The organism is Clostridium punense (genome assembly GCF_017874425.1).
Classification (GTDB): Bacteria; Bacillota; Clostridia; order Clostridiales; family Clostridiaceae; genus Clostridium_J; species Clostridium_J punense.
The window spans coordinates 1-57671 of sequence record NZ_JAGGLL010000001.1; the positions used below are offsets into that span (position 1 = coordinate 1).

Consider the following 57671-nt stretch of genomic DNA (forward strand, 5'->3'; position numbering starts at 1 on the left):
AAAACTTAAATCAGAATATTGAACTAGTAAAGGGTATAGTCAACCCCCTTGAGTACTACAAAGAATAATTAAAGTTTTCAAGTGGTAAATCTATATAGATTTACCACTCCTAAATTTAAAGTATTTTAGTTTTAAATCAGCATAAACACTTAATCTTATTTTAAGTTTTGAAGCGGTTTATCTATAGGTAACCAGATTTAAAGCTTAACTTATACATGAGTACTCTTCTTGTTCCCTAAAGGCTTTTTCAAGATATATAAATTAAATTTTCACTAAGAAAGCCTATATAAAGAACCAATCCTAAGATTTAACTTATACATAAAAATCACCTTGGCTCTCTAAGGTTTTTGGGTGATAAACAAACCATTTTTCCCCGCTGAAGCCTATAGTACATAAATTATACCACTCTAGGGAATAAATTCAATGTTTTATTTCATGTTATAGGTAACCAGAGTTAAAACTTAACTTCTGCACGAGTCCTCCCCTGGTTTCCTTAAGGGCCTAGGAATATGAACAAGTTAAAATTCTACCATGGAACCCTATAGATTTATTATTTAGTAAAAGGTTAACCTAAAAATTGATATAACAATAAGGTCAATAAAGAACCAAAGGCAGCCCCAAATATAACTTCTAATATGGAATGTATTTCTGAATCTACTCTACTTTGTGCTACAATTGCTGCTAATAAATAAGAAAGAATCATCACCAAGGGCTCAGTAGTTAGCAAGGTTATAGTAGTTGCTACTGAAAAGGCAATGGCGCTATGCCCGCTTGGCATTCCTCCCTTTAGAGGAGTTCCCTCATCATATATAGCTTTAACCACCACAGTTACAATACTCACTACCACCAGCATAAGAAATATCATATGCGGACTGGAGTTTTTTATCTTTGACATCATTATAATAGAAAAGGGTAATACTCTATCATAAAATATGATATATCCTACTAACACAGCATTAATTGCAGTTATGAGTACTGCTCCTGCTGCCACATTTTTTGCAATTTTAGCTAGAGGGTGATAATAGTTTGTGGTAGCATCAATGGCACACTCTATTGCAGTATTTATCATTTCAGCCATTATTACCATGGTAATAGTTATTGTTATTATTAATAGCTCCACCTTGCTTAAATCATAAAAGAAACATGCTGTGAGCACCAAAAGGGCTACTATCATATGAATTCTCATATTTCTCTGAGTTCTAATGGAGTATATTATTCCCTCGATAGCATAATTAAAGCTATCTACTAGCTTTTTTACCTTCATTCTACAACCACCTTAAACAAAGTTGACATGGTTTCTTATCACCATGTCAAACACTTATGATTATTTTATCTATTAATATTAAATCTATTCAATATTTCTTCTTCTCTTTTTCTCATTACTATTTTATCCTGCTCTTCCATATGGTCATAACCTAAAAGATGAAGAATGGAGTGTACTACCAGATAACAAACTTCTCTTAAGTAAGAATGACCATACTCCTCACTTTGTTCTAAAGCTCTCTCAAGAGAAAGAGCCATATCTCCTAATATTAGATTTCCTTCATTCAAGTCGGTAATTTCAAATTTATAACCTATATATAAGTCTTTGAATACCTTATGATTTTCATATTCTAACATAGGAAAGGATAATACATCCGTTACCTTATCTATATTTCTCATATCCTTATTTATTTCTCTTATTTCTTCATTATCAACAAATATTACACTAATTTCACAAGGAATAGTAACTTCTTCCTCTTTTAGGGTATACAGGATTATCTCTTCTACAGACTTTTCTAATTCCTTGGTAATTTCAACTTTATCTTGTCTATTATCTAAATAAATCATTTGTTATTCCTTCCCTTGTTCTATAGTTTTTTCCTTTGGATATTCTATTCTTTCATGATATATTCCTGAAAGTACTTTTAAGAAAGCCTGCCTCATATCCTTAATATCCTTAAAGGTTAGCTCTGAATTTGAAAGTTGCTCTTCTTCTAACCTTCCTTTAATGATATTATCTACCATTGCTTCAATTTTCTCTTTATTTGGAGCTTGTATAGACCTTACAGCAGCTTCAATGCTATCTGCTAACATTACAATAGCAGCCTCTTTAGTGGTTGGTGCCGGTCCTTTATATCTGTAATCCTCTTCTCTCACTTCATCAGGGTTCTCGCTCTTATTCTTCATAGTAATATAAAAATACTTTACTAAAGAATCTCCATGATGCTGAGCAATTACATCTATTATGGACTGAGGCAACCCATACTTCTTTCCAAGTCTTACTCCATCCGTTACATGAGAAAGTATTATTGAAGAGCTTAAAGCAGGTTCTATGCTATCATGAGGATTATCAATACCCACTTGATTTTCCTTGAAATAGTAAGGCCTTTCAAGCTTTCCTACATCATGATAGTAGGCTGAAACTCTTGCAAGAACAGGGTTAGCTCCAACACTCTCTGCTGCCATTTCAGCTAAATTAGCTACTAAAACAGAGTGATGATAGGTTCCTGGGGCTTCAAGAAGTAATCTTTTCATCAATGGATGATTTGGGTTTGATAATTCTAATAGCTTTATGTTAGTTATTAAATCGAATATATTTTCTAGAAAAGGAAGTATTCCTATAGCTAAAATACCTGAAACCAAGGCAGATATTCCTGTAGCTAAGGATTTCTTTGCAATATCTATTAAATTGCTACTCAAAAAGTATCCTATTACAGAAGTAAATATTATATTTATAATAGCTATATATAGGGCAGAGTAGATTATATCATTTCTTTGTTGCACCTTTTTCAATATTATTGGTACTGCGATTACATTTATTAATGCAATTAAGGTTATATCTATAGAAAACTTAACTAACAAAGCTATAAATACTACATTCAACATACTAATAACTACAGAAACCTTATCCTCTAAAAGTACACATAGTAGTATAGGTACACAGGAAAAAGGGATTATATATGGTGAAATAATTCCCATAGTTCTTGCTAATACTACTGTTAGTACTGTTAAAAAGTTTACTAACACTAACTTCTTATAATCTATATAGGTATGTTTATTCTTTCCTCTAAGATAAAACCATTGCAATCCAATTATTCCAAGCACCATTGCAATTAAATTAATATGAAGAGAAAAACTAAAAGACACATCTTGATTTAAAAGACCTAAATTTTTAAGCACATCAATTTGCGCTTCTGTAATTGGTTCCCCCTCATTTACAATGTTTTGATCTTTTTTAATTATTACAGGCTTAACATCTTTGCTAGCTTCCTGTCTTAATTGTTCAGTTTTCTCATGATCAATGAAATAATTAGGTTTAACTTGGGTATACCCAATAGCCATACCTAAATCCTTAATACTTTTAGAATAAGTAGAGTTATTAAAAGTTGTAGTTATAGTTCCCTGTGCTACTGCAATATCTTGAGGTTTATTTTCATAGATTGCAGTGCTATCAAAAAGTTTACCCGTAGTATCTACTAAAAACTTTTTCAAACTATCTAAGTCTTTATCTTCTAAACTTACTAATATAGTATAGTTTTCCAAAGAAAGATTTCCAATTGGACTTTGTTCCCTTAGTGCTTTACTTTTTTCTTCTTGTAGTTTTTCAGGAGAACCTTCCTGTTGATTTATACTAGGAAGCACTTCCTTATTTACCTTTTTTACTGTATCAAATAACCCTTCAATATTTTTTATAGCTATTTTTTTCACATTAGCATCATAGCTATACATATCCTGTACATGCCTCAGTGCTTGTTCTATGTTCTTTTGAGTGGTTATTTCATCGGTAATATCTTTTGGCGCTCTAATATCTACCTTAGCAATATCACCAACAGCTAAATCGTATTTAGCTGTTATTAAGGAAGAGCTTAGGGTAAAGTAAACTAAAATTACAGTAATAACAAATACAATGTAAGGCTTGGTTTTGGGAAGGTTTATTTTTCCTAATTTTGTGTAACCCATTATTATCACCTTTTCTTTTTGGATAATTATTGATTAGGCACCACTTCATCCATTCCAATATCTTCTTCAGCAATGACTAATACTTTAATCAAATACTTATCTTGTAACTTTTCAATACTTGGGGTTACTTCAATGACTTTTACTGACTTATCTAAGTTTAACTTTATTTTATTTTCCAAGTCCTTTGCTAAAGCTTCAGGATCTGTTGGCTTTTCATTTTCACTTAGCTCATAATATACGTCACTTTTAATTATTCCCCCATTGTTTTCTATTTTATCATATAATTCGAAGTTATTTAATGAATTTTTTACATAAAATTTCTTATCCTTAAAGGTGAAGTAATAATTCTTCATTGTATTGCCCGTTTTAACTTTTTCTACATAAGTTAAAGGTAATTCTGCAGTATCTTCGTAAAAAGTTCTAGCATAAACCTTTCCCTCTGCTTTTATTGTATAAACTTTCCCCTCTTTACCTTGCTCTCCCTTTATTAACAAGTCACCCTTCTTAATCACTTTTCCTGGTTCTGTAGCAGCTGTGCCTGAGGTTGTATATATTCTCTCTACAACTCCATCCATTTTAGCTACCACATTACCTGTAAGTTGCTGTTCTTTCAACTTAGGTGGCGCTTGCCTTTCAACAACTTCTATAGATAACTTTGACCCCTCAATTCTTGCTTTAACCCACATAACTTCATCTGTATCTTTAACAATTTTATCTTCAAGCTTTTCTACATCAATAGCAGATTTTTTAACCCCTGGATTAATACCATAACTTTGAACTAACATTCTTAGTTCTAAAGGAGTTAAATGATGCTTTGTTACAATTTCTATTTTCCAAATAAAACTACTTAAATAATATAATACACTAAAGAATACTACCACTCCTGCTAGAAGTGCCTTTCTACTTTTAAGCTTTAAGAAAACAAAGGTCAACCCTCTTCTCTTTTCTATTTTAATTTTACTTTGAGTTTTTCTTGCAGCTTCTTCTAATATTTTATAATCGCAAAGTCTAATCTCTAAGGATAGAGATGCCACATTGTTTTTTTTAATATTTTTAATCTGCACCTCATTCTTCCAAAGGTAGTTCAGTATTTTTTCAGGGCTTAGAGTTTGAATTTCAACTGTGATATAACTTCTTTTATACTTAGTTATATTATTCATTATCATCATATACAATAGACTTAAACTTACCGCTTAAAGCTATTGTACTTCCCCCTACAAAGATAATTTCAAAATTCCCCCCTGAAATATTAACAACTCCTATAGAAGTTCTGATTTTAATTTGGTTTTCACCAAAGAATATAACCCCCTTATGGTTTTCTATGGAAATCTCACTATTTGAAATTACTGTAACCTTAGGCAAGTCCAAAATCATCTCTCTAGGAAGATCTAGCTTGTTTGCCACTGATTCCTTAACTTTTCTAAATTTATCACTCAAATTTATCACCTCATCATATTAGAATAAAACACCACAGTTACTCTGTTAAATTTTATGATGAGGATGTCCGATAAATTACAGAAAATAAAAAAAAGCAAAAACAAAGGAACTCAGATGTCTGAGTTCCTTATTTATTCAAATAATCTTTGACTATTTGGCTTACTATTTTTCCATCTGCACGACCATTTACTTTTGGTCTAATGTCAGACATGATTTTTCCCATATCTTTCATGCTATTAGCGCCCAGTTTTTCCGCTGACTCAACAATAATTTGTCGAACTTCATCTTCAGTTAACTGCTTAGGAAGGTATTCTAACAAGATTTCAATTTCTGCAACAGCATTATCTACTAAATCTTGCCTATTTCCTTTTTCAAACTCTAGCATGGCATCTCGCCTTTGCTTGACTTCCTTAGCTAAAACCTCAATAATTTGATCATCATTAAGACTTGAACCGTCGGCTTTCTCAGCCATTAGAATAGCAGCTTTAGCCATACTAATTACACTTGCCTTAAACTTTTCTTTTTGCTTAAGAGCATCTTTCCAGTCCTGTTGTAATCTCTCCTTAAGGGATGACATTATTCAACCTTCTTTCAAAAATTCTATTTGAATTTTCTCTTTCTTGCAGCTTCTGATTTTTTCTTTCTCTTAACACTTGGTTTCTCGTAATGTTCTCTCTTTCTTACTTCTGAAAGAACACCAGCTCTAGCACATTTCTTCTTAAATCTTCTTAATGCGTTCTCTAGTGATTCGTTTTCTCCAACCTTGATTTCTGACATTTATATCCCTCCCTCCGCTAGCTCAATTCTAATTTAAATTAAAAGTAGCCAATGCGGGGCCTAAATAGCACAGTATCAATTATACAGTCGGCATATGATATTGTCAAGAATTTCTTAACCTGGTGGCCAACCTAAATTTCTTCCACCTAATAGGTGAAAATGTAAGTGTGCTACACTTTGACCTCCCTGCATACCGATGTTTGTAACTACTCTATAACCTGACTCATCTACCCCTAGCTCCTTAGCAAGTTTTGCGATAGTAGTAAATATATGTCCCACTACTTCTGCATTTCCCTCATTAATATAATTAACAGAGGTGATATGTTCTTTTGGAATTACAAGCACGTGGACTGGTGCTGAAGGGTTAATATCTTTAAAAGCTAATATCTTTTCATCTTCATAAACCTTTGTGCAAGGAATTTCCTTGTCTACTATCTTACAAAAAATACACATAATTAATTCACCTCCATCCTTCTTATTTTATGGATAATTTACAATATTATTCTACATAAAGTATTTTTTTCCTTCACATCTATATAAATAAGATTTTGTACATACCATTAAATTTTCCCTATCATATTTTCACTTTCAACAGCCATAAGTTTTGTTGGTAGTATTTTTCCTTTTAAATCTTTTTCGCTATGGGTAATGACTTTAATGTAGTTAGGAGTATATCCTATATAATAGTTTTCTCTCCCCTTTACTTCCTCTTCATAAAGCACGTCCGTTTCCCTATTTAAGAACTTTTCCATAAACTCTTTTTCATTCTTACTATTTAGCTCAATAAGTTTATTACTTCTTTGTTCTTTTATATTTCCATCTACCTGGAAATCCATCTCAGCAGCTTTAGTTCCTGTTCTTGGGCTGTATTTAAAGATGTGCATTTTAGATAGTTTAATTCCACTTAAGAAGTTATAAGTTTCATTGAATTCTTTTTCTGTTTCCCCTGGGAAACCTACAATTATATCTGTTGTAATAGACACATCCGGCATATATCTTCTTAGATTCTCTACCACAACTCTATAATCCTCAGCAGTATAATGCCTGTTCATTCTTTTTAAAGTTGTATCACATCCACTTTGTAGGGATAAATGGAAATGTGGGCACATTTTCTTAAGCTCAACAATCTTTTCTATTACCCCTTCTGAAAAGAAGGTAGGGTCGATAGAACCTATTCTAATTCTCTCTATGCCTTCAACTTCATGGATTTCTTCTAAAACTTTAACTAGGGACCAATTGCCCTCTAAATCTACCCCGTAGGAAGCTGTATGTACTCCTGATAAAATTATTTCTTTAAACCCATTTTTAGCAAGTTCTTTGACTTCACTGATTATCTTCTCAGGTTCCTTACTGCACACTGCACCTCTTGCAAAAGGAATTAAGCAATAAGAACAAAATCTATTACAGCCATCTTGTATTTTTAAGAAGGCCCTTGTCTTATCTTGATATTCTTCTATGGATAGTTCTTCAAATTGTTTATTTTTTAATACATCACTTACTTCTACAATTTGTTTCCTCTCTTCTCTTGCTCTATTAACCCAATAAACTATCTCTCCTTTGTTTCTACTTCCAAGAACTACATCTACACCTTCAATTTGTGAAATCTCTTCAGATGCAATTTGAGAGTAACATCCTACTACAGCTATAATTGCCTCTGGATTTTTTCTTCTTGCTCTGCTAATCATTTGACGAGATTTCTTATCTCCCATGTTAGTAACAGTGCAGGTATTTATTACATAAACATCTGAAAATTCATCAAAGGCTGTAACTTCATAACCTTCTTTAATGAACTTTTCAGTCATAGCTTCTGATTCATATACATTAACTCTACATCCTAATGTAGCAAAAGCAACTTTCATTATTAAATTCCTCCTAAATCTCCTAATTCATACATTAGAAGGCTTAATGCTGTGAAACCCGCTGTTTCTGTTCTTAAGATTCTTGGCCCTAAGGTTACTATATAAGCTCCTAAATCTTTAAAACTTTGGATTTCACTTTCCTCAAAGCCTCCCTCAGGTCCTATAATTATAGCCACGTCTTTAATCTCTTTATTTTTAACTTCAGTAACTACATATTTTATTCCTTCACCCTTTTGGTTCTCATAAGGAACTACAATTAAGTCATATTTCTTTAAAGCTTCTTGTAAGTCTTCAAATTCAATTGGTGTGTTAATAACAGGAATTAAGCTTCTCTTACTTTGTTTACAAGCTTCTAAAGCAATTCTATTCCATCTGTCCACCTTTTTAAATTCTGATAACTCACTTTTTACTACCACTCGTTCAGTGATAATAGGAGTAATCTCAGAAATCCCAAGTTCTGTGCATTTTTGTACAATTAAATCCATCTTTGCAGACTTTGGCATTCCTTGATAAAGATGTACCTTCAAATTGCTTTCATTGTTAAGTTCAACTTTTTCTATAAGCTTTACCTTAACCTCTTTCTTATTAACTTCCTCTATTTCTCCAAGGTACTCCGTGCCTTCTCCATCATTTATATTAACTTTATCACCGCTGTCTAACCTTAAGACCTTGTAAATATGCTTAACGTCTTCTCCTTCAATGATGCAGCTATCTCCATGAATGTTCTCTTTCGATATAAAAAACTTATGCATCGATATAATACTCCTTTTCTTATAAAGTATCTTTATCTTAGAAATTCTTTAATTAATTATTGTAATTTTCAAGAGCCGAAATTAAGGCCCTTGAAAATAAATAACAAGTCAGAGCTATGAAGGATATTTTGAGTTTACAAACAAGTTTGTGTTCACAAACAAGTTTGTGTTCACAAGCTTGCTTGTGCTCACAAGGACTCAGGTTCTTAGAACGTAGAGCTATCTAAGGGGTTCTGCTTGCGTAGTATAACTCAAAATAGACAAACATACTGACTTATTTATTTTTTGAAAATACTTAAAGCTTAGAAATTATACAAACCCATTCTCCATCTTCCATAACTTCAACCACTTCAAAACCACATTTCTCTAATTTTTCAACTACTGCACTTCTCTTATCTAAAATAATACCTGAAGAAATAAAGTAACCACCTTCTTTTATAAAGTTTCTTACTCCCTCAGCTAGGAACATTATTACATCAGCAATGATGTTTGCTACAACAATATCTCCTTTTCCTTCAACAACTTCCATTAAATCTCCATGAAGAATTTCAATGTTATTTAAATCATTAAAGGATATGTTATTTCTAGCAGAATCTACTGCAACTGGATCTAAATCTACTCCAATTACCTTTTCAGCTCCTAGCTTTGCAGCAGAAATAGCCAAAATTCCTGATCCAGTTCCTATATCAAACACTGTAGAATTTGGCTTAACATACTTTTCTAAGGCCTTTATACACATTCTTGTAGTTTCATGAGTACCTGTTCCAAAGGCCATACCCGGATCTAATTCCACAATTAATTCCTCGGCTTTTTTCTCATAAGTTTCCCAAATTGGTTTAACAACTATTTTCTCTCCAACCTTAGTTGGCTTATAATATTTCTTCCAGTTGTTTTCCCATTGTTCTTCATTAACCTTTGTTACTGTAACAAGACCTTCCCCTTTAGCAAATCCAAACTCAGGAAGTTTTTCAACACTTTCTTTTATGTACTCAAAATACTCTGGGAAGTTTTCATCTTCTTTGAAGTAACCTTTTACTACGGCTCCTTCTTTTATGTTAAGAATAGTCTCGTCAAAGTAATCCCAATCTCCTGGATTCCTCTTTTTAAATTCCACATCTTCTGAATCTTCTATAGAAACCCCTTTTACTCCTGTATTATAAAAAAATCCTGACACTGCCTCTGTTGCTTCACTACTTGTAACTACTGTTACCTCTACCCAATTCTTATCCATTTATTTTCCTCCATTTATATCAAAGTTTTATTTACAGTATTTATGTAATATTATTATCTTTTCCAATTAGAAAATTTCTATATAGACTGAAATAAATAAACTATAACGCCTAGTAAACTTTCATAGTGGACGTGTGTATTCAAGTTAATATTATAAGTTTAAATATTAATTAAATCAACCTATGATAGATATTAATATTCAATAACTAAACTGACTTCCTCTCAACCTGCTCTTCATTTCTACATAATATTACTTTCCAACTCTATGGTTACTATAAAACTATAAGAAAGGCCTTGGAACCCGCATAAACACTATATCTTCCTATCTTTTTATATTCCTATCTTCTTATATTGATTTCTTTTTATATTTTTCCATGGTTTTATTGTTATATTAGTTTCTTTTTAATTCTTTTACTATATAGGTAACCAGATTTAACACTTAACTTATACATGAGTCCTACATTAGTTCCCTTAAGGCCTTTTGAAGCTGAATAAATTAAACCTTCTCTAAGGAAGCCTATATAGAAATCCATCTTCAATTAGCAACCTATCAATTAACTTTTACTGGTGACACTAGTGCTTATGTAAAGTAAGCTTTAGAATAATTTTTACTGTGGAAATTTATATAACACAGTTGAGCTCTTTACATAATAAAATAGTGCCCTAAATTTAAGGCACTATCTAAATTAAATAATATTAATATTATTTTAACTAAGCTTATGATTTAGGCATTTGAAAATAAATAACAAGTCAAAGATGTGAAGGATATCTTGAGCTCACAAGCAAGCTTGTGCAGACAAGAAACCAGGTTTCGTAGATAGTAGAGCTATCTACGGGTTCTGTCGACGCAGTATAACTCAAAATAGACAAACATACTGACTTATTTATTTTTTGAAAATGCCTTAACTCTGAAACCATAGCAAGTTTTATTTTTTAAATAAATCCTTAAAGGACTTCTTATGCTCTTCAGCACTGTCATATTGTTCTCCACTAGCTTCCATGAACATTCTTAAAGCTTCTTTTTGTTTATCATTTATAGCTTTTGGAACATCCACTATTACTTTAACATAGTGGTCTCCCCTACCAGCTGAATTAACTCTTGGAACTCCTTTACCTTTTAGTCTAAATACAGTTCCTGGTTGAGTTCCTGCTGGAACTTTATAAGTTACATCTCCATCTACTGTTGGAACTTTAATTTCTGTTCCAAGAGTAGCTTTTGCAAAGCTGACATGAGTTTCCATGTGAATATCAAAACCTTGGCGTTTAAAGGTTTTGTGTGGAGCTACTCTTATATTAATATATAAGTCTCCTGATGGTCCACCATTCTCACCAGCTTCACCTTGTCCTCTAAGAGGCATTACATTTCCTGTGTCAACTCCCGCTGGGATATTGATGCTTACTTTTCTAGTTTTTCTTTCTTTTCCTGTACCGCGACAAGTTTGGCATGGACTCTCTATAACCTTGCCTTTTCCTCCGCAAGCATCACAGGTTGTTTGGGTTGCTATAGTTCCTAGTGGAGTGCTTCTAGTAACTCTTACTTGACCTGTTCCTCCACATTTTGAACACGTATTAGCTGAGGTTCCTGGTTTTGCTCCAGTACCTGAACAAGTTTCACACTTTTCTCTTCTTGTTACTGAAATTTCCTTTTCGCAACCAAATACTGCTTCTTCAAAGGTTAAATTTAGATTATACTCTAAATCAGCACCCTTTCTTGGAGCGTTTTTGCTTCTTGAAGAGAAACCTCCTCCGCCTCCAAATAAGTCACTAAATATATCACCAAAGCCACCAAAACCTCCGAAGCCGCCTCCAAAGTCAAAGCCATCAAAGCCTTGTCCATTAAAGTCTGCGGTTCCAAATTGGTCATATCTTTGTCTCTTTTCAGAATCTGACAGCACTTGATATGCTTCATTTATTTCTTTAAACTTTTCTTCTGCTTCTTTATTGTCAGGATTTCTATCTGGATGGTATTTTAGGGCTGCCTTTTTAAAAGCTTTTTTTATGTCCTCTTCACTAGCGCTTTTATCAAGCCCAAGTACTTCATAGTAATCTTTATTAGCCATATTTGTTCCTCACCACCTATTTTTCTCTGTTTTATATGATAAGACATATTGGGTATAAATTCAACTGTTTATACAATACTTTCATAGTTTTGGCAGAAACTGCCTATATACTCAAATTAAACTAGTAAGGATAGAATCCTTACTAGTTTAGTTATAAATTAGCTTAGTTAAAATTAATCTACTTTAAAGTCAGCGTCTACTACGTTATCATCTTGAGGTCCATTGTTTGCAGCGCCTTGTGCTCCACCCATATTGTTTGGATCAAAACCTTCTGCTCCGCCTTGTGCACCTTCTGCTTGGTATATCTTAGAAGATACAGCATAGAACTCTTGAGTTAATTCTTCAGTAGCTTTTTTAATAGCTTCTATATCTTCACCGTCTTTTACTTTCTTTAAAGCTTCAACTTTTTCATTTATCTTAGCTTTATCTTCAGCAGAAACTTTTTCTCCAAGGTCAGTTAATGTTTTTTCTGTTTGATAAATAAGTTGATCTGCATTGTTCTTAGTTTCTATTGATTCTTTTCTCTTCTTATCTTCTTCAGCAAATCTTTCTGCTTCATTTACAGCCTTTTGGATTTCATCTTCACTTAGGTTAGTTGAAGCAGTAATAGTAATGTTTGCTTCTTTTCCTGTTCCTTTGTCTTTTGCAGAAACTTTTACTATACCGTTAGCATCAATGTCAAAAGTAACTTCGATTTGAGGAATTCCTCTTGGAGCTGGTGCAATTCCTGAAAGAGTGAATCTTCCAAGAGTTTTGTTGTCAGCAGCCATTTGTCTTTCCCCTTGAACAACATTGATTTCAACAGAAGTTTGACCATCTGCAGCAGTAGAGAAGATTTGGCTCTTCTTAGTTGGTATAGTTGTGTTTCTTTCGATTAATGGAGTTGCAATTCCTCCCATTGTTTCAATTCCTAAAGTTAATGGAGTAACGTCTAGTAATAGTACGTCTTTAACATCTCCAGTTAATACTCCAGCTTGGATTGCTGCTCCTGCTGCAACGCACTCGTCTGGGTTAACTCCTTTTGATGGTTCTTTTCCAGTGAAGTTTTTAACAGCTTCTTGAACTGCTGGAATTCTTGTAGAACCTCCAACTAAAACAACTTTATCTATTTCACTAATTGAGTAACCAGCATCTTGTAGTGCTTTTCTCATTGGCTCAATTGTTCTTTGTACTAAATCATGAGTTAACTCATTGAATTTAGCTCTAGTTAAGTTTAAGTCAATGTGCTTTGGACCAGTTGCATCAGCAGTGATGAATGGTAAGTTAATGTTTGTTTGCATTGAAGATGATAATTCTATTTTAGCTTTTTCTGCAGCTTCTTTTAATCTTTGAAGTGCCATTTTGTCATTTCTTAAATCTATACCATTTTCTGCTTTAAAAGTATCAGCAATGTAGTCCATAACTTTTTGGTCAAAGTCATCTCCACCAAGTTTTGTATCTCCATTAGTAGATTTAACTTCGAATACTCCATCACCAAGTTCTAGGATAGATACGTCGAATGTACCTCCACCTAAGTCATAAACAAATATTTTTTGGTTTGTATCCATTTTATCAAGACCATAAGCAAGTGATGCTGCTGTTGGCTCGTTTATTATTCTTTTAACCTCAAGACCAGCTATTCTTCCTGCGTCTTTAGTTGCTTGTCTTTGGCTATCGTTAAAGTATGCTGGAACTGTGATAACAGCTTCTGTAACTGTTTCTCCAAGATAAGCTTCTGCATCAGCCTTTATTTTTTGAAGTATCATTGCTGATATTTCTTGTGGTCCATATTCTTTTCCATCTATATTTACCTTATGGTTAGTTCCCATATGTCTTTTTATTGACATTATTGTTTTTTCTGGATTTGTGATTGCTTGTCTTTTTGCAACCTGACCTACAAGTCTTTCACCATTTGCTAAGAAAGATACTACTGATGGAGTAGTTCTAGCACCTTCAGCGTTAGGTATGATTACTACGTCTCCACCTTCCATAACAGCAACACAAGAGTTCGTTGTTCCTAAGTCAATTCCTATTACTTTTCCCATATTAATTTACCTCCTAAAGTTAATTTACAACCTTTACCATACTATATCTTAAAACTTTGCTTCCTTTTTTGTATCCCTTTTGGAATACTTCAGCAATTTGATTTTTACCTAAACTTTCATCTTCAGCATGCATTACTGCATTGTGAAGATTTGGATCAAATTCACCAGTAGCATCAACTTCTTCTACCCCAAGTTTTTCGAGAGAATTATTGAATTGCTTAACTGTCATTTCAATTCCTTTTTTAAGGTCTTCAGCATTACCATCTACACTTAGTGCTCTTTCAAGATTATCAAGCACTGGTAGCATTTCCTTTAAAACATCTTCACAGGCATCTATATAGATGTTTTCCTTTTCCTTTATACTTCTTTTTCTGTAGTTGTCATATTCAGCTACAGTTCTAAGTAATCTATCCTTTATTGAGTCTAATTCCTCTTGAAGTTTTTTGTTTTCTTCCTTTAGTGATTTAAACTTAAACAACTCATTATCCTCCTCGGATAGATTTTCAAACTCTACATCCTCATTTATTTCAGCTTCTTCTAGAGTTTCCTCTACATTTTCATTAGGCTCTTCTGAAGAATTTAGAGTTTCTTTATTAACATCTTCCATGTTAATTTCAGAACTATTTTCATTCTTTTCATCAAAATTATTATGCAAACCTTATTCCTCCAATCCGACCTTAATATATAGGTTAGGGTGAATTATCATATATTTTTGATATATTATTATTTATTACATTTACTATACTATCAAGAACGGTTATTACTTTAGCATAGTGGATTCTAGTAGGTCCAATAACCCCTATAGTGCCTAATGTACCTCCATTATAACTATAGGTAGCTGTTATAATACTACACTCTTTAGCACATTCAATAAAATTTTCTTGACCAATTTTTACAGATAACTTACCATGTATGCTACCCTGGTCTAATAAATTTTTAAGACTTTCCTCATTATTAACTAATCCTAAAAACTCCTTAGCTTTATCAATGTTATTATACTCTGGATAGTTAAATATGTTAGTCGATCCTTGCGTATATACATTGTCATACTCATTGTTTACTAAACTTTCATATAACACTGGAATAATTGCATCAAAAATCTCCTCATAACCTGTAAGCTGTTGCTTTAAGTTAAATAAGAAATCTAAGGATATTTGCTGCACAGTAACCCCAGCTAAGGATTTGTTAAGAATATTATTAAGGGTTAAAAGCTTATTAGTATCAATTGTATTTCTAACCTTGATTAAGTTATGCTTAATAATACCGCTATCTGTAATAATGGTAGATAGTATGCTACCTTTATCCAGGCTCATAAGTTGAATAAGCTTAATAGAACTTCTTTGAACTGAGGGTGCCTTAACGATGGAAGTTAATTTAGTTAGCTCTGAAAGAATATTAGTTGCAGTTCTAACTATTTTATCCACTTCGTAAAAAGCAATATCTATTAAGTAATTTTTAATGGCTTCTTCCTCTTCAAAGGTTAGATTAGATATTTGCATTAATCTATCTACATAAAGTCTATATCCCTTATCTGAAGGCTTTCTTCCAGAGGATGTGTGTAATTGTTCAATAAAACCCATCTCCTCTAAATCTGCCATTTCATTCCTGATAGTAGCTGAACTTATGCCTAAGTCGTATTTTTTAGCAATGGTTCTGGATCCTACAGGCTCACCATAATTAATATAATCATTAATTATAGCCTGAAGTATTCTGATCTTTCTTTCATCCATCTCCATACTATCACCTCATTATTAGCACTCGCTCAGTGTGAGTGCTAACTACTATATTTTTAATATATTACTAAGGAAAATAATTGTCAATAGTTTTTAATACTTTTTTTATAATAAAAAATCTGACATAACAACGTTGGATAATTCTACTCCTTTAGGAGTTAAATATATCCTTTCACTATCCTCTTTTAAAAGTTCTAGTTTTATATACTTTTCAATAACTTTTCCATAAACTTTATGAATATCCTCACCAAATTTTTTTTCAAACTCTAGGGTGCTTACTCCTTTAGTTTTCCTTAAACCTAAAAACATAAACTCTTCCATGTTTTCTTCCTTAGAATTTAAATGTTTTTGTATTATTGCATTATTTTCATTATTAACTTTACAGATATATTTTTCTATATTTTCCTCATTTCTATACCTAACTCCTTCTAAATAGGAATGAGCTGCGCTTCCACATCCAACATAATTTTCTAGACTCCAATAAATTAAGTTGTGTTTACACTCCATTCCTTCCTTTGCAAAGTTTGATATTTCATATTGATTATATCCATTTTCTTTTAATATATTTACTGCATCTTCATACATCTGTCTTTCTTCCTCTTCATTTGGAAGTATAAGCTGATCTTTCTCATAAAGATTATAAAAATGTGTCCCCTCTTCAATGATTAAGCTGTATGCAGATATATGCTCTGGTTTTAAACTTATAACCTGATGAAGAGTTTCTCTCCACTGAGCTAGGGTTTGGTTTGGAAGTCCAAACATTATATCCACATTTATGTTGGTAAATCCATAGGCTCTTAGCAAATCATAAGTGTTTTTAAATTCCTGAAGACTATGAATTCTTCCTAGTGACTTTAAATGTGCTTCTTGCCAAGCCTGAAGTCCAACAGATATCCGATTTACTCCCATTTCTCTAAAAAGTTTCAATTTTTCCTCTGTAAAGGTCTTAGGATTTCCCTCTATAGTGAATTCTATGTGTTGTTTTTCTAATTTATCTATGGCCTCTTTAAGAATAATCCATCCTTGTAAAGACAAATAGGTGGGAGTACCCCCACCTATAAATATACTTCTTATATTTTTATCTTTGCAGATATTTTGGATTTCTTTAGAGAGAGCCTGCGCATAAGGAATCATGTTTTCTTCTTTCCCACTAAAGGAAGGAAAATCACAGTAATAACACTTCATTTTACAAAATGGAATATGAATATATAATCCTACATCTTGCATTTCTTCTCTTCTCCATTATTTATATTTTGTTTAACCTATTAATCTACTTTTAAAACTGCCATGAAGGCTTCTTGTGGAACTTCTACACTTCCAACTTGTCTCATTCTCTTCTTACCTTCTTTTTGTTTTTCAAGCAGTTTTTTCTTTCTTGAAATATCTCCACCATAACATTTTGCTAGTACGTCTTTTCTCATAGCTTTAACAGTTTCTCTTGCAATGATTTTAGACCCTACAGCAGCTTGAATTGGAATTTCAAACATTTGTCTTGGTATAATTTCTTTTAGCTTTTCAACCATAGCTCTTCCTCTATGATAAGCTCTTTCTGATGGAACTATCATGGAAAGGGCATCTACTACATCTCCATTTAAAAGAATGTCAAGTTTAACAAGCTTTGTTTCTTTATATCCTTTTAAATCATAGTCAAAGGATGCATATCCACGAGTTCTTGATTTTAAAGCATCAAAGAAATCATAAACTATTTCATTAAGTGGCATATCATAATTGATGACAACTCTTGTTTCTTCAAGATATTGCATATCAATAAAAATTCCTCTCTTTTCTTGGCATAGCTCCATTACTGCACCAACATAATCTGAAGGTGTAATAATTGATGCCTTTACCATTGGCTCTTCCATATGAGAAATTTCTGTTGGCTCTGGAAGATTTGTTGGGTTTGTTATTTCTAATAATTCTCCATCTGTTTTCATTACTTTGTAAATAACGGAAGGAGCTGTTGTTATGATATCTAAGTTAAATTCTCTTTCAATTCTTTCTTGGATAATCTCCATATGAAGAAGTCCCAAGAATCCACATCTAAATCCAAAGCCTAAAGCTATAGAAGTTTCTGGCTCAAAGGATAGTGCAGCATCATTAAGCTGAAGCTTTTCTAAAGCTTCTTTTAATGCTTCATACTTTGCTCCATCCACTGGATATATTCCACTGAATACCATTGGAATAGCTGGTCTATAACCCTCTAATGGCTGCTCTGTTGGTCTGTTTGCTTCTGTTATTGTATCTCCTGCTCTTGCATCTTTTACATTTTTTATTGATGCACTTAAGTACCCAACATCACCGGCTCTAAGCTCTCCAATTGGAAGTGGTGATGGAGTAAATACTCCAACCTCTGTTACTTCATAAACTTTATTAGTATTCATAAGTTTAATTTTTGTTCCTGGCTTCACTACTCCATCAAAAACTCTTATGTAAGTAACTACACCTTTGTAGCTATCGTAGTAAGAGTCAAAAATTAAAGCTTTAAGTGGAGCCTCTTCATCTCCGCCAGGTGCAGGTACTTTCTCTATAACGGATTCTAAAACATCCTGAATATTTAGTCCAGTTTTTGCAGAAATAAGCGGTGCATCATGTGCTTCAATTCCTATAACATCTTCTATTTCTTTTTTAACTTCTTCAGGTCTTGCACTAGGTAAGTCAATTTTATTAATAACTGGTGCAATTTCAAGGTCATGGTCAAGAGCTAAGTAGCAATTAGCTAAGGTTTGTGCTTGTATACCTTGAGTTGCATCAACCACGAGAATTGCTCCTTCACAAGCTGCTAAGCTTCTAGAAACCTCATAGTTAAAGTCTACATGGCCTGGGGTATCTATTAAGTTTAATATATACTCCTCCCCATCTTCTCTTTTATATACTAATCTAGCTGCTTGAGCCTTAATTGTTATTCCTCTCTCTCTTTCAAGGTCCATATTGTCTAACACTTGGGCTTCCATTTCTCTTTCTGTTAGAGTACCTGTTTTCTCAAGTAACCTATCTGCAAGAGTAGACTTACCGTGGTCTATGTGCGCAACAATTGAAAAGTTTCTTATATGTTTTTGTCTATCACTTTGCATAAATTTTACCCCCGTAAATGTATTGTCTCTTTATTGAAACCTATTTAAGAATTTTTTCTTAAAAGGCATACTGCATATTTTTTAGAATTTCTAGCTTTTTAATATTAATATACTTTTCCTAATAATTCTAGAATAACCCTAAAGATTCCTGTAAGTTTATAAATTCCTCTTGAAAATACTATGCTTATTATTTCCTTAGAGTAAACCATTGTAAATTATATCATAATTTTAAGGATTTTTGTCAACCTTTATGTATAAGTTACAACAATATTTTTATAGAAGCTTTAAATAACCAATAAATTCATTTTAATCTTTGACTTTATAAGGAGTTTTCATTTAAACAAAGAAATATAAGATGAATTGATAAATTAATTTATCTTTTTATTGATGTGATAGTATTTTTTACCGCATCAAAAATTACAGTTGTACCATCCTTAAATTCTTTAAGCACCTTAGTGCTTAAAATTACATGTTTTTCCCCTAGATCAACTATAAGCCTAGGAGGATCATTTTGAAAACTGACTAAAAAACTTGATTGCCCCCTAATTACATCCGCTAAATTTATATTAACTATAATTATTCCACATATTATTAAAAATAAAGTTAAAGTTATAACTAACTTAAACTTAAACCCACTTTTTTTATCTTTTTCAAAACTTTCATAAAAATTATAACTCATAAAAAAAGAGCACCTCCTTTTTAAAAGGATGTACTCTTTTTTATTATTTTATTCAAATTTTACTGGTTAAATGTTCTGCCTTCTAATAGTATTAAAAATATATAAATTTACTTACTTATACCTATTTTCTATAATTATTAGTAATTTTAAAGCCTCCATTTACTTCTTCGGAGTTTTATTTAAATGCTCACTTACAACTTGCCCAAAATATTTCATACTATTTATAGCTTCCTGTAAGTTGTTGGTGGTAGCCCCCACTTCCACTAATATTGCATTGTCACTTAAGTCTTGATTATAATACTTTATTGAACTAGGATAAGTACATAAATTTCTTTCCCTAAAAAGCTTTGGATACAAGTTTCCAGAAATCTCAAATATTGAGTTAATATTTTTCATCTGAGCTTTATATCTAGGGTTCTTTTCTGTATTTACCAGCATAAGTCTTGCAATGTTTTGTCCATCAATATTAGCAGTAACATACTTTTTATCTGGTCCTGCATCTCTATGCATATCTATGGCTAAATCAAAATCACCATATTTGCTATAGTAATTACTTACTGTCTCTCTAGATTTGTAATAAGACTTATTATAATCAACGTCATGAATAGTTTTATCGTGAATTACAGTAAAACCTTGCTTTTCAAGTTCCTTGGTTAGGGCATCCCCAACAGTTACAATATTTCTACTAGCATCAGTAGTTCTTGATTCATCCACAGAATAAGCCTCACTAGTATGGGAATGATATATAAGTATTTTTTTCTTTGAGTTATCTGCTGGATTTCCTACTGTTTGTACTGAAGCTTCCTGCTTTGTTATTTCGCCTTCGCTAATGCTAAAGGGATTTATAACGATTTGCTCTACCACCTTAGACTTCTCTATAACCTCATCCTTAGTAAATTCTTCTTTTAAGTTATTATCATCTAAGCAGCTTACTTCATTTCTCACAATACTTAAAGGATTAAAGGTGAACATTCCTGAAACACTAAAATCATCATTTCTTCCAATAGATTTAAACATAGATACTGCATTATCCATTACCTGCACAAATAAAGCCGTATTACCCTTCTGAGTTTCTTCCGTAGCAGCTCTTGTTACTCTTGGATTAAATGTTGACAACAAAAATATAGCGGTAAAGGAAAGCGCTGTTACCCTATTCTTTATTTGCTTTAACTTTTTATTGTTTTTACTTTCGTGTGTCATATTACACCGTTGCCAAAACCTTATAAAACTTTATAAAGTTTGTTTAATTCCCTGTTCAACGTGTCCGATTTTGTAATTCAAAAGAATATACTAATTTCGTTTGATATAACACTCCGAGAGCTTAAATTCCCATACAACGCATGGTACATATATAAGGTTACTTTAAAGTGTACGTCCTTATATCTACTAACTTTGCTTGGTTCTCGCATTTTTAACACTAACACCCTCAAGGTTCTACCCTATGATTACATCACTTTCGCAATGTATGGGATTCACAATAGCTAATAGTATTATATCAAAAGTCTTAAAGAATTATACGCAAAGCTTGGCAACTTCCTCCCTTCTTATCTGTAAATTTTAACTATGTTATTATAAACTTCTACAATGTTTTGCTATCTGTTAAAGTATACCCGTTTAAATATGAGTAGGAAAGAACTACTTCAAATCTACTCCATATATATGAGTCTGACTTTAAATTTATTACTAATTTATGATTAACACCTAATCCTACTATTACTGAGGCTTTATGGAAATTTTCCTGTAAAAGTTGGATTTTTTATATAATAAAAAGGTTTGTTGAAGAATTAAAAAACCTATTTCTTCAACAAACCTTATAAAATAATAACTTAAACTAATTTAGATATTTATTTATGTCATCTAAGGTTAAAGCTGGCTGCAATGCTATATTTATTCCGTTGGCAATGATTCTTGATACAGATTCTATTACCTTATCTATATCCTTTGGAGTAACTACTAAACTGCCCAAATCTGGGTCTAATACCTCTTGAATTAACCTTTGTTTCTCATTTCTATCTAAATCCATGAGCATCTTGTAGAAGGGTCCTCCCGTGGTTGCTTGTTTTGTAAGTTCATCTATAACTAAGTCAATGGTATCATTGGCTAAGGTCCCAGCATCTACTACAGTTGGAATTCCTATAGCAAGAACAGGTACACCTAAAGTTTTTTCACTTAATTCCATTCTTTTATTTCCAATACCTGCTCCAGGAGAAATTCCAGTGTTACCAATTTGTATGGTTCTATTAACCCTTTGAGTTTTTCTTGAGGCAAGGGCATCTATACAAATTACAAGATTAGGTTTGATCTTTTCTACTATTCCTCTTATTATCTCTCCCGTTTCCATCCCTGTAATTCCTAACACTCCAGGAGCTATGGCACATACTGGTCTTACACCTTCATCTATACTATCAGGTACATATTCTTTTAGGTGTCTTGTAACCATTATTTTAGAAACTACCTTAGGTCCTACTGCATCTGGTGTTATGTTCCAATTACCAAGTCCTACTACCAAAGCTGTCATGCTATCTTGAAGTTTTACTAGAGGCGATAATTCCTTTGCTACAGACTTGCTCACTTCATCAATACTTTCTCCATCATAATGTACAAATTCAGGAAATTCTAAAGTTACGTAGGTTCCTTTTGGCTTTCCAATAATTCTCTCGCCTTCATCATTTACTACCTCTACTCTTGAAACCCACACTTTTCCATCTCTAAACTCATTAACTTTAATCCCTGGTACATCAGTTTTATTTTTTTCAGTATAATATTCCCTAGCTTCTAAGGCTAAATCTGTTCTTACACTAACAAATTTATCACTCATTTTTTCACCTCATTTAAAATCAATAACTTTGTATCTAGGTTTACCAATTTATACTGTTACTATTCTTACTGTATATCATTGCTATATCCTTTTAAATACTAAATAGCCTACCACTATTTACCTTTGAATACATTCCCATTTTTATCTTTATCCACATGTTGAAAATACCTGAATAATTATTATTTTTTTAGTCAATTATTTTAATATACAGAGACTCTTATGTAAAATTCTACTTGAAGTGATTAAAAAATAATGTTATAATAGCTTTTGTTATGTAGAACTCATACGCAGACTTCCCCAAAGCTGCTGAGACGTGATAAAAATACAAGGGGGTGAATTAATAATGGCAAACATTAAATCAGCTAAGAAAAGAATTAAAGTTACTCAAGCTAAAACTATGAGAAATACAATGATAAAATCTGCTTTAAAAACAAAGATAAAGAAGTATGAAGCTGCTATAGCAAGCAAAGATGTTGAACTTGCTAAAGAAAGCTTTAAAGTTGTAGTTAAAGCTTTAGATATGGCTGCATCAAAAGGAATAATACATAAAAACAAAGCAGCTAGAAAGAAATCTAGATTAGCAACAAGACTAAACAGCTTATCAGCTTAGTAAATAAACCGGTGAAATTCACCGGTTATTTATTTTGTAAAATATTATATATTTGTTTCATAAAAACTATTTTGTAATATTTTTACCTATTGAAAGTTAATTGCCTCATTATTATAAAATGGTTGCTCTACTTAGTTATCATTGTATTAATTATTAACATTTCTAGAGCTGTCTTATCATCTATAGATGTTGATTTTATTAAACTCTCAACCTGAATACAAAGCTTTAAATTCGTTCTTAAAGCTTCTAAAGTGAACTTTTTACTTTGCTTAATCATCTTATCTGCAATAAAGGGATGAAGCTTAAAACTCTTTGCTAACTCTTCGTGACCCTTTCCAGTATCACTACCTACTCTCAAACCTAGCAGCAGTTTAAACTGCCTTTCAATCATATATAAAATTATTGCTGGTTTATCTCCCTTATAAATTAACTCATTTAATATATCTATTGATTTCTTTATATTTTTTTGAGATAAATAATCCACTAGATTAAAGATATCATTTTCACTTTTGGGTGGCATTAAATTTATAATATCCTCCCGTGTTATATCTCTTCCCTCAGTATAACAAATAAGCTTATCTATTTCATTACTTACAACATTCATATTGTTATCAATTATACTACAAAAGAAGCTTAACTCAGCCTTATCAATCTTTTTGCCTCTCTCCTGAAATATTTCCTTTACCTTCCCTTGAAGAGAAGCACCTTTTAGCTTATCTACTTTTACCACTGTAGCTTTTCCGTCTATCTTTTTAACCTTACTACTTACCTTATCCCTTTCACTTTCAAAAACGTAATACATAATAAGTGTAGTGTAAGGAGGTAAATTCGTGATATATTTAGACAGCTCAGTAAAGTCCATAGCTTTTCCTTCTCCAGAGGACTTTGTATTTCCATCTTCTAAAAATTTAGCCCTATATATCTCTACTATTTTTCTTTCACTCATAAAGGGCATAGTCTCGCAAGAATTTAGAATTATATCGTTAGTAACTTTAGCTCCATCATACTTTACATAATTTAAATCTTTAAAGGAAGGATCTATGAATTTATTGACCATAGTATTAATGGCTTCTCTAATTAAATTCTCATCTGTACCACAAAAAATATAGCAATTACTTATGTTGTTGTTTTTTAAACTCTTCTCAAAATCCGATAACTGAATCACCTAAATCATCATCCCCTTAAAACTGTGCACTTTTTTAATTTTAATAATAAAGAAATTTATTTAAAAGCCTCTCTTTGAAATGCAAACCACTACAACCTTAGGTTTGCTTAAAAAAATAATGAGGGTTAGAAAACCATCCTTTTAAAATCAGTTAAAATATATACTAACTACTTCTTAATTAGTGTTAAAGCATCTGAAAATAAATAACAAGTCAAACTCGCAAAGGCTACTTTGAGTGAGACAAGTAGTCTATTGACGTAGTATAGCTCAAAATAGACAAACATACTGGCTTATTTATTTTTGAAGATACCAAGTTATAATAAAGCATAACATCTAAGGAATATAGGTTTCAAAAACCTTTCCTTTTACTACTTTAAACCATTTAAAGAATCTTCCTTTTAAAACTGCATTCTTATCTTTTGCAATCCTTATTATATCATAAGAAATGTCTTGTTCACTATAAACTAAGTTATTATTTACACTGATAACTTTATTCTCTGCTTCTAAATTTTTCTTTGCATTCTCTTCAACTACTTGGTGCTTAACCCTTACTAATTCTTCATATGACTTACTATTAACATCTTCATCTAGGAATATTGCACACTTATTTTCATAAAATAGGCCTAAAGTTAAATCTCTATGATTTAAAATTCCCTTAATCTTATATTTATCACTAAGCTGAATTTCTACCTGTTCCTCAAATTCGTCATATATTTCATCAACAAATATATTTTCATATATTTTACTGAGCTTTACCTTCTGCGGAGATATTAGTATGGTTTTGTACTTATAATCAATACAAACAATGTTGAAGTTTCCTTCATTGATATATCTAATCTCTGGTGTGAATTTGTAGCCATCTACCAACACTAGAAAACACAAAACTACAGGCATGTATATCAAGGACCTATGCCCTCTTTTTATAAGCATATAAGTTGGATAAAGCATTAATAAAGCTAACCCTTCCATATAACTAACATTTAAAGGTGCTGGAATTATAGTTAGTAAAAACTCTTGGCTAGTATTTATTATTGAAAAAATAGAAATTAACATATGTATAAAAATATTGAATATGGGTTCTATTTTATAAACAATTAAACATAAGTTTCCAATAACTACAACAAAGGTGTAGAAGGGAATTACTATTAAGTTTGAAATAAAACCTCCTAGAGTAAAGGTTTTAAATATAAACATTATGTATGGAACTGTAAAAAAAGAAGCAGCTAGGGTCATGCTTATAGATTGATTTAGAGCTTTTGGCAGCTTATAAAGCTTTCTATTAATAGTTTTGTATAATAGATATATTCCTAACATTCCGAGAAAACTTAAGCAATAGCCAGCATCTAATATGTAGTAGGGTTTAAATAAAAGCAATATAAAAGCCGCAAAGGAAAGTGCAGAAATTGGATCATAATTCTTTTTTAATTTTTTAGATAGTACTAATACAACTATCATGATAAAAGCCCTCATGGTAGCAGACTTAGCCCCTGTGAAAATTACATAGATAAATAATACAATAATTGATAATCTATATCCTATAATTGTGCTAAGAACACCATATATAAGGGAAGTATGTAGACCTGATACACTAATTACATGAGAAATTCCTAACTCATTAAAAGCTTCCATGTAATCATAGGACAAATAACTACTATCTCCATAGCATACTCCCATAAGTATAGCTGCATTATTCATTCCTAGCTCTTTGTTAAATTTATTAAATAGTTCTCTCTTCAATGAATAGATTTTGTAGGTGAAATCCTCTTTTCCTTTTTCAAGGTTTTCTACTATAAAAGTACCTATAATTCCCCTACTATAGTTTGGTTCATCCTGAAATTCTCCCTTTAATAGGTAATTCCCCCCTAATTCTAAAGAGTCCTTTGCATTTGTTACTTTTAACTTTCGGCCTTCATATTCTGCTATATAATAATATCCCTTATATTCAACTATTCGAGCCTCAGCAAACTCCCCTGGCATATTAAATCTAAAATACATATTAAAGGATACTATTCCCAATATAAAGTAACCTATGATTAGAATTGCAATTTTAATGTGCAAAGTTTTAAATATTACAACAAAGAAAATAACAGCTAAAATTAAAGATACTATTATATTAGAATAAACAAATAGAGTACAAGCTGCTATCCCTATAAATAACCCCACAAATAAGTATACAAATGGTCTATCCACTAATTTTTCACCTCAAGTAAAATACTGTCCAAGAGGATTTATTTAAATCATTAGTAACATAATTTTAACAAAAAATAGGAGATACTGTGGGTTACAGTTCCTCCTACTATGCTTTTCATTTAATATTAATCTATGTTATATGAGATTATACTCTTGAATTTTTAGTGAGTCCACTTGTTAAAGATTTATATTTTTTTACGAATAAGGGTACTTTACTTGAAGAGCGGCTACATTGCAACGCCAAAGTACTTATTATTGCTGAGCAGCCAATAAACATAATTCCTGTTTGAGGCGCTATCATGGTGAAATCCACCATACCATGACCTAATATTAACACTTCAATTCCTGCTAACATGGCAGTTAATCTGGAGTTTCTTTGATAAAGAAGCCTTAGGTCTTTAAATAGATTAAACTTCATGTATAAATAAATAATAAGACCTACTGAACCCAGGGTAGCAGTAAATGTAATCCATATATTGTGCGCATGATACAATGTATCATAATAATATTCTCCCAAATACTCTGTATGAGGATTTAAAAAAGCCATTAATCCCCAACCAGCTACTGGTTTATCTTCTATCATTTTCATTGCTCCAAGCCATATTCCTAAACGACTATTAACAGAATCATCAACTTCATGATTGTCTTCAACATTATTAACAGTGTTTTCACTATCTACTGGACTTATTACTTGCTTGCCAACTGTATCATTAAAATCTAATAGGTTAGTTGGGATAATTATTAAGGTTGCAGTAAATAAGCAAATTAAACCAATGGTAAGCACATCTTTTTTATTCTTCTTCAAAAGTAAAAACATACTTAATCCACATACAACTCCAATATAAGCACCTCTCGAACCTGTCAAGAATAACACAATAACAAATAGAACAGTCACTGCTGAATAAAAATTTTTTTCACTCTTTTTGCTTTTATCTGTAAAGTATAAAGATACTATAATCATTATTGCAAACCAGTTTCCTGCCACATTAGGATTTCCAAAGGTACTATTTATCCTATCTCCAAATATTGGCTGTCCTATTAACTCTGAAACTCTTTTCCATAATTCAAAGCCAGTAGTTAAGTACATTATTTTCTCTATTATACCTAACACTGCTGAAAAAATAGAAACTTGGAGTAGAGACTTACATACAGTTTCTACTTTACTTTCACTAGTACAATAATTTTGTATAAAAACACTAAGACAAAAGTATATTAAGAAAGCAAAGGACGCTAAAATAGACATGGTACTTCTATTTAAAATACCTACTATCATTGACCATACAAACAGGGAAAATAACCCCATATTCCAATAGTTTTTATGTAAATTTACTTTTTTCCATAGCACTGCATAGGTTGTATAAATTAAAGGTAAAACTGTGGTCCAAGGGGAAATAACTACTAGTGATATAAAAGTAACTATAATAAACCCCCTCCTTTTCATTATTCACATCTTTATTATAATAAATAATTATTAACAAAACTTCAACAAAAACTTTTGCTATTAACACATTGTTTATAGATTATATTTAAATCTATGCTTTTTGCTCATATAATTAACATAAACGCAAAAATGAGCTTGACTATAATTACATTAGCATAGTCAAACTCATTTCATATGCTTATTTGGCGGGAATATGTGAGAATCGAACTCACCCGTCGTGGTCTTAGCACGGCAACACAGTTTTGAAGACTGGCAGGCACACCAGCACCTATCTACTCCCATATGTTTTAAGCACAATATGTATTCTAATACATAATAGATAAAAAATCAAGTATTATTTTTTTGAATAATAGATTTTTTATACAAAAATGGTTTTTTTTGACCTGAATTATTTCTGCTAACATACTTTTTTCCTAATATTTAGAATTACAATTAATAATATTAAAAAATTAGGAATCATTGAAACCATATTCTGAACATTGTATAAACACTTTTAATTTCTAATATGCTATAATACATAGCCATAGTTTAGAGAGGATAAAAACTATCTCTTATCCCTCTCTAAATTATCTACCATTATAGTTTAAAATAACACTCGATCATTTTCTATGCGTTTTGTAAATTTAATACTATCTAGGTGTTCTAAAATGGCTACTGCATATTTTCTATTTGTATCTAGAAGTTCTCTAGCTGAACCTGCAGCTATACTTTTATTTTCAATTATATAATTTTTAATTAATTCCTTTGCCTTTTCATAATCTTCCTTAAGCAAAGTACACTCTTCATTAAGCCTTACTAGCATGTTTTGGTCAAGAAGAGCTTCATATACCATTTTAAAACCAACTTTATCCTTTTGTTTAGCTGCCATATCTATATATTTAGGAGGATTAAAGCTACTCTCCTTAAATTCCTTAATTATGTCTTCCTTCATCTTTTCTTGCTCTTTAGTAAATTTTATTTTAAAGTCGTAAGCAGCTACAAATTTTTCGCTAAGATTTATTTTCTTTCTTTCTACTAGAATATTTAAAACTTCATCGTATATCTTTTGTTTTATATTTTTCCCAAATATTTTTGTTTTAATCTCTTCTTTAGACATACCAAACTTTAAAGGATTTTTTTTATGGAATTCCTCTAATAAAGCTTCAAGCTCAGAAGTTTTATCTTTTAAATATTGATTATGTATATATAAAGCATTATCTAAAGCCTGAAGCTTAACAATTTTTCTCTCTTCAACAAGGCTTTGAAGATTTTCTTCAATATTCTCCATATTTTTGCCTAGGGTTTTTAAAATTAGATCTTTATTGGGATATTCACCACTTAAGTTTTTTACAGTATTCTCCAGGATACTTTCACTTTTTCCGCTTTCCTTTATTTTTAATTCCTCTAGATATGCAGCATCAAACCTTTTAGCTTTTTTTGCTACTGGCTCAATTATGCTTCCTCCTGCAATAGTAAACATTGGAGAATAGCTTCTTATTACATATCTATCATTTCTTTGAGCAGTAATTGGTTTCTCTAATCTTAGCTGGATATAAGCATTCTCACCTGGCTTAACTTCTTCCTTATCTAATATAACCACTCTGCATAGAATTTCTTCTGTTCCATGATAAAGTCTTACTCTTTGCCTATTTTCAAGAGGCTTTTCCATAGTTTTTAAATAGTATAAGTTACAGTCAATGGTGTATGAAGGATCCATTGTATTTTCTCTAGCTAATATATCTCCTCTTTGGACCTCAGAAAGCTTTACATTAGCTAAATTTATTGCACATCTTTGACCTGCTTCTCCAAATTCTGAAGCCACACCATGAATTCTAATCCCTCTAACCTTGGTAACTACCTTTGATGGATATATTTCTATACTATCTCCTACATTTACCCTTCCGCTTATAATAGTGCCCGTTACCACTGTACCAAATCCACTTATGCTAAAGGCTCTATCTACAGGAAGCCTAAAATGTCCCTCCGTATCCTTAGGCTCAGTTTCTTCAGTGATTTTATCTATATCTCTTACAAGTTCTTCAAAACCTGCTTTAGTTTTTGAAGATACAGCATGTATAGGAGCATTTTGAAGAAAAGTTCCTTTAAACTCCTCCTTAATATCTTCCTTTATCATCTCTATCCAATCACTGTCTACTAAATCAGCTTTAGTTAAAACCACTATGCCTTTTTTTATATTTAATAATTGCAATATCTCAAAATGTTCTCTCGTTTGAGGCATAATTCCTTCGTCTGCTGCTATAACTAATAAAACTACATCTATACTGCTAATACCTGCAAGCATATTTTTTACAAACTTTTCATGGCCTGGAACATCTATAATTCCAGCTCTTCTCCCTGAAGGCAAATCAAAATATGTAAATCCCAGATTAATAGATATACCCCTGTTCTGTTCTTCTTTTAAGGTGTCTGTTTCCCTACCTGTTAAAGTCTTAATTAAAGTAGTTTTTCCATGGTCAATATGCCCTGCAGTACCTATAATTATATGCTTCATATAGTATTTACACCCTTTCAATTAAAGTTTACAAGCCATGGTAATTCCCATGGCTATTAATAGAACACCGAACTTCCCCCTTAAACATAAGTATCCTTCGGCTTTCTCAAAATTTCTGTTATTTTATATTGGAAAAACACTGTACAATAGTGTCAAAGTCCTTATCAAATAAAGTTCTTCCATCTAAAATCAACTCATTGTTCGAAATTCTACAAATTATAGAAGTTTCTCCAGTTCTTAATATCCTCTCCAACTCTTGAGGTGAAAACTTATCACTGGTAACTTTTATAACAAAGGTTGGAATCTTCTCCGTGGGCATAGAGCCTCCCCCTACCATAGAATAATCACTATCAATGGTAAAGTTAAACCAGTCTATATCTCTTTGTAGCTTCTTTTTCAGCTTTATACACTTCTTCTTAACCTCTTCCTTTGAACACAATATCATATTTAAAGAAGGTATATTTCTTATAGCCTCTGTTTCATCAAGATAATACTTAAGAGTCCCCTCTAAAGCTGCTAAAGTCATTTTATCTATTCTTAATGCCCTTGTAAGTTGATTTTTCTTCATTAAATCTATGTATTGTTTTTTTCCTACTATAATCCCAGCTTGAGGCCCGCCAAGCATCTTATCTCCGCTAAAAGTTACTACGTCCACACCTTTTCTTATACTTTCTTGAACAGTGGGCTCATAGGTAAAACCATACTTAGAAAAATCTATTAATACTCCGCTTCCAATGTCCTCAACTACTGGTATATTTTTCTCATTTCCTAAGGTAACTAATTCTTCTAGGGATACCTCTTCAGTAAAACCATAAATCTTAAAATTAGAAGTGTGGATTTTTAATAATACTCCAGTGTCTTCAGTTATGTTATTTGCATAATCATAAAGGTGAGTTCTATTGGTAGTTCCAATTTCCACAAGTTTTGCTCCACTAAATTTCATAACCTCTGGGACTCTAAAGGAACCTCCAATTTCTACAAGCTGACCTCTAGAAACAATGGCTTCTTTTCCTTTTGAAAGAGTGTCTAAAACAAGCATTATAGCCGCAGCATTGTTATTCACTACCATTGCAGCTTCAGCTCCTGTAACTTTTTTAATTAGTTCTTCAATATGAGAATATCTAGAACCTCTTTTCCCAGTTTCTATATCATACTCTAGGTTATTATAACTTCCTGCTACAGTTATAACATTTTCTATGGCCTTTTCTCCAAGAAGAGAACGACCTAAGTTTGTGTGAATTACAGTGCCTGTAGCATTTATAACCTTTCTTAAATTAGATTGATTTTTCTTACTTACTAGGTTTAGTGCATGTGATAAAACTTCCTCTTTATCTAAGATTTCTATTCTATCTTTTAGAATCTCTTGTCTAAAAAAATTAATAGTATCTCTTAATGCTTCCACAACTAAAGTTCTTGGATTATTATCTATAGCTTCTTGAACTTCTTTTTCTTTTAACAGTTCATCTATTTTAGGTAGTTTTCTTAATAACTCGCTATTCATACCTATTCTCCTATTACTCAACAATAATGTGTTTTTCTTCTTTTGGAATTACCTCTCCAATAATTTCACATGGTATTTCTAACTTTGACAGTTTTTCCATAAGTTCTTTTCCTTCAGAAGCAGAAATAGAAACTAATAGTCCTCCTGAAGTTTGAGGATCAAAAAGCACATCCTCTAACCATGTTTCTACATTTTTTAACTGGTATTTATCTTTAAGATATTTTTTGTTATTGTAACATCCTGCTGGGATTAATCCCATTTGTGCATACTCTTTTACTCCATTGATTAATGGAAGCTTATCCTTATATAACTTAAAGGTCACCTCTGAAGCTGATGCCATTTCATACCCATGACCCATAATTCCAAAACCAGTAATATCAGTACAAGCAGTAATATTGTAATCTACAATTATTTCTCCTGCATACTTATTTAAAGTGCTCATCACTTTTACTGCTTCGTTATAAACTTCTTTTGAGGCCATCTCTGCCTTTATTGCCGTGGTAATAATTCCAGTTCCAATAGGCTTTGTTAATATTAGTACATCCCCTACTCTAGAACCATAATTTTTTAATACCTTACTTGGATGAACCATTCCCATTACAGATAAGCCATACTTTGGTTCATCATCTTCTACAGTATGACCACCGATTACCACTGCTCCAGCCTCTATTACCTTATCTGCTCCCCCTTTAAGTATTTCTCCTAACACCTCTATATTAAGACAATTAGGGAAACAAACTATGTTAAGTGCTACAGTAGGCTTTCCACCCATAGCATATACATCACTTAGAGAGTTCGCTGCAGCAATAGCACCATAGGTATATGGGTCATCTACTACAGGAGTAAAAAAGTCTAAAGTCTGAATTACTGCAATATCCTCTGTTAGTTTATATACTGCTGCATCATCAGAGGTTTCTATTCCTACTATTAAGTTCTTATTTTCCATTTTAGGTAATTTATCTAATATTTTTGAAAGGGTCTCCGGCCCTATTTTTGCTGCTCATCCAGATGTTTTTGAAAGTTCAGTTAATCTTTTTTCCATCTAAGACACCTCCATTTATTAAAATCTTCATTATATTCTTTTATAGAAGTTATTTTCTGTAGTTCTGTAATTCTTTAATAATTTTATACTAATACTCATTTTATGTCTACCTTATCTCTCAATTTGTCTACAGTCTTACTTCCAATACCATCAACTTTATCCAAGTCTTCAATAGACTTAAATCCTCCATTCTTTTCTCTATATTCAATAATAGCTTTAGCCTTAACTTCCCCTATTCCATAAAGGGTAGCCAACTGATCTAAAGTAGCTTTATTTATGTTCAGTTTTTCATTTTTATTGCCTTGCACCACTTCTAATGGATTAGTATTTATAGAGTTAGTTGTTTGTATTTCCCCCTTTTTGTAAACTACAATACACTCTTCATCTTTTAACACCTTAGAAAAATGAACACTATTCTCATCAGCCTCCGCCGTAAGTCCTCCTGCTGCTTCAATTAATTCTCTAACCCTTGCTCCTTCTAACAAGCTGTACTCCTTAGGATTTACTACTGCTCCTTTAATGTCTACAATTATATATTTATTTTCTGTATTGTTTTTCTCTGTGTTTTTTTCTAACTTTTCTACTTTATAGTTTTCAGTGCCCTTTTCTTTACTATTACTTTCTCTAAAGATGGACTCCTGCTGATTTTCTGTAAAAATTTGTTTATGTGCTTCTTCATCTTTTTTGTTTATTAGATAGCCACTAATTAAAAATACTAGACTTAAAGCTAGTATACCAACAGCTCCTATTATTTTTTCCTTCAATTTCATAGCTTTTTCCTCCTATTTCTTCTTAATTATTGCCAACTTTTTAAAATTCTATCGAATTAGTGTATATTTTTTGATATAATCTACTTAATATTATTTTTGGGAGGATTCTATGAAAAAGATACTTGTATGCCTTACTATGGCAATTTCTATTTTGACTTCAAACATAAGCACTGCTTTTGCCGCTTCTGAGCCACCTTCTGCTAGTGCAAATGGTGTAGTAGTTATGGATTCAGTAACTGGTGCAGTACTATACGGGAATAATGAAGATACAAAATACCCACCTGCATCTCCAACAAAACTTATGACAGTGCTATTAACTCTTGAGAAATGTAAATTAGATGAAAAAGTAAAAGTTGGTACATACCCACCAACCATAGAAGGATCAAAAATCTACATAGATACTAATGAAGAAATGACCGTTAAGGAAATGCTTTATGCTGTTATCATGGTTTCAGCCAATGACTGTGCTGAAGCACTTGCTGAACATATTGCCGGTAGTGAGGAAGAGTTTGCTAAGCTTATGACTCAAAGAGCTAAAGAGCTAGGTTGTAAAAATTCAAACTTTAAAAATCCTCATGGACTTTATGATGATGAGCATAGAACTACAGCCTATGACTTGGCTACCATAGAAAAGGAGTTATTGAAGCATCCTGAATATTTAGAGATATCAAAAACTAAAACCTATATGCTACCACCAACAAATATATATCCAGAGGCAAGACCTCTATGGAATGATAATAGATTGTTACATGATTATGAGCAATACTACTATGAGTATGCTATCGCTGGTAAGACAGGCTACACTGATGAATCTAGACACTCCTTTGTAGCTTCTGCAACCAAAAATAATAATACCTTTATAATTGCTATGCTTTATGATCCTGTAAAAACTTACTTCACTGATAGCAAAAACCTCTTTGAGTGGGCTTTTAATAACTTTCAAACAGTTAAAATGTTTTCAAAAGGCCAAGAAATTACTAAATATACGTCTTCTAATGGTACTGTAATACCGCTTCTTGCTGCTGAGGATATTTACTATACGAAGGATTTAACCCTTGCTGCAGAGCCTGAATTTAAGTTTGATCAAAGTACACTAAAAGATAAGTTTTTTCTTAAAGGACAACCTATAGCTCAAGGCAGTGTTAATTATAATAATCAATCTTATAAAGTATCCTTAATTAGTGGTGCTGATTATCAGAAAAAGACTTTACCTGTAGTAGGTGACTTGTTAACTACTGATCTTAATACTATAAATTATACCTATTTAACACTTCTAATAATAACAATTGTTGTTTTCTTCTCTTTACTAGTTTTTTCCTTAATCAGAAGTGTTAAGAAGAAAAATTCTATAAACTATGATAAAAATCATTTAAGAAAAAAATATTAATAAAATAAAAGAAGGGGCATCCAAATACTTTTGGAATATCCCTTCTTATTTTTTATTTATGGTTATTTCATTTCTATTGTTATCACTATAGTTGGCAAAAAATATTTACTCAATTTTATTAATCTAGCTCTTTTAAAACTATCTCATCCATCACAATAAGGATAAGATCTACTAAAAAGCTGAACTATAAAACCCTTCTTGTAATGGTTTTATTTCTATGAATTTTTATCTTATAATTTCAATGAGTTTTTTTATATCATTAGGTAGCTCGCTGTCTATAGTTAGAATGTTTTGTGTTCTTGGGTGTGGTATTACTAGCTTATAGGCATGTAATGCCTGTCTTTTTATCATATCTTCGTCTTCTTTTATACCATATAAGGTATCCCCATATATAGGATTACCTATATGACTTAAATGAACTCTGATTTGATGAGTTCTCCCAGTTTCTAAGGTTAATTCAACTAAGGAGTCTTTCCCATATGTATCGATGGTTTTGTAGTGAGTTATACTTCTTTGTCCTTCCTCACATACCACCCTTTTAATAGAATCTTCAGTGGGTCTTCCAATAGGCAAATCTATAGTACCCTGTGGTGGGTTAATACTTCCATGTACAACAGCTAAGTAGGACTTTATAATATTGCCCTCTTCCATAGCTTTTGCTAAATTCATATGAGCAAACTGATTCTTTGCTATCATAATTAATCCTGAAGTATCCATATCTAATCTACTTACTAATCTAACTATACACTTTTCATTATTTTTTTTAAAATGATATAATACCCCATTTGATAAAGTTCCAGTAGCATGACTTTTAGTAGGGTGTACTACCATAAATGGTCTCTTGTTTACTACTAACAAATCATCATCTTCATATGTTACTTCAATCTCTAAATCTTCTGGAATAATATTTTGACTCTCCTCTTTTTCTACCTCAATAGAAAGTTTATCTCCTACATGAACCCTATGATTAAGTTTTACTACAGTTCCATTTACTTTTATTCTTTTTTCCATACCTGCATTTCTTGTAAATCGTCCTGAAAAACTTAAAAATTCAGTCATATAATCTCTAATTTTTAATCCATCACCTTCATTAGCAACTTCATAATTTAAGCATTTGCTCATAAAACACCTCCTATTAATTATAGTAATCTATGTACATATTCCTGTTATCTTATATTGTTATACTTCTTACTTTACTTGCAGATATTTTCAAAGATAATTTTATCTACTATCTAGTGTTTAAACAGTGTTAAGTTGTGAGTTTTAGCTCATAGAATCCATAGCAATTATTTTTTATTGTTTAATATTTTTTTAAAATATATATTGTAATAAAGATACCTCATAAATATATCTAATTCTATTTTGAATTCTCTTTAATATAAGTTGCCTAAAATTATCTTATAATATAGAAATAATGTTACAACTTATATATTATAAAAACCTCCAGGTTTCTGGAGGTTTTTCTTTATTATTCTACTATAGCAATAACTTCTATTTCTACTAAAGCATCCTTAGGTAACTTTCCTGCTTGAACGCAAGATCTTGCTGGAGGATTAACTGAGAAATACTTTGCATAAACTTCATTCATTGGTGCAAAATCATTCATATCCTTTAAAAACACTAAAGTTTTAACTACCTTATCTAAAGATGTACCTGCTTCTTCTAATATAGCTTTTACATTCTCTAAAGCTTGAGTTGTTGCTTTTTGAATATCATCATTAATAAACTCTCCTGTAGCAGAATTTATTGCTAACTGTCCAGAAGTATATAATAAATTTCCTACTTTTATTGCTTGAGAATATGGTCCTAAGGCTGCTGGAGCTTTAGCTGTACTAATTACTTGTTTTTCCATTATTATGCCTCCTAAAATAAAATATTTATTTATAAAAATTATTGTTTTGGCTGTATCAAGTCTCTATCTTGTCCTAATATAACTTCAACTTCATATAAATCGTTATACTTAGTTGAATATTCAATATTGTCTATACCAAATTGTTTTTTGATATATTCACCTACTTGTTTATCTAAACCATAAATTACAATTTTAGATTTTGCCGCAATATTAGAATCTCCTAAATCATATTTATTAAATCCTAACTTATTTATATATTGACCAAAATCTGATGCTAATCCATTTTTCCCACTAGCATTTAAAATTTTAATTCTTATCTTATCTGTGTCTATATTACCTATAGCAGAGTCTTTTTCCTTTAAAACAGCATCAACATCTCCATTTTTAGTTTTATCAAATAAGTAATATGAAACACCATCTATATACTTATCTTCTCCACCAATAATGTGATAACCAATATCTGCTCTATTAGACTTAGCTATACTCATTGCATATTTAATTATCTCATTTGCACCTAAGTCTGTTTCAATATACTTAGGAAAAATTCCTAGTATAGTTGGTATTTTAGGAATAATGGTTGGACTTTGAACCTTGCCTAGAACAGTATCAAAGAACTTTTGCATATTTCTAATTCTGCCCATATCTCCTTCTAAATATCCAGTGTCATCATTGTTTTTTCTCCATCTAATGAAACCTTCTGCTTTTTTACCATCTAATTTTTGTGGTTCACTACTCTTATCTAAGTGAATATGAAGGTTTTGAGTAGGGTCATCGTAATACATGTCTCTTTCTACTACAACTTCTATGCCTCCTAAGGCATCAATAAACTCTCTAAAAGCTATAGTATCAATTTTCACATAGTGGTCAATTTTTACACCTAGTAGCTTTTCTACTTCTTTTGCTGCTAGTGGTATTCCACCATATGCATGAGCAGAGTTAATTTTCTTATCTTGACGAGTTGTTTCAATCTTAGTATCTCTTGGAATGGATACTACATCATACTTTTTTGTTTTAGAATTATAATGTACTACCATCATAGTATCTGTTCTTCTAGGATCATTCTTGTTGTTTTCATCTCCAGAACCTAAATCCACACCTACTACTAAAATATTTGTTGAATCCTTTATTTCCTCTGGTGGTTGGTCCTTAGAAGCATTGCTGTTTCCACCGCTATCCTTTGGAGTGGTAATGTCTACAGCATTATTATTAAAACTATCTAAGTATAAGTATGCTCCTGCTGTAGCCAAAACTATAAGAAAAAACAAAGTCAATACTACTATCAGAAACTTAGACTTCTTTTTTCTTTTTTTGCCATTGTTACTATTTTCATTTTGCTCAGATTCCTTGACATTTCCAGTTGAATTCTTTCCATTATCACTCATAAAATCACCTACTATTTCTTATATAACAGATAGTTTCTAGCTTCAATTGTATCTATATGTAATAAGCTACCTCTTGAAACTGTGTAAGTTATAGTATCATCAAAGGATTTTAATAATACTTTATCTAAATCTATATAGGTTAGCCTTCTTAATTCATTAATTCCTTTGAAATTCCTAGATGGCTCTATATAATCAGATATATATATAATTTTTTCTAGAAGACTCATACCTTTTCTTCCTGTAGTATGGTATCTTATGGAGTTTAAAATATCTTCATCTTCTATACCAAAAACCACTCTACTAATGTGAGCTCCCACTAAGCCGTGCAAAAGTTGTGGTGCGTTAATATAGATTTGCGACAATTCTTCTCCATTTTCCTTTGCTATACTTATTAGTTCATCTCTAGATAAGTTTTTTGCACAATCATGACACAACCCTGCAATTCTAGCTTTTTTTGAATTTTCATTGTAATGAAGCGCTAACTTTTCACTGGTTTCCATAACACCAAGACTATGTACAAATCTAGCTTCATTTAAGTGTTCTTTTATATAGTGTTTTATTTGTTCTTCCTTCCACATATGTTCACAACCTTTATTTGTATATATGGTAGTTATTTATAATCTCTTGTACACCACAAGGAAGAAGATAATCTACTTGCCTATTAAGGGTCATCTTTTTCTTTATAACTGTAGAGGATATATCTAAAATTGGCATCTCTAAATATATAATCTCTTGTTTATATGTTTCCTCAATAAACTTTTTCATTTCTATTATATCTTCATTGGCATATCCTGGCCTAGAAAAAACTGCCAACTTACAATGTTGAAGTATAATATGAACATTTTTCCACTTTTTTAAATCCATCAAACTGTCTACCCCTACCAAAAAGTACCAATCAGTTTCTGGCTCTAAGTAGTGAAATTGCTCCATGGTTTTGTAAGTATAACTAACACTAGAATTATTAATTTCATAGTCACTTAATTCAAATAAGGGTTCCTTCTGAATTGCTGCTTCCACCATTTTATATCTCAGTTTTGCCGCTGTTACCACTCTATCCATCTTATGCGGTGGATTACCGCTAGGCATAAAAATAACCTTATCTAGGTTTAAATTATATAAGGCTTCATATGCTATGTGCAAATGTCCCACATGAATTGGATCGAAAGTGCCTCCAAAGATTGCTTTTTTCATTGTAAAACCCTCTTTACCTTCCATAATACCATATAAATAAAATTCTACCAAACTTTTAGTATAATTTTCAATACCAGTATTATTTTATTATAAAACATTATCGTAAAATATCAATACTTAATTTTAACCTGATAAAAATAAAACTAGTAAAGTGCTTATTACTTTACTAGTGTTTAATTTTATCTATAGAGAACCCAATCCAACACTTTTCATATTTATGACTTTACTTTAGCTATTTTTTCACTTTCAGACAAAGTCAAATGAAACTTCATTTTAAAGAGCTACAAAGGTTATTTATTAATTTTGTGTAAACTTTTATTAACCTTTGCAGTGAAAAAAATAATTTAATAAATTAGTATATGAACTAGTTATCTTGGTAATTCAATTTTAGGGTTCTTTGAAGATTTTCTATATAAAACTAATTTGCTTCCAATAGCCTGTATTCCTTCACAGCCTAATTCTTCACAAATTATATCTGATGCTTCTCTTGCAGTGATTCCACTATTATTTAAAGCTTTTATTTTAATAAGCTCTCTTGCTTCTAAAGCCTGATCTACTTGCTTTAAAAAGTTTTCTTCTATGCCGCCTTTTCCCACTTGAAAAATTGGCTCTATATTATTTGCTAATGATCTTAAGTAACTTCTTTGTTTAGTTGTTATCATACTTTCCTCCTATAATAAGAATTCAAATTCAAAGTCATTAAGTCTTACTGTATCTCCATCTTGAATTCCTTTTTCTTTTAACTCATCCATAACTCCTTTGTTTCTTAATACCTTATGGAAGTATCTTAAAGAGTCTGGATCATTTACATTTACACTATTTAGTAGTCTGTCTACAAAACTTCCTGAAACCTCAAAAATTCCTTCTTCTACTTCATTAATTTCATAAGTAAATCGTTTTTCTTCTGGTATATATCTATCCTCATCCTTAATTTCTAATTCTTGAACAGGAATGGTGCTTAAAAGTTGTGCAGCTTCTTTCATTAACTCTTCTAATCCTTGGTTTGTTGCTGCTGAAATTTTAAATACTCTATTATATCCCATTTCTTCTAGCTTCTTCTTAAAGTTTTCGAAGACTTCTTCATCAAAGAGCATATCCGCCTTATTTGCAGCAATTATTTGAGGTCTATCCCAAAGTTTAACACTGTACTTTTTAAGTTCTTCATTTATCTTGTTAAAATCTTCAATAGGATCTCTTCCTTCAACACCAGATATATCTATTACATGTATAAGAATTCTAGTTCTTTCTATATGTCTTAAGAAATCTAAACCTAAACCAACTCCTTCTGCAGCTCCTTCAATTATTCCTGGTATATCTGCAATTACAAATGGTTGGATTCCTTTTACGGAAACTACCCCAAGGTTTGGTTTTAAGGTTGTAAAATGATAGTTAGCTATCTTTGGCCTAGCTTTAGAAACTACTGATAGTAACGTGGATTTTCCTACATTAGGGAAGCCTAAAAGACCAACGTCAGCTAAAAGCTTCAATTCAAGCTTTATCCATCTTTCTTCTCCTGGCATTCCTGGTTCAGCAAAATCTGGTGCCTGTCTTGTAGGCGTGCAAAATTTAACATTTCCTTTTCCGCCTTTTCCACCTCTACATACTGTATATTTATCTCCAACATGAGATAAATCACACATAATTTTGTCTGTTTCCACATCTCTAATTACTGTTCCCATAGGAATTTTAATTATAAGATCTTCTCCACTCTTACCATAGCACTTAGAACCTTCTCCTTTTCCTCCATTGTCTGCAATAAACTTTTTATTGTAAGCGAAGTCTAAAAGAGTAGTCATGTTGCTATCAGCTTCTAAAATAACACTTCCACCATTTCCTCCATCTCCACCATCTGGTCCTCCTAGTGGTATGTATTTCTCTCTTCTAAAGGATATGGCGCCATTTCCACCATCACCTGATCTTACGTATACTTTGGCTGTATCTATAAACATTTCATCACCCTACCTTATCGTGTTTTTATCAAACATATCATGTTAAATATTGGAAACTTCCATTAAATCTCTTGCTTTCTTAGAAAAAATTAATGGTTAGTTCTTCTTTGTGTAAAATTAACTATATAAATATAATCTATAGTAATATTATTAACCAAAATAAAAAATTACATCACCATATTTTAAACTATAAGAAATCAAAGTTAGAAGTTATACTCCACAAGAATCTATCTTTGTCTACTTAATACTTTTAAATATAATTAAAATAAAATTAAATCTTAGAATTCTTTACACAACTCAGTGTATAGTTGAATTTATTAGGTAACTTAAAAAGTTACTTATAAAAAAGCACCTAGTTAAAGAGCGTACTTTTTTATGCCATAGCTTTAAATTTAGTAAGTTCCATTAGGCATTTGAAAATAAGTAACAAGTCAAACCTTACAAATATACTGACTCATTTTTTTCTATTGACACCTTATTCTCAGTAGATTAACTTTGAGAAATCTATGGTATAAAAAAGCACCCCTTGCAGGGTGCCTTTAAACTATTCAGCTATTGCAACTTCTACATCGATTGGATAAACACTAGCTTTTTTCTTGTCTCTACCCATTCTTTCGAATTTAACAACTCCATCTACTTTAGCAAAAAGAGTGTCATCTCCACCAATTCCTACGTTGTTTCCTGGATGGATTTTAGTTCCTCTTTGTCTAACAAGGATGTTTCCTGCAAGTACAAATTGTCCATCTGCACGTTTAACACCAAGTCTCTTAGACTCACTATCTCTTCCGTTCTTTGAGCTACCTACCCCTTTTTTGTGAGCAAATAACTGAAGGTTCATAATTAGCATAATATTACACCTCCTCTAATTCTACTTTTATATAATCACTGTAAGTAAATTCAATACTTTTTAACCCAAGCAACATAGTTTCGAGAAGGACCTGACATCTTTCTACGTCTTCGCTACTTTGATTATCTAAGGTTAAACTTAGAAATCCATCTTCTATCTCATAGGTTGCCTCTATTTTTAATACTTCTAAAACTCCAATTAAGGTAGTTTGAGAAATAGCCGAAATAGCTGCACAAGTTAAATCTACATCTAAGTCTAGCTCCCTAGGAGCTGCATGACCGTAAAGTTTAAAACCTACAAATTTATCAGATTTCTTATAAAATTTAACACTGGTCATAATTAAGCTTCTATTTTCTCAATTACAATTTTAGTGAATGGTTGTCTGTGTCCTTGTTTCTTTCTGTAGTCTTTCTTTGGCTTATATTTGAAAACTATGATTTTCTTAGCTTTTCCTTGAGCTACAACCTTAGCAACAACCTTAGCACCTTCAACTACAGGTTTTCCGATCACTAAACCTTCTTCTTTTCCAACTGCTAAAACCTTATCAAATTCTATAGTTGAATCAACATCAGCTTCAAGTTTTTCAACGAATAACACGTCTCCCTCTTGAACTCTGTATTGTTTTCCTCCAGTAAGTAATACTGCGTACATTAAATACACCTCCTCAATCCAGTCTCGCCATCTCAGGTACAGCTTTAACTTCATAAAACTGTTTCAAAAAACCTTATGTGTGCGGTCTACAAAAGCCATTTTAACATATAGAAAAGTACTTGTAAAGAAATTTATTGCTTTTTTCTTTAAAAATACTAAATTATAGAAACCTCATCCCACTGAAACACCCTTAGTTTTTCCAAGTTTCTTATTTGATTTGAAAATAGCAGTGGTTCTACCTTGAAACTTTCTAGGTGAGGAATAAAATTTATATAAATATTTCTGTCTAATCCTTCAATGGAAGTTACAAAACTTAAAATGTTCTCCTTGATTTCTTTCTCGTAAATACTATCTAATTCTATAAGTATATCTCTAACATTTTGTTCTGCTTTAATTCTGCTTATTTTACTTCTTATAATATTGCTTAAATAAGACAGCCTTATTTTATTTCCCTTTCCTTTGCAAGTGTCACAAGGTTCTAGGATATAATCGTATATGGATTTTCCATACCTTTTTCTTGATATTTGAACTAGATTTAATTCCGTGAAAGGGTACACTGTAGGATTATTCTTATCTTCTTTAAAACCTTCTTTAAGAAGCTTCAATACTTTTTCTCTGTACTCAGCTTCTTTCATATCTATAAAATCTACTAGAATTATTCCACCAATATTTCTAAGCCTCACCTGCTCAGCTATAGCCTTAGCAGCTTCCATATTAGTGTTTAATATTGCATCTCTTACCTGTGAAATCTTAGTATTTTTAGCTGAGTTTACATCAATAACATGCATAGCTTCAGTTTTCTCAATTACAATATCCCCCCCACTTGGAAGAATAACTTTACTGTTTCTCAAAGCTAACACTTCAGTTTCTAGTCCATAATAATCAAACAAGGTTAGGGACTCTTTATATAATTCTAGTGTATAGTTTTTTATTCCCTTACTTTCTAAGTAGTCTTTGCAATACAAATAATCCTCATTACTATTAAAGGTTATTTTCACATTTTCCCCACCTAAATAGTTTCTCAAAATTCTACTTATGGCTCCCTCATCACTATGGAGTTTTCCTAATTTTGAGGAATACCTAAATCTCTTTACAATATCTAAGTAGTTTTTGTAGAGCCATTGAATTTCATTATTAAGTAACTCAACATCTACCTTCTCTGACTTGGTTCTGATGACTACTCCTATATCTTCTGGCTTAACTAACTTTTCTTTAATGGAAGCTTTGAAATCTTTATTGCTTATCTTAGGAGAAATACTTAAATAGTTATTACCATTAGTTAAAACTACATAAGTTCCTGGTAAGGAAATTCTGTTTGTAACTCTAGGGCCCTTTTTGTCTATTTCCTCTTTAAGTATTTCAACTAAAACCTCATCACCTTTTTTTAGTGTCACAGCACTATCCTTTAAATTCATATAGCAGTTTTTGGTGTATCCAATATCTATAAAGGCACTTTTCATTGAAGCCACAATGGTTTTTACTGTGCCTTTATAAATTTCCCCTACTTTAGGAGTGTCGTCTTCCTCTTCTACATAACACTCCTTTAATCTTCCACACTCTCTTATAGCTATTCTTAGTAATTTCTGATTTCTTTCAATAAAAATCTCCTTCACTTAGCTACACTTCCTCTAAAAAAATTTGTTAAGAGGAACTAATTTGTTATTTTTATAGGCATACATATCTAATCTTTCAATATCTACAAAGGCTTCCCTATCTATGTATTCTACATGTTCTTTTATATAGTCAGCTAAAAGACTTGGTGATAAGTTTTCCCTGCTTCCACAAGCTGTAGTTGCTTCTAGTATTAAAAGATTCTCACTGCTTTTTATGGTTAAATCCTTTATTAAAGGTTTAATATCTACTTCTTTTTCTCCACTCTTAGACCTTTTCAGGATATTCCACTGTGGCATATTTTTAACTTGCTCTAAAGATTTCATGGTTTCTTTTATATCAAATGACTTAATCTTCATAACATACTCTGCTGCATCAATAATTGCCATAGCTTGAGGAGCTTTTCCTGTTTCGCCCTTTTCTACTTTAACTACATCAAAGAATTTAACTCCACTAGGAGTATTTTGGTTTAACTTATCTAGTATAATCTTCGTATCCATTTCTTCAGTAAAGACTACATCCATATACTCTCCTTTAGAATAAACTCCTACTGAAAGAGGTTGAGCAATGGATATGGTCATATGAGGATTAAAGCCCTTTGAGTATTCAATTGGAAGTCCTGCTCTTCTAATAATCCTTTGTATAGTTCTCATTAAATCTAGGTGAGATATGAACTTTATTTCACTATCTTTAGAATATTTAACTAAATAACGCACCTTCAAAGCACTTCCCTTCTTTAAAGTTTTTGTTTATTCCACAATTTGTACAGTTTTCTCTGCAATCTGGAGTAACTACGGCATTCTTAGCTCTTTCATTCTCGTTAATTAAGAACTGTTTATTTATGCCAATATCTATAAAGTCCCAAGGAAGTATTTCTTCGTAAGTTCTCTCTCTGTAAGCATAGAAATCTCCATCTACATTACATTCCTTTAGAGCTTCCTGCCATAACTCAAAATTGAAATACTCTGCCCATCCATCAAAGCGAGCACCCTTCTCAAAAGCTTTAATTAGTACATCACAAAGTCTTCTATCCCCTCTTGCAAATATAGCTTCCATATAGCTTAGTGGAGATTCGTGCCAATTATATACTATGGCTTTGCTTTTTATGGAGCTTCTTAGGCCATATATTTTCTCTTTAACTTCAGGCATCTTATCCATTGGTGCCCATTGGAAAGGTGTGAATGGCTTTGGAACAAAGATTGAAGTACTCACAGTTACTCTAAGTCCTCTTTGTCTCACATTTTTAGGTACCATAAAGTATTGGTCCACAACCTTCTCAGCCAGCTCACCAATGCCTAGTACATCCTCCATAGTTTCATAAGGAAGTCCTATCATGAAGTAAAGCTTAAGAGTAGACCAACCAGCTTCAAAGGCACTTTTGCTCGACTTAAGCATATCTTCCTCTGTAACCCCTTTATTTATAATATCTCTCATTCTTTGACTTCCAGCCTCTGGTGCAAAAGTTAATCCTGTTTTTCTTACCTTTTGGATTTCTTTAATTAAATCAACTGAGAAAGAGTCAATTCTTATTGAAGGCAAGGATACTCCAACCTTCTCTCCCTCATATCTTTCAACTAAGGAAAAAATAAGATTTTGTATATCTGAATAGTCACAAATACTTAATGAAGATAAAGATACCTCTTCGTATCCAGTTTTGCTTATTAAACTTTCTACTTGGCTTAAAAGTTTGTCTGTTTTCTTTTCCCTAACTGGTCTATAAATCATACCCGCTTGGCAGAATCTACAACCTCTTGTGCATCCTCTAAAGGTTTCAAGCACAACCCTATCATGAACTATTTCTGTATATGGAACTATTAATTTCTCTGGAAATATATTTTCATTAAAGTTATTTATTATTCTCTTTTTAACCTTAGCTGGCACATCTACAAACTTAGGCTTAAATTCTTTTATTGTACCATCTTCTTTATAAGTAACCTCATATAAGCTTGGCACATAAACCCCTTGTATTTTTCCAATAGCTCTTAAAAACTCTTCTTTGGGTTCACCTTTTAACTCCTTGTATTTATCGAGGATTTCATGTATAACCTCTTCACCTTCTCCAATTACAACTATATCCGCTATATCGTATAACGGTTCTGGGTTGTAACCGCAAGGTCCTCCAAGCATTACTATAGGATCTTCCTTTCCTCTTTGGGAAGCTCTAAGTGGAACACCTGACATGTCTAGCATATTTAAAATATTAGTATAACTCATTTCATATTGAAGGGTAAATCCTAAGAAATCAAAATCTTTTAAAGAATCCTTAGTTTCAAGAGTATATAAGGGAATATTATTTTCTCTTAAAAGCGCCTCCATATCTGGCCATGGTGCAAAGCTTCTTTCGCAGAAGGTATCTTCTCTTTCGTTTAAAGTGTAATATAATATTTTAGTTCCAAGATGAGACATACCTACTTCATACACATCTGGAAAGCAAAACGCATATCTTATATCTACTTTTTCTTTATCTTTATTATAAGAGTTAAATTCACCACCAATATATCTAGCTGGTTTTTCAACTTTATAAAGAATATCATCGGAAATTTTGTTCATTCAAATTCCTCCTTAAGTTAATTCAATTATTTATTCTATCATATATAGGGAAGCAAAGCCAACACCTAACTTATACATTACCCTAACATAGTTCCTTTAAGACTTTTCATCACAAATAGAAAATTTGTCCTGTTGAAAGAATTTGGAAAGTATAATTTAAGACTTATCTAATACTTTCACCAGTTAAAACATCTTTAATCCTTGCTTCTCTATTATTAACTAGCTCCTCCAAAGTTATGTTTCCTAGAAACTTTATGGCATTTAAAATTTCTTCTTCATATATTATATCCATTACATTCATTTCTTCATCAAGGATAGTAAATACATTGTATTTATTTTTATCTACAAGCTCTAAAACCTGCAATAAGGAAAGTTTATAATATACTGAAATACTTTTATTTTCTATATATCCCCTTTTAGTAAGCTTTTCCTTTTTTTTAATAATATAGCCCATAATTATATATGCTATCCTCCTTTTCTCCCTATAAGAAATAACTAAAATAAAAATAGCTATCAAGAGTAAGTTTAAATTAGGTATACCCATGAACAAAGATGTGAAGAAACTCAGAAGAAAAACATACCCTATGCTTATACTTATCCTTAATGCTATTTCGTTTGCTTTTTTATATATTAATCTAGTAGCAAATATATCTCTTAAAATTCGCCCTCCATCTAAAGGGAAAGCTGGTATTAAATTAAATATACCAATAACTAAATTATAATTAATCATAAGAGTTAAAAAATCACTTTTATAAAAATAATTTATTGCTATGCAAGCCAAGGCCATAATAAAATTTCCTAATGGTCCGCTGACAGATATTATCAAGTCCTCCTTTGGGGTAGCTTCCTCTAAGTCTTTTAGCTTCAATACCGCCCCTATGGGTAAGATCTCTACAGTAAAACCAGAAAAGCCTAATACTCTTGCTGTAATTAAATGAATGAATTCATGGATTAGAATTATTACAAATCCCATTAACATTTTAGATTTAAATCCAATAATTAATATGAGTGCTATATAAGGTATTAAGTATTTACTAATTCTAAGCAATTATTTCCTCCCAATTCAGTACTGTATAATAGCCTTTTTCCCTATACTTTTAAGTAATCAGCTACCTTCTGTCTTTCTCCCATATATAATATTTCAAAATAAAAAGTTTCAAAGTTAGGTACTTTAGGAATTACTTTTCCAATTATGTCACCTTTATTAACTTCATCTCCAACTCCTACAGTTACTTCGCTGAGGTTATTATATTTTGTTTCTATACCTTTTCCGTGATCTATGGTAACATAATTCCCCATAGCATCATCTTTACCAATCTTCTTCACCTTTCCCCTCTGACAAGAATTAATAGTGCTTTCTTTATCGAGCTTTACCCACATCAGATTATCCTGATTTACACCTTGAGCCAATAAAGCTTCTCCTGCTCCCTGTTGCATATTATTCATGGAAACAGGAAGCGCATAATCACTTTTAACTTCATCCTGTAAAGTTAACCCTCCAGTAATTGAACTCTTGATTTTTTCAATATACATTATGCTTTTACCCTCAATATCTTCTAATTTAAAATCTTTGATTTTGCTTAAAATAGCTACATAATTATAATTTTCATTTAGAAGCTTTTTACTCCCCTCATAAAAACCTTTAGTATAGGGATTACTAAAGGTTTTACATCCAAGTAGTAGAATCATAAGAAATAACACAATACCTAGCTGTACAATAAACTTGCTGGTAAAATTACTGAAATAGCTCTTCCCCTTCCCTTCTTTATGGCCGTTACCATTAGGCCTATAACCAGCTCCACTGCTTGGACTCATTTTTTTCTTCATGTGTTGCTTTGAAGGTTTCCTACCTATAGAAGAATAGTATCTTTGATAATAATCATTATAGTTACCCATTTTTTCACCTACACTAATAAGATTTTCTTTAATAAATTATATTACATAGCCTGGGATTTATGATTGAAACCGCAAAAAAGTTAATAAAATAAGCCAGCAAGAATAAATCTTCTCACTAGCTTATTAGTTATTTTATCTACTTTTTAATGCTTTCATTAAAACTTCTGCTGTACCTAAGTTTGTAGCAAGAGGTATACAGTGTACATCACAAAGTCTTATTAATGCTGTTACATCTGGCTCATGAGGTTGTGATGTTAACGGGTCTCTCAAAAATATTATAAGATCCATCTCTCCTTGAGCAAGCCTTGCTCCAATTTGCTGATCTCCACCTAATGGTCCTGATAAAAACCTACTTACAGATAAACCTACAAATTCACTTATAAGCTTTCCTGTTGTACCAGTGGCATATAATTCATGTTCTATCAAAACATCCTTATATCTTTTAGCAAAGTCAATCATATCATCTTTCTTTTTATCATGTGCAATTAAAGCTATTCTCATAAAAATCCTCCTTAAATAATGAATAAATTCATTTTACTCGCCGACTTTGAAGAAGATTTAATCTAAACAAAGTCGTGTTTATAGGGAACTAAAGTCAATATCTAACTTATCCACTATTCCTCTTCCTTGGTTTTCTTAAGTCTTTTGGAAGATGAATGAAATTCATGCTGAATAAATTAAACTTTCACTAAGGAATCCTATATTATATTAAAGTTTAATTTTATATTAAGTGCTTTCTTTTGTAAGTTAGTAAACCCACTACATTTTCTAATTTTCCTAGAAATTAATTTTATTTCTTCTCATTCCTACATTTAGTACTAGGGCTAAGGATATAAAATTAGTTAACATGGAACTTCCTCCATAACTTACAAAAGGAAGTGTTATTCCTGTAATAGGCATTATTCCAATAGTCATTCCCATGTTTTGAATAATTGAAAACATTAGAGAAGCTGCAATTCCAATGCATATGATGCTTCCACTTAAATCCTTTGAAGTCTTTGCAATACTTATCAATTTGTAAAGTAATACTCCATAAAGTACTAATAAAACTGCTGCACCCATAAATCCCCATTCTTCATTTATTACCGCAAAGATAAAATCCGTATGATTTTCAGGTATAAATTTATATTGTCTTCCATTTGAATAACCTAGACCAAAAATTCCCCCAGAACCAATGGCAATTCTGGATTGAAGAAGCTGAAATCCAAAGGTAAGTTCAAACTTTTCTGGTGTTAAAAAGGATAGTAAACGCCCTTTCCAGTATGAAGGCATAAGCGGAGAATTCCAAAGCCCAACTATTACAACTAAAACTGCTGATAATCCTCCTACAATTACTCTCCAATCAAGATTTGCTACAATTACAATACCTAGGACGATAAAGAAAGAAACCATGGTGAGTCCCATATCTGGTTGAATTACTATCAAAATCATTGGTATAGCTGCATAAATAAGAACCTTAGTGAGATTTTTTATATTATTAATATTTCCCTCCATGTCTTGGATTACCTTTGCAAGCATTAATATCATTGCTATTTTAGCAAACTCTCCAGGTTGTATAGCTCTTTTTCCTATTTGTATCCAAGCATTGGCACCATTTACTGATTTACTGAAAATATCATTAAAAGCTAGTAGTGCCACCGCAAACCAATAAATTACAGGAGCATAATTTAGTATTTGAATATAATCCACATATATAATGCAATAGGTGGCTATGAGTCCTATAATAAGCCAAAAAAACTGTAATCTGGCATAGTAAAACCCACCTGCACTATATATATTTATAATGCTAAACATTACTATTGCACATATTATGCCTATAATACTAAAGTCTATATGCTTAATCAATTTATCATTTATTCTAAGGTTTTTTAATATCATATACATACCTCCAACATAAGCATTTGAAAATAAATAACAAGCCAAAGATGTTAAGAATATCTTGAGTTCACAAACAAGTTTGTGTTCACAAACAAGTTTCTATTCACAAGCAAGTCTGTACATGCAGGAAAATAGGTTCCTTAAATGTAGAGCAATCTAAAGGTTCTGTTGACGCAGTATAACTCAAACTAAACAAACATACTGACTTATTTATTTTTTGAAAATGCCTAAATATGATTATATCATAATAGAAAAAAAAATAAAGCTATGTTTAATCATAGCTTTACACATTTATCTTCCTTTTATTTTTTTAATTGGAATACTTGCAATTAATGCAGGTGAATGTCCTTCCATTTCTTCTGCTCTAGTTAGCTTAACTTCAACTTCGCCATCATCTATTTCTGCATAGTTAGAGATAACCTTTAGTAAATCCCCTTTAATCATCTCTAGGAAGTCTGGTGAAAAATCCGCTCTGTCATGTATAAGTATCAGCTTTAATCTATCAGTAGCAATATCCTTAGATGCTATTTTATTTGAGAAAATCTTAAAAATATCCATGATTACCTCCTATTTCCCCCCAAAGAATTTTTTAAGAGTGGCTAAGAATCCACCTTGTGAACTAGTGACACTTAAATCAATAAATGGCACTTCTTCTCCTACTATTCTCTTTGCAATATTCTTAAAAGCTTGTCCTGCAAGTGCTGTAGTATCTAGAACTATAGGCTCCCCTTTATTCGTGGAAACTGTAACTCTTCTATCATCAGGTACTACACCAATAACCTTAATAGCTAAACATTCTTTTATATCTTCAATGTTCAGCATATCACCATTCTTTGTCATTTCAAAGTTTATTCTATTCACAATTAGTTCTTGTCTATTTAGTCCTTTTGCATCTAGCTTTCCAATAACTCTATCTGCGTCTCTTACTGAAGTTATCTCTGGGTTTACTACAACTATTGACCAGTCTGCACCAACTACAGCATTTTCAAAGCCTTGCTCAATCCCCGCTGGGCAATCAATAATTACATAGTCAAATTCATTTTTAAGTTCATTTACTATTTTAAGCATTCCATCAATACTAACATCATCTTTATCTCTTGTTTGAGCTGTTGGTAATAAAAATAAGTTATTAAATCTCTTATCTTTGATTAAAGCTTGTTTTAGTCTACATCTTCCCTCAATTACATCTAATAAGGTAAACACAACTCTATTCTCAAGTCCCATAAGTACATCTAAGTTTCTAAGTCCTGTATCTCCATCTATTACAACTACCTTTTTATCCATTGCTGCTAATGCAGTTCCAATGTTCGCAGTAGTAGTAGTCTTTCCAACTCCACCTTTTCCAGATGTTATAACAATAGCCTCTCCCATTTAATACTCCCTCCATTAAATATATTTATTAACTAAATATGGTTCTACAATTATACTTCCATTTTTAACTTTTGCAAGTTCAGGATATTGTGGTCTTAAATTGTCCTCTGGAGACCTTGTTATTATATTAGCAATTTGAAGAATTTGAGGTTGTAGAGAAAAAGCTGCAACAAAAGCCTTTTCATTACCATTACTTCCTGCGTGAACAGCTCCCCTAATACTTCCTAATACAATAATATTTCCAGCAGCATACACCTCTGCCCCTGGATTTATATCCCCAATTAAAACTAAATTTCCCGAGTACTCAAATCTTTGTCCACTTCTAATGGTCTTTCTTACAAACTTGGTTCTACCTTCACTGACCCCATTAAAAAACTTACTTGTTCGCTCTCCAGAATCCTGATATATACAATCTCTAATTCTAAACTCGTCAAAAAGTATTTCTTTAATCCTAGCTTGGTCATGTTCATCAATTTGCTTTATGTCCATGGTAATACTTATTGTAGCACCCCTATAAAACCTTTTTGTAACAGACAATTTTTTTATAAGTTCATTAATTATTTCCTCAGTATTTTTAAATCTATTAACGTCAATTACTACATTTAGACCATCTTTATTCCCCTTAAATATTATTCTATTGTCTTGCATATGTACCCTCCACATACTGAGATACTTTTACTATTTCAACGTATATTATTAAATTCCTTCTAATTATTACAGAAAAATCAATATTATTTAAAAATATTGTGTTATTTCTATGGAATTTTAATTATTACAAATTAATTATACCTTTTTAACCTTACCAATGTAATCTGTGATGAAATTTATTTTAAAATTTCTTTTATAGTATTATTCTATATGGAGTAATAGTTCAAATATCGAAGTAGTTTCTCTATAAATAAACACTCTTAAAATAATGTATCTTTATGTAATGGAAAACTCTTCATATTAAGAGTAGCTTATATACTTACAATACATTTAGCTTCATTGCCACTTCTTGAGAAACAACTTGTTGGAAGAAATGATTTAATGGTAAAAATACAAAAATAACAAGTTTAATTTCAAATTATAATTAAACTTGTTATTTATTATACATTATATTTTCGTTATATTAATAATCCTCACCGTGGATTATTAGTTGTACTATTCTGTGTACCATTTGTGGTGTTGTTTTCCCTGCTGTTTGGCTTAGTAGTTTGTGTATTATTTGTTGCACCATTTGGTGAATTATTCGTTGTACCATTTTGAGTATTATTTGTTGTACTTTCGCCATTAGTACTTTCACCTTTTTTGCTTTCATCTATAACAGTTCCAGCATTATCTGATTTTTGTGGTTTTTCATACATAAACTTGTAACCAGGTTTTTGGGCTTTTATTTGGTCTCTAAAATACTCTTCAAATACAGCTCTAGCCACTGGTGCTCCATAGCCTCCGCTACCTCCATCAAAAATTGCAATACAGGTAACAATCTCTGGATCATCAAAAGGAGCAAATCCTATATAAGTTCCATAAGCTGTTCTTCCTATAGCCTTTTCAACTTCTTCATTTACGTTAGCTGAACCGGTTTTACCACCGTTAGCAATTGGAAAGTCTTTAAATGCACTTACTGCTGTACCATTATCTCCTGCAGTAACATCTTTCATACCTTTTTTAATTACACTAAGATATTGTGGTTCAATATCCACATGGTCTATAAGCTTAGGCTTAAATTCAGTAGTCTCTCCAGTAACAGGGTCTACTATCTTATTGACAAGTTGTAATTCATACCTGTTTCCCCCATTAATTAAAGTTGCCATATAACTTGCTAACTGAAGGGGAGTAAAAAGATTCATTCCCTGTCCTATGGATGCATCATAAGCATTAGCTGCAGAGCTAATATAAATCCTAGCATCATTAACAGAGCTTATTATAGAATCCATAATACCAGTAATATCCTTATCTGTATAACCTACAGCTTTAGCTTCAGGAGAAATGTTTATAACCTCTTTAATTAGAGGTGTTAACATTTTATACATTTCTGGGTCTGGAAGCTTATTCTCATTAATCATTTGAGCTTTAATAGCCTCGATTAAATTACTTTTCTTTTCATTAACTTTCTTAATCTCTGCTACTTCCTTAGGACTTCCCTGTTCTTTTTGCCTTGCAATATCAAAAGGCTTATATTGATTTAATTGTGTATTTACAGAACTAGAACCTTTGCCTAAAAAACCTGCAAGTTGGTCAATATATATATTTGACTGTTTTTTCTTACTTGATTCATAGTTATAAACTTGACCAAAATTTTCTGCTATTTCAATGCCTGTACTTGCCTCTAATTCACTATTAGGAGGTACTCCAAGGCCAAGTTTCCAAGCATATTTAGCAATGAGGTCAAGAGCCCCTGGATTTTCTCCATACTTTTCATATAGCCTATCTGCTACATCATAGAAATAAAAGTTACAAGAAACCTCTAAAGCTTTAGCTAAATCTATAGGTCCATGGGTAGCATGCCTCTGGTTAAAGGTCCAACAAGCCCCCTGATAGCTTTTATACCTTTTAGTATACATACCATTATCATTTATTTTTGTTGATGAATTTATTACTCCCTCTGTTAATCCTGCAAGAGCTGTTACAGGCTTAAAAACTGATCCAGGAGGAATTAATGCCATTGAAGCATAATTATAAAAAGGCTTTGGAAATATGTCATTTAGATCTTTCCTTATAGTAGTGTTTCCTTCTATGGATTCATCTATTGGAAACATTCTATCTAAAAGTATCTTTGCTCTTTCAGCAGCTGGAAGAGACATTTCATTCTCTTTCAGCACTCCCACTTTATTTATAAGCCCCTTCTTCGCAATATACTCCTTACCCATTTGTTCAATGTTAGGAGAAAAATAATTTTGGGGTATTTCTAGTCCTGGCACTGTAAAAACATTTGGGTCATAACCAGGTTTGCTCACAAGAGCCAAAACTTGACCAGTTTTTGCATTTAGTACTATAGCTGCCCCTCTTGTAGCATTACTTACATTACTTGTTCCCATAACACCTTTATTCTGCATGCTCTTCATAGTATCATCTAGAGCTTTTTCTGCTACCTCTTGTATATTTTTATCTATATTTAACTGAACAGTTTTTCCTGGATAAGAATCTGCTTCTACAATAGTCTTAACTTTTCTACCTGCTTTGTTTACCTCGATAATTTCTTGCCCCTTAGTACCCTTCAAGTATTGCTCAAAAGCCGCCTCTAATCCAGCTTTTCCAACATTATCTGTACTTATATCATAGCCTTTTTCCTCGAACTTTTCTTTTTCCCAAGGGTTGATTTTTGATATGTATCCTAAAAAGGCCGAACCTAATTCATTATTAGGATAATATCTCATTGGTTGTGTTTCAACTGCTATTCCAGGAAGGCTGGCCTTCCGTTGTTCGAATTCAAAAGCTACTTCCTTACTAAGATCGTTTGCAATGACTACAGGTTTGTATCCTGAAAAGCTCTGAATTTTAATACTGTCTTTAACAATCATATATCTTCTTTGTTCTTTTAGTTCATAATTTGTATCTATCTTATAATCCGTAAGCAACTTATCGTAAACTTCTTGTGCAGAGATTTTTAAGAGTTCTTCATCTAAAACCTTTTCATCTTCTTTTGTAAGTTCTTCTCTTTTCTTATCAAAGATTTTTTTGATAAATTTATCGTCATCGATTCCTTTATCTTTTTTAAATCTTATTTCCATCCATCTTTTACTTTCTTCATCAGTGGCTTTAAATTTAAAAGCTAAATTGCCATCTTCAATTACAATCGGAAATTCATCCACAATATATTTATTATTTTTATCTAATATTTTAAACACTTCTGCCATGGTCTCAAAAAACTTTTCTTTACTCTCCTCTGTTTCTGTAAACATTAAAGAATAACTTTGTTTACTAGTAGCTAGAAGTTCACCTTTAGCATCTATAATATCTCCTCTTGCTGCAACCTTAGGTACATTTTTACTAGCTTTTTTATTAGCTTCTTCTCTATACTCTTCTACCATCACAACCTGCAAATATAGCAATCTACTAATTATGGTAGTAAAAATAAGACCCATGGCAATAAAAAATATATTAAATCTAGAAAACTTTGCTTTACTCTTTTTATTAGTTACCGATTTTTTATTAACCATACTTTTCTAGAATCTCCATTCTTTCTTCATAGTTTTTGTTTCGCTTAATTTGAAAACAAGCCTATATAATAAAACTGATATTACCATATCATATAAAGCCTTATACAAGACTACACTTATACCAGCAGTTTTAACTCTTAATAGAAATAAAACTCCTAATACAAATAGTCCTTTTATAAAGCTTAAAAAGAAAGTTGAAACTATTGGTACAATGGATTTATCTTTAAATATGCTCTTACCTATTTCTGCAGCTAATAAGCATATAATCATATTACTAAGCATGTTTATGCCTATATACTTAGAAAAATATAAATCTTGAAATGCCCCTGCAAGAACTCCTAGAATCATACCTTCTAGAGATCCATTTATTATGGCATAAGAAATGATAAAAACAAGGAGAATACTTGGGTAAATGTGGTTTATTGCTATGAAAGTTATTAGGGTATTATCTAAAAGAAATAGAAATAAAGTTATAAGAAATAAATATATTATTTTTTTCACAATCTACACCCTACTACTTCACATCTCTAGTTTCTTTTGGAACTATAATTAAAAGTTGCTCTAGCTTGTTAAAATCTACACTTGGCTTTATTATGGCATTTTTAACCACAGCAGCCTTGTCTTCTTCTACTTCAAGAACTTCTCCTATTTTAATTCCTTTTTGATATACTCCTCCAAGACCTGAGGTTAATATCACATCACCTTTAGAAACTTGAGATTTAATTGAAAGCCCAGTTATTTGTGCTAAAAACTTATCTTCATTACCCTTATATCCTTTAACTATTCCATCACTTTCTTGAGTAGTAATTACATATCCAGCTACAGCAATATTCTCATTACATAAAGATTGAACTATAGCCCAGTTGTTCCCTACTGAAGTAACCTGTCCTACTAGCCCTTCCCCTGTAATTGCAACCATACCCTTTTGAATTCCCACATTTTTCCCCTTATTAATTATATAACCATCTAAAAAGTTAGAACCACTTATACCAACAATATCACAGCCAACATAATTATATTCATTCCTTAAGTCTGTAAAATTAAGCATTCCTCTTAACCTTTGATTTTCTTGTTCTAATAGGGCATTTTGATTAGATTTATACTCTAAATCTTTATTCTTAGACCTAAGTTCTTCATTTTCTTTTTTAATTTCATTGATGTTAAAAATAAAACTTAGTGAATTTTTAACTCCATTTCCTATTTTATAAAATATACCCTGTATAGGGTTCAGAGTCGCTCCCACTCCATTTTCCACAAAAGACACATTTTCTCTTTGAACAGAATAGCCAATTAAGAATAAAAAGCATACTGACAGTATAATTACTATAACTGCCAGTTTGTTTTTAATGCTCTTCATTTTTATCTTCTCTTA

The 57671-nt window shown here is 31.6% G+C and carries 53 protein-coding genes and 1 tRNA gene (1 of these 54 running past the window's edge); 2 read left to right on the top strand and 52 right to left on the bottom strand.

Annotation, left to right across the window (positions count from 1 at the left end):
• Window positions 1-565: 565 nt before the first annotated feature.
• The 20 genes from J2Z44_RS00005 to gpr all read right to left on the bottom strand — a co-directional run bounded on the left by J2Z44_RS00005 (window position 566) and on the right by gpr (window position 22382).
• Window positions 566-1264: a diacylglycerol kinase gene (locus J2Z44_RS00005; RefSeq protein WP_021283233.1), complete on the bottom strand. Its 699-nt coding sequence runs from the start codon at window positions 1262-1264 to the stop codon at window positions 566-568.
• Between the two features lie 65 nt (window positions 1265-1329).
• Window positions 1330-1830 carry an rRNA maturation RNase YbeY gene (ybeY, locus tag J2Z44_RS00010; RefSeq protein ID WP_021283234.1) on the bottom strand — a complete coding sequence of 167 codons (501 nt, stop codon included), beginning with the start codon at window positions 1828-1830 and terminating at the stop codon, window positions 1330-1332.
• A gap of 3 nt (window positions 1831-1833) precedes the next feature.
• On the bottom strand, window positions 1834-3942 hold the full coding sequence (locus J2Z44_RS00015) for an HD family phosphohydrolase (protein ID WP_021283235.1): 2109 nt from the start codon (window positions 3940-3942) through the stop codon (window positions 1834-1836).
• Window positions 3943-3968: 26 nt separating this feature from the next.
• Complete coding sequence (gene yqfD, locus J2Z44_RS00020) at window positions 3969-5111, bottom strand: sporulation protein YqfD (protein ID WP_245352727.1); 1143 nt, start codon at window positions 5109-5111, stop codon at window positions 3969-3971.
• Window positions 5095-5379, bottom strand: coding sequence for a sporulation protein YqfC (gene yqfC, locus J2Z44_RS00025; protein WP_021283237.1), 285 nt, complete (start codon window positions 5377-5379; stop codon window positions 5095-5097). The genes yqfD and yqfC overlap by 17 nt, the downstream gene beginning before the upstream one ends.
• A 127-nt stretch (window positions 5380-5506) precedes the next feature.
• The gene (locus J2Z44_RS00030) at window positions 5507-5956 is read right to left on the bottom strand and encodes a GatB/YqeY domain-containing protein (RefSeq protein ID WP_021283238.1); all 450 of its coding nucleotides are present in this window, start codon (window positions 5954-5956) and stop codon (window positions 5507-5509) included.
• A 23-nt stretch (window positions 5957-5979) separates the two neighbouring features.
• Window positions 5980-6156, bottom strand: a complete 177-nt coding sequence (gene rpsU / locus J2Z44_RS00035; RefSeq protein ID WP_010292600.1) for a 30S ribosomal protein S21 — start codon at window positions 6154-6156, stop codon at window positions 5980-5982.
• Window positions 6157-6270: 114 nt separating this feature from the next.
• On the bottom strand, window positions 6271-6609 hold the full coding sequence (locus J2Z44_RS00040) for a histidine triad nucleotide-binding protein (protein WP_021283239.1): 339 nt from the start codon (window positions 6607-6609) through the stop codon (window positions 6271-6273).
• Between the two features lie 107 nt (window positions 6610-6716).
• Window positions 6717-8015, bottom strand: coding sequence for a tRNA (N(6)-L-threonylcarbamoyladenosine(37)-C(2))-methylthiotransferase MtaB (gene mtaB / locus J2Z44_RS00045; protein ID WP_021283240.1), 1299 nt, complete (start codon window positions 8013-8015; stop codon window positions 6717-6719).
• 2 nt (window positions 8016-8017) lie between these two features.
• Window positions 8018-8767, bottom strand: a complete 750-nt coding sequence (locus J2Z44_RS00050) for a 16S rRNA (uracil(1498)-N(3))-methyltransferase (protein ID WP_021283241.1) — start codon at window positions 8765-8767, stop codon at window positions 8018-8020.
• A gap of 295 nt (window positions 8768-9062) precedes the next feature.
• Window positions 9063-9998 (bottom strand): 50S ribosomal protein L11 methyltransferase, encoded by a 936-nt coding sequence (gene prmA, locus J2Z44_RS00055; RefSeq protein WP_209649254.1) that lies wholly within the window; start codon window positions 9996-9998, stop codon window positions 9063-9065.
• A gap of 925 nt (window positions 9999-10923) precedes the next feature.
• Window positions 10924-12057: a molecular chaperone DnaJ gene (dnaJ, locus tag J2Z44_RS00060; protein WP_021283244.1), complete on the bottom strand. Its 1134-nt coding sequence runs from the start codon at window positions 12055-12057 to the stop codon at window positions 10924-10926.
• Window positions 12058-12230: 173 nt separating this feature from the next.
• Window positions 12231-14081 (bottom strand): molecular chaperone DnaK, encoded by a 1851-nt coding sequence (gene dnaK / locus J2Z44_RS00065; protein ID WP_021283245.1) that lies wholly within the window; start codon window positions 14079-14081, stop codon window positions 12231-12233.
• A gap of 19 nt (window positions 14082-14100) precedes the next feature.
• Window positions 14101-14736: a nucleotide exchange factor GrpE gene (gene grpE, locus J2Z44_RS00070; protein ID WP_021283246.1), complete on the bottom strand. Its 636-nt coding sequence runs from the start codon at window positions 14734-14736 to the stop codon at window positions 14101-14103.
• 34 nt (window positions 14737-14770) lie between these two features.
• The gene (hrcA, locus tag J2Z44_RS00075; RefSeq protein ID WP_021283247.1) at window positions 14771-15817 is read right to left on the bottom strand and encodes a heat-inducible transcriptional repressor HrcA; all 1047 of its coding nucleotides are present in this window, start codon (window positions 15815-15817) and stop codon (window positions 14771-14773) included.
• A gap of 102 nt (window positions 15818-15919) precedes the next feature.
• Window positions 15920-17041 carry a radical SAM family heme chaperone HemW gene (hemW, locus tag J2Z44_RS00080; RefSeq protein ID WP_209649255.1) on the bottom strand — a complete coding sequence of 374 codons (1122 nt, stop codon included), beginning with the start codon at window positions 17039-17041 and terminating at the stop codon, window positions 15920-15922.
• Window positions 17042-17079: 38 nt separating this feature from the next.
• Window positions 17080-18885, bottom strand: a complete 1806-nt coding sequence (gene lepA / locus J2Z44_RS00085) for a translation elongation factor 4 (RefSeq protein WP_021283250.1) — start codon at window positions 18883-18885, stop codon at window positions 17080-17082.
• Between the two features lie 373 nt (window positions 18886-19258).
• On the bottom strand, window positions 19259-19564 hold the full coding sequence (locus tag J2Z44_RS00090) for a hypothetical protein (RefSeq protein ID WP_209649256.1): 306 nt from the start codon (window positions 19562-19564) through the stop codon (window positions 19259-19261).
• Between the two features lie 159 nt (window positions 19565-19723).
• Window positions 19724-20764, bottom strand: a complete 1041-nt coding sequence (locus J2Z44_RS00095; RefSeq protein ID WP_209649257.1) for a stage II sporulation protein P — start codon at window positions 20762-20764, stop codon at window positions 19724-19726.
• A gap of 631 nt (window positions 20765-21395) precedes the next feature.
• On the bottom strand, window positions 21396-22382 hold the full coding sequence (gene gpr / locus J2Z44_RS00100) for a GPR endopeptidase (protein WP_021283254.1): 987 nt from the start codon (window positions 22380-22382) through the stop codon (window positions 21396-21398).
• 343 nt (window positions 22383-22725) lie between these two features.
• Here gpr and rpsT point away from each other — a divergent pair, with 343 nt between their 5' ends.
• Window positions 22726-22992, top strand: coding sequence for a 30S ribosomal protein S20 (gene rpsT / locus J2Z44_RS00105; protein ID WP_021283255.1), 267 nt, complete (start codon window positions 22726-22728; stop codon window positions 22990-22992).
• Between the two features lie 127 nt (window positions 22993-23119).
• Here rpsT and holA read toward each other — a convergent pair whose 3' ends face one another.
• From holA to J2Z44_RS00145, 8 genes are all read right to left on the bottom strand, one after another.
• Window positions 23120-24157: a DNA polymerase III subunit delta gene (gene holA / locus J2Z44_RS00110; protein ID WP_021283256.1), complete on the bottom strand. Its 1038-nt coding sequence runs from the start codon at window positions 24155-24157 to the stop codon at window positions 23120-23122.
• Between the two features lie 333 nt (window positions 24158-24490).
• On the bottom strand, window positions 24491-26347 hold the full coding sequence (locus tag J2Z44_RS00115) for a ComEC/Rec2 family competence protein (RefSeq protein WP_021283257.1): 1857 nt from the start codon (window positions 26345-26347) through the stop codon (window positions 24491-24493).
• A gap of 145 nt (window positions 26348-26492) precedes the next feature.
• A complete protein-coding gene (locus J2Z44_RS00120) occupies window positions 26493-27788 on the bottom strand; it encodes an O-antigen ligase family protein (protein WP_021283258.1) in 1296 nt (431 codons plus the stop codon).
• Window positions 27789-27971: 183 nt separating this feature from the next.
• Window positions 27972-28068 (bottom strand) — tRNA-Sec (locus tag J2Z44_RS00125).
• 303 nt (window positions 28069-28371) lie between these two features.
• A complete protein-coding gene (gene selB / locus J2Z44_RS00130) occupies window positions 28372-30279 on the bottom strand; it encodes a selenocysteine-specific translation elongation factor (RefSeq protein WP_209649258.1) in 1908 nt (635 codons plus the stop codon).
• Window positions 30280-30397: 118 nt separating this feature from the next.
• Entirely contained in the window at window positions 30398-31780 is a 1383-nt protein-coding gene (gene selA, locus J2Z44_RS00135; protein ID WP_021283261.1) for an L-seryl-tRNA(Sec) selenium transferase, read from the bottom strand.
• A 13-nt stretch (window positions 31781-31793) separates the two neighbouring features.
• Entirely contained in the window at window positions 31794-32822 is a 1029-nt protein-coding gene (gene selD / locus J2Z44_RS00140; protein ID WP_082206917.1) for a selenide, water dikinase SelD, read from the bottom strand.
• A 95-nt stretch (window positions 32823-32917) separates the two neighbouring features.
• Window positions 32918-33592: a ComEA family DNA-binding protein gene (locus tag J2Z44_RS00145; RefSeq protein ID WP_021283263.1), complete on the bottom strand. Its 675-nt coding sequence runs from the start codon at window positions 33590-33592 to the stop codon at window positions 32918-32920.
• A 109-nt stretch (window positions 33593-33701) separates the two neighbouring features.
• Here J2Z44_RS00145 and J2Z44_RS00150 point away from each other — a divergent pair, with 109 nt between their 5' ends.
• A complete protein-coding gene (locus J2Z44_RS00150; protein WP_021283264.1) occupies window positions 33702-34979 on the top strand; it encodes a D-alanyl-D-alanine carboxypeptidase family protein in 1278 nt (425 codons plus the stop codon).
• Between the two features lie 225 nt (window positions 34980-35204).
• On the opposite strand, the gene J2Z44_RS00155 is transcribed toward J2Z44_RS00150, so the two are convergent.
• From J2Z44_RS00155 to J2Z44_RS00270, 24 genes are all read right to left on the bottom strand, one after another.
• A complete protein-coding gene (locus tag J2Z44_RS00155) occupies window positions 35205-36101 on the bottom strand; it encodes an RluA family pseudouridine synthase (protein WP_021283265.1) in 897 nt (298 codons plus the stop codon).
• Between the two features lie 346 nt (window positions 36102-36447).
• Complete coding sequence (locus J2Z44_RS00160) at window positions 36448-36831, bottom strand: RidA family protein (protein WP_021283266.1); 384 nt, start codon at window positions 36829-36831, stop codon at window positions 36448-36450.
• A gap of 38 nt (window positions 36832-36869) precedes the next feature.
• Entirely contained in the window at window positions 36870-38213 is a 1344-nt protein-coding gene (locus J2Z44_RS00165; protein WP_021283267.1) for an LCP family protein, read from the bottom strand.
• 11 nt (window positions 38214-38224) lie between these two features.
• Window positions 38225-38791: a bis(5'-nucleosyl)-tetraphosphatase (symmetrical) YqeK gene (gene yqeK / locus J2Z44_RS00170; RefSeq protein WP_021283268.1), complete on the bottom strand. Its 567-nt coding sequence runs from the start codon at window positions 38789-38791 to the stop codon at window positions 38225-38227.
• 13 nt (window positions 38792-38804) lie between these two features.
• The gene (gene nadD / locus J2Z44_RS00175; protein WP_021283269.1) at window positions 38805-39404 is read right to left on the bottom strand and encodes a nicotinate-nucleotide adenylyltransferase; all 600 of its coding nucleotides are present in this window, start codon (window positions 39402-39404) and stop codon (window positions 38805-38807) included.
• A 368-nt stretch (window positions 39405-39772) separates the two neighbouring features.
• Complete coding sequence (yhbY, locus tag J2Z44_RS00180) at window positions 39773-40066, bottom strand: ribosome assembly RNA-binding protein YhbY (protein WP_021283270.1); 294 nt, start codon at window positions 40064-40066, stop codon at window positions 39773-39775.
• A gap of 9 nt (window positions 40067-40075) precedes the next feature.
• Entirely contained in the window at window positions 40076-41353 is a 1278-nt protein-coding gene (gene obgE, locus J2Z44_RS00185) for a GTPase ObgE (RefSeq protein WP_021283271.1), read from the bottom strand.
• Between the two features lie 544 nt (window positions 41354-41897).
• Complete coding sequence (gene rpmA, locus J2Z44_RS00190; protein ID WP_017414454.1) at window positions 41898-42200, bottom strand: 50S ribosomal protein L27; 303 nt, start codon at window positions 42198-42200, stop codon at window positions 41898-41900.
• A 4-nt stretch (window positions 42201-42204) separates the two neighbouring features.
• The gene (locus J2Z44_RS00195; protein WP_021283272.1) at window positions 42205-42537 is read right to left on the bottom strand and encodes a ribosomal-processing cysteine protease Prp; all 333 of its coding nucleotides are present in this window, start codon (window positions 42535-42537) and stop codon (window positions 42205-42207) included.
• Between the two features lie 2 nt (window positions 42538-42539).
• On the bottom strand, window positions 42540-42851 hold the full coding sequence (gene rplU, locus J2Z44_RS00200; RefSeq protein ID WP_021283273.1) for a 50S ribosomal protein L21: 312 nt from the start codon (window positions 42849-42851) through the stop codon (window positions 42540-42542).
• Between the two features lie 155 nt (window positions 42852-43006).
• Window positions 43007-44464: an Rne/Rng family ribonuclease gene (locus J2Z44_RS00205; RefSeq protein WP_021283274.1), complete on the bottom strand. Its 1458-nt coding sequence runs from the start codon at window positions 44462-44464 to the stop codon at window positions 43007-43009.
• Between the two features lie 15 nt (window positions 44465-44479).
• Window positions 44480-45184, bottom strand: a complete 705-nt coding sequence (locus J2Z44_RS00210; RefSeq protein WP_021283275.1) for a TIGR03936 family radical SAM-associated protein — start codon at window positions 45182-45184, stop codon at window positions 44480-44482.
• On the bottom strand, window positions 45162-47012 hold the full coding sequence (locus J2Z44_RS00215) for a TIGR03960 family B12-binding radical SAM protein (RefSeq protein WP_021283276.1): 1851 nt from the start codon (window positions 47010-47012) through the stop codon (window positions 45162-45164). The genes J2Z44_RS00210 and J2Z44_RS00215 overlap by 23 nt, the downstream gene beginning before the upstream one ends.
• 163 nt (window positions 47013-47175) lie before the next feature.
• Window positions 47176-48060, bottom strand: coding sequence for a M50 family metallopeptidase (locus tag J2Z44_RS00220; RefSeq protein ID WP_209649259.1), 885 nt, complete (start codon window positions 48058-48060; stop codon window positions 47176-47178).
• A gap of 41 nt (window positions 48061-48101) precedes the next feature.
• The gene (locus J2Z44_RS00225; RefSeq protein ID WP_021283279.1) at window positions 48102-48908 is read right to left on the bottom strand and encodes a M23 family metallopeptidase; all 807 of its coding nucleotides are present in this window, start codon (window positions 48906-48908) and stop codon (window positions 48102-48104) included.
• A gap of 132 nt (window positions 48909-49040) precedes the next feature.
• Entirely contained in the window at window positions 49041-49409 is a 369-nt protein-coding gene (gene mgsA, locus J2Z44_RS00230) for a methylglyoxal synthase (protein ID WP_021283280.1), read from the bottom strand.
• Between the two features lie 276 nt (window positions 49410-49685).
• The gene (gene rodA / locus J2Z44_RS00235; RefSeq protein WP_021283281.1) at window positions 49686-50786 is read right to left on the bottom strand and encodes a rod shape-determining protein RodA; all 1101 of its coding nucleotides are present in this window, start codon (window positions 50784-50786) and stop codon (window positions 49686-49688) included.
• A gap of 291 nt (window positions 50787-51077) precedes the next feature.
• Window positions 51078-51344: a cell division topological specificity factor MinE gene (gene minE, locus J2Z44_RS00240; RefSeq protein ID WP_021283282.1), complete on the bottom strand. Its 267-nt coding sequence runs from the start codon at window positions 51342-51344 to the stop codon at window positions 51078-51080.
• Between the two features lie 9 nt (window positions 51345-51353).
• Window positions 51354-52157: a septum site-determining protein MinD gene (minD, locus tag J2Z44_RS00245; protein WP_021283283.1), complete on the bottom strand. Its 804-nt coding sequence runs from the start codon at window positions 52155-52157 to the stop codon at window positions 51354-51356.
• Between the two features lie 15 nt (window positions 52158-52172).
• Window positions 52173-52805, bottom strand: coding sequence for a septum site-determining protein MinC (gene minC / locus J2Z44_RS00250; RefSeq protein WP_021283284.1), 633 nt, complete (start codon window positions 52803-52805; stop codon window positions 52173-52175).
• Between the two features lie 473 nt (window positions 52806-53278).
• A complete protein-coding gene (locus J2Z44_RS00255) occupies window positions 53279-56299 on the bottom strand; it encodes a penicillin-binding transpeptidase domain-containing protein (RefSeq protein ID WP_209649260.1) in 3021 nt (1006 codons plus the stop codon).
• Window positions 56300-56305: 6 nt separating this feature from the next.
• The gene (gene mreD, locus J2Z44_RS00260; RefSeq protein WP_021283369.1) at window positions 56306-56800 is read right to left on the bottom strand and encodes a rod shape-determining protein MreD; all 495 of its coding nucleotides are present in this window, start codon (window positions 56798-56800) and stop codon (window positions 56306-56308) included.
• A 13-nt stretch (window positions 56801-56813) separates the two neighbouring features.
• Entirely contained in the window at window positions 56814-57656 is an 843-nt protein-coding gene (gene mreC, locus J2Z44_RS00265; protein ID WP_209649261.1) for a rod shape-determining protein MreC, read from the bottom strand.
• A 2-nt stretch (window positions 57657-57658) separates the two neighbouring features.
• On the bottom strand, window positions 57659-57671 hold the end of the coding sequence (locus tag J2Z44_RS00270; protein ID WP_021283367.1) for a rod shape-determining protein. 998 nt of this gene lie beyond the right edge of the window; only the last 13 of its 1011 coding nucleotides appear in the window; the start codon falls outside the window, past its right edge; its stop codon occupies window positions 57659-57661.

Bases quoted from the DNA above. Each gene is read 5' to 3' on its own strand.
- J2Z44_RS00120 (WP_021283258.1), bottom strand. From the start codon at position 27,788: ATGAAAAGGAGGGGGTTTATTATAGTTACTTTTATATCACTAGTAGTT.
- dnaK (WP_021283245.1), bottom strand. From the start codon at position 14,081: ATGGGAAAAGTAATAGGAATTGACTTAGGAACAACGAACTCTTGTGTT.
- J2Z44_RS00145 (WP_021283263.1), bottom strand. From the start codon at position 33,592: ATGAAATTGAAGGAAAAAATAATAGGAGCTGTTGGTATACTAGCTTTA.
- hrcA (WP_021283247.1), bottom strand. From the start codon at position 15,817: ATGGAGATGGATGAAAGAAAGATCAGAATACTTCAGGCTATAATTAAT.
- yhbY (WP_021283270.1), bottom strand. From the start codon at position 40,066: ATGATAACAACTAAACAAAGAAGTTACTTAAGATCATTAGCAAATAAT.
- gpr (WP_021283254.1), bottom strand. From the start codon at position 22,382: ATGAGTGATAAATTTGTTAGTGTAAGAACAGATTTAGCCTTAGAAGCT.
- dnaJ (WP_021283244.1), bottom strand. From the start codon at position 12,057: ATGGCTAATAAAGATTACTATGAAGTACTTGGGCTTGATAAAAGCGCT.
- J2Z44_RS00160 (WP_021283266.1), bottom strand. From the start codon at position 36,831: ATGGAAAAACAAGTAATTAGTACAGCTAAAGCTCCAGCAGCCTTAGGA.
- J2Z44_RS00040 (WP_021283239.1), bottom strand. From the start codon at position 6,609: ATGTGTATTTTTTGTAAGATAGTAGACAAGGAAATTCCTTGCACAAAG.
- lepA (WP_021283250.1), bottom strand. From the start codon at position 18,885: ATGCAAAGTGATAGACAAAAACATATAAGAAACTTTTCAATTGTTGCG.
- minE (WP_021283282.1), bottom strand. From the start codon at position 51,344: ATGGATATTTTTAAGATTTTCTCAAATAAAATAGCATCTAAGGATATT.
- ybeY (WP_021283234.1), bottom strand. From the start codon at position 1,830: ATGATTTATTTAGATAATAGACAAGATAAAGTTGAAATTACCAAGGAA.
- minC (WP_021283284.1), bottom strand. From the start codon at position 52,805: ATGCAAGACAATAGAATAATATTTAAGGGGAATAAAGATGGTCTAAAT.
- J2Z44_RS00050 (WP_021283241.1), bottom strand. From the start codon at position 8,767: ATGCATAAGTTTTTTATATCGAAAGAGAACATTCATGGAGATAGCTGC.
- hemW (WP_209649255.1), bottom strand. From the start codon at position 17,041: ATGCAAGATGTAGGATTATATATTCATATTCCATTTTGTAAAATGAAG.
- J2Z44_RS00005 (WP_021283233.1), bottom strand. From the start codon at position 1,264: ATGAAGGTAAAAAAGCTAGTAGATAGCTTTAATTATGCTATCGAGGGA.
- rplU (WP_021283273.1), bottom strand. From the start codon at position 42,851: ATGTACGCAGTATTACTTACTGGAGGAAAACAATACAGAGTTCAAGAG.
- J2Z44_RS00090 (WP_209649256.1), bottom strand. From the start codon at position 19,564: ATGAGTTATAATTTTTATGAAAGTTTTGAAAAAGATAAAAAAAGTGGG.
- yqeK (WP_021283268.1), bottom strand. From the start codon at position 38,791: ATGTGGAAGGAAGAACAAATAAAACACTATATAAAAGAACACTTAAAT.
- yqfD (WP_245352727.1), bottom strand. From the start codon at position 5,111: ATGATGATAATGAATAATATAACTAAGTATAAAAGAAGTTATATCACA.
- mtaB (WP_021283240.1), bottom strand. From the start codon at position 8,015: ATGAAAGTTGCTTTTGCTACATTAGGATGTAGAGTTAATGTATATGAA.
- mreC (WP_209649261.1), bottom strand. From the start codon at position 57,656: ATGAAGAGCATTAAAAACAAACTGGCAGTTATAGTAATTATACTGTCA.
- J2Z44_RS00150 (WP_021283264.1), top strand. From the start codon at position 33,702: ATGAAAAAGATACTTGTATGCCTTACTATGGCAATTTCTATTTTGACT.
- J2Z44_RS00155 (WP_021283265.1), bottom strand. From the start codon at position 36,101: ATGAGCAAATGCTTAAATTATGAAGTTGCTAATGAAGGTGATGGATTA.
- rpsU (WP_010292600.1), bottom strand. From the start codon at position 6,156: ATGTCAGAAATCAAGGTTGGAGAAAACGAATCACTAGAGAACGCATTA.
- prmA (WP_209649254.1), bottom strand. From the start codon at position 9,998: ATGGATAAGAATTGGGTAGAGGTAACAGTAGTTACAAGTAGTGAAGCA.
- selA (WP_021283261.1), bottom strand. From the start codon at position 31,780: ATGAATAGCGAGTTATTAAGAAAACTACCTAAAATAGATGAACTGTTA.
- J2Z44_RS00255 (WP_209649260.1), bottom strand. From the start codon at position 56,299: ATGGTTAATAAAAAATCGGTAACTAATAAAAAGAGTAAAGCAAAGTTT.
- nadD (WP_021283269.1), bottom strand. From the start codon at position 39,404: ATGAAAAAAGCAATCTTTGGAGGCACTTTCGATCCAATTCATGTGGGA.
- J2Z44_RS00095 (WP_209649257.1), bottom strand. From the start codon at position 20,764: ATGACACACGAAAGTAAAAACAATAAAAAGTTAAAGCAAATAAAGAAT.
- mgsA (WP_021283280.1), bottom strand. From the start codon at position 49,409: ATGAGAATAGCTTTAATTGCACATGATAAAAAGAAAGATGATATGATT.
- J2Z44_RS00165 (WP_021283267.1), bottom strand. From the start codon at position 38,213: ATGAGTGATAATGGAAAGAATTCAACTGGAAATGTCAAGGAATCTGAG.
- selB (WP_209649258.1), bottom strand. From the start codon at position 30,279: ATGAAGCATATAATTATAGGTACTGCAGGGCATATTGACCATGGAAAA.
- rpmA (WP_017414454.1), bottom strand. From the start codon at position 42,200: ATGCTAATTATGAACCTTCAGTTATTTGCTCACAAAAAAGGGGTAGGT.
- J2Z44_RS00030 (WP_021283238.1), bottom strand. From the start codon at position 5,956: ATGTCATCCCTTAAGGAGAGATTACAACAGGACTGGAAAGATGCTCTT.
- J2Z44_RS00215 (WP_021283276.1), bottom strand. From the start codon at position 47,012: ATGAACAAAATTTCCGATGATATTCTTTATAAAGTTGAAAAACCAGCT.
- J2Z44_RS00225 (WP_021283279.1), bottom strand. From the start codon at position 48,908: ATGGGTAACTATAATGATTATTATCAAAGATACTATTCTTCTATAGGT.
- rodA (WP_021283281.1), bottom strand. From the start codon at position 50,786: ATGATATTAAAAAACCTTAGAATAAATGATAAATTGATTAAGCATATA.
- rpsT (WP_021283255.1), top strand. From the start codon at position 22,726: ATGGCAAACATTAAATCAGCTAAGAAAAGAATTAAAGTTACTCAAGCT.
- J2Z44_RS00195 (WP_021283272.1), bottom strand. From the start codon at position 42,537: ATGACCAGTGTTAAATTTTATAAGAAATCTGATAAATTTGTAGGTTTT.
- J2Z44_RS00015 (WP_021283235.1), bottom strand. From the start codon at position 3,942: ATGGGTTACACAAAATTAGGAAAAATAAACCTTCCCAAAACCAAGCCT.
- minD (WP_021283283.1), bottom strand. From the start codon at position 52,157: ATGGGAGAGGCTATTGTTATAACATCTGGAAAAGGTGGAGTTGGAAAG.
- obgE (WP_021283271.1), bottom strand. From the start codon at position 41,353: ATGTTTATAGATACAGCCAAAGTATACGTAAGATCAGGTGATGGTGGA.